The 55,631-nt window shown below is 74.0% G+C and carries 50 protein-coding genes and 1 tRNA gene (1 of these 51 running past the window's edge); 19 read left to right on the top strand and 32 right to left on the bottom strand.

Annotated features, from left to right (window positions below; all coding sequences use genetic code 11):
* On the top strand, positions 1-2,277 hold the 3' portion of the coding sequence (locus tag ACWD4U_RS25520) for a SpoIIE family protein phosphatase (protein WP_363460179.1). 216 nt of this gene lie to the left of the window's left edge; 2,277 of the gene's 2,493 nt are visible here — the last part of the coding sequence; its start codon lies beyond the left edge, outside the window; its stop codon occupies positions 2,275-2,277.
* 38 nt (positions 2,278-2,315) lie between these two features.
* On the opposite strand, the gene ACWD4U_RS25515 is transcribed toward ACWD4U_RS25520, so the two are convergent.
* Positions 2,316-3,548 (bottom strand): serine hydrolase domain-containing protein, encoded by a 1,233-nt coding sequence (locus tag ACWD4U_RS25515; RefSeq protein ID WP_363460181.1) that lies wholly within the window; start codon positions 3,546-3,548, stop codon positions 2,316-2,318.
* Positions 3,549-3,808: 260 nt separating this feature from the next.
* Here ACWD4U_RS25515 and ACWD4U_RS25510 point away from each other — a divergent pair, with 260 nt between their 5' ends.
* From ACWD4U_RS25510 to ACWD4U_RS25500, 3 genes are all read left to right on the top strand, one after another.
* A complete protein-coding gene (locus ACWD4U_RS25510; protein WP_363460183.1) occupies positions 3,809-5,392 on the top strand; it encodes a sensor histidine kinase in 1,584 nt (527 codons plus the stop codon).
* Positions 5,393-5,432: 40 nt separating this feature from the next.
* Complete coding sequence (locus ACWD4U_RS25505; protein WP_363460185.1) at positions 5,433-6,080, top strand: response regulator transcription factor; 648 nt, start codon at positions 5,433-5,435, stop codon at positions 6,078-6,080.
* Between the two features lie 313 nt (positions 6,081-6,393).
* Positions 6,394-9,102, top strand: coding sequence for a beta-L-arabinofuranosidase domain-containing protein (locus ACWD4U_RS25500; RefSeq protein WP_363460187.1), 2,709 nt, complete (start codon positions 6,394-6,396; stop codon positions 9,100-9,102).
* Positions 9,103-9,173: 71 nt separating this feature from the next.
* Here the strand turns inward: ACWD4U_RS25500 and ACWD4U_RS25495 are convergent, their stop codons facing one another.
* From ACWD4U_RS25495 to ACWD4U_RS25485, 3 genes are all read right to left on the bottom strand, one after another.
* Positions 9,174-9,518 (bottom strand): hypothetical protein, encoded by a 345-nt coding sequence (locus ACWD4U_RS25495; protein ID WP_363460189.1) that lies wholly within the window; start codon positions 9,516-9,518, stop codon positions 9,174-9,176.
* Between the two features lie 171 nt (positions 9,519-9,689).
* Entirely contained in the window at positions 9,690-10,508 is an 819-nt protein-coding gene (locus tag ACWD4U_RS25490; RefSeq protein WP_363460191.1) for a hypothetical protein, read from the bottom strand.
* 52 nt (positions 10,509-10,560) lie between these two features.
* Positions 10,561-11,313, bottom strand: coding sequence for an AAA family ATPase (locus tag ACWD4U_RS25485; protein WP_363460193.1), 753 nt, complete (start codon positions 11,311-11,313; stop codon positions 10,561-10,563).
* A gap of 209 nt (positions 11,314-11,522) precedes the next feature.
* Between ACWD4U_RS25485 and ACWD4U_RS25480 the strand changes: the two genes are divergently transcribed.
* From ACWD4U_RS25480 to ACWD4U_RS25470, 3 genes are all read left to right on the top strand, one after another.
* The gene (locus tag ACWD4U_RS25480) at positions 11,523-12,389 is read left to right on the top strand and encodes an ATP-grasp domain-containing protein (RefSeq protein WP_363460195.1); all 867 of its coding nucleotides are present in this window, start codon (positions 11,523-11,525) and stop codon (positions 12,387-12,389) included.
* Positions 12,386-13,156 (top strand): ATP-grasp domain-containing protein, encoded by a 771-nt coding sequence (locus ACWD4U_RS25475; protein WP_363460196.1) that lies wholly within the window; start codon positions 12,386-12,388, stop codon positions 13,154-13,156. Before ACWD4U_RS25480 ends, ACWD4U_RS25475 begins: the two co-directional genes overlap by 4 nt.
* 96 nt (positions 13,157-13,252) lie before the next feature.
* On the top strand, positions 13,253-14,980 hold the full coding sequence (locus ACWD4U_RS25470; RefSeq protein ID WP_363460198.1) for a GAF domain-containing sensor histidine kinase: 1,728 nt from the start codon (positions 13,253-13,255) through the stop codon (positions 14,978-14,980).
* A 99-nt stretch (positions 14,981-15,079) separates the two neighbouring features.
* On the opposite strand, the gene ACWD4U_RS25465 is transcribed toward ACWD4U_RS25470, so the two are convergent.
* Together ACWD4U_RS25465 and ACWD4U_RS25460 are read right to left on the bottom strand one after the other, a co-directional pair.
* Entirely contained in the window at positions 15,080-15,748 is a 669-nt protein-coding gene (locus tag ACWD4U_RS25465; protein WP_363460200.1) for a response regulator transcription factor, read from the bottom strand.
* 126 nt (positions 15,749-15,874) lie between these two features.
* A complete protein-coding gene (locus tag ACWD4U_RS25460; RefSeq protein ID WP_363460201.1) occupies positions 15,875-16,249 on the bottom strand; it encodes a hypothetical protein in 375 nt (124 codons plus the stop codon).
* A gap of 438 nt (positions 16,250-16,687) precedes the next feature.
* On the opposite strand from ACWD4U_RS25460, the gene ACWD4U_RS25455 reads away from it, so the two are divergent.
* Positions 16,688-18,571: an APC family permease gene (locus tag ACWD4U_RS25455; RefSeq protein WP_363460232.1), complete on the top strand. Its 1,884-nt coding sequence runs from the start codon at positions 16,688-16,690 to the stop codon at positions 18,569-18,571.
* A 30-nt stretch (positions 18,572-18,601) separates the two neighbouring features.
* On the opposite strand, the gene ACWD4U_RS25450 is transcribed toward ACWD4U_RS25455, so the two are convergent.
* Both ACWD4U_RS25450 and ACWD4U_RS25445 read right to left on the bottom strand, forming a co-directional pair.
* Positions 18,602-19,519, bottom strand: a complete 918-nt coding sequence (locus tag ACWD4U_RS25450; protein WP_363460203.1) for a DUF4232 domain-containing protein — start codon at positions 19,517-19,519, stop codon at positions 18,602-18,604.
* Positions 19,520-19,596: 77 nt separating this feature from the next.
* Complete coding sequence (locus ACWD4U_RS25445; RefSeq protein WP_363460205.1) at positions 19,597-20,175, bottom strand: TetR/AcrR family transcriptional regulator; 579 nt, start codon at positions 20,173-20,175, stop codon at positions 19,597-19,599.
* 264 nt (positions 20,176-20,439) lie between these two features.
* On the opposite strand from ACWD4U_RS25445, the gene ACWD4U_RS25440 reads away from it, so the two are divergent.
* Positions 20,440-21,873 (top strand): MFS transporter, encoded by a 1,434-nt coding sequence (locus ACWD4U_RS25440; RefSeq protein WP_363460207.1) that lies wholly within the window; start codon positions 20,440-20,442, stop codon positions 21,871-21,873.
* 27 nt (positions 21,874-21,900) lie between these two features.
* Here the strand turns inward: ACWD4U_RS25440 and ACWD4U_RS25435 are convergent, their stop codons facing one another.
* The 5 genes from ACWD4U_RS25435 to ACWD4U_RS25415 form a co-directional block, all read right to left on the bottom strand.
* The gene (locus tag ACWD4U_RS25435; protein ID WP_363460209.1) at positions 21,901-22,626 is read right to left on the bottom strand and encodes a DUF6348 family protein; all 726 of its coding nucleotides are present in this window, start codon (positions 22,624-22,626) and stop codon (positions 21,901-21,903) included.
* A 195-nt stretch (positions 22,627-22,821) separates the two neighbouring features.
* Positions 22,822-23,364 carry an NUDIX hydrolase gene (locus ACWD4U_RS25430; protein ID WP_363460210.1) on the bottom strand — a complete coding sequence of 181 codons (543 nt, stop codon included), beginning with the start codon at positions 23,362-23,364 and terminating at the stop codon, positions 22,822-22,824.
* Positions 23,365-23,488: 124 nt separating this feature from the next.
* Positions 23,489-25,027: a beta-N-acetylhexosaminidase gene (locus ACWD4U_RS25425; protein WP_363460212.1), complete on the bottom strand. Its 1,539-nt coding sequence runs from the start codon at positions 25,025-25,027 to the stop codon at positions 23,489-23,491.
* Positions 25,028-25,091: 64 nt separating this feature from the next.
* A complete protein-coding gene (locus ACWD4U_RS25420) occupies positions 25,092-26,360 on the bottom strand; it encodes a Tat pathway signal sequence domain protein (RefSeq protein WP_363460214.1) in 1,269 nt (422 codons plus the stop codon).
* A 57-nt stretch (positions 26,361-26,417) separates the two neighbouring features.
* Positions 26,418-27,317, bottom strand: a complete 900-nt coding sequence (locus ACWD4U_RS25415; RefSeq protein WP_363460216.1) for a MurR/RpiR family transcriptional regulator — start codon at positions 27,315-27,317, stop codon at positions 26,418-26,420.
* Between the two features lie 130 nt (positions 27,318-27,447).
* On the opposite strand from ACWD4U_RS25415, the gene ACWD4U_RS25410 reads away from it, so the two are divergent.
* The gene (locus tag ACWD4U_RS25410; RefSeq protein WP_363460218.1) at positions 27,448-28,491 is read left to right on the top strand and encodes an N-acetylglucosamine kinase; all 1,044 of its coding nucleotides are present in this window, start codon (positions 27,448-27,450) and stop codon (positions 28,489-28,491) included.
* Between the two features lie 217 nt (positions 28,492-28,708).
* Positions 28,709-29,407, top strand: a complete 699-nt coding sequence (locus ACWD4U_RS25405) for a DUF1062 domain-containing protein (RefSeq protein WP_363460220.1) — start codon at positions 28,709-28,711, stop codon at positions 29,405-29,407.
* Between the two features lie 60 nt (positions 29,408-29,467).
* Here the strand turns inward: ACWD4U_RS25405 and ACWD4U_RS25400 are convergent, their stop codons facing one another.
* The 10 genes from ACWD4U_RS25400 to ACWD4U_RS25355 form a co-directional block, all read right to left on the bottom strand.
* Complete coding sequence (locus ACWD4U_RS25400) at positions 29,468-29,992, bottom strand: GNAT family N-acetyltransferase (RefSeq protein ID WP_363460222.1); 525 nt, start codon at positions 29,990-29,992, stop codon at positions 29,468-29,470.
* 52 nt (positions 29,993-30,044) lie between these two features.
* On the bottom strand, positions 30,045-31,226 hold the full coding sequence (locus ACWD4U_RS25395; RefSeq protein ID WP_363460224.1) for a DUF5685 family protein: 1,182 nt from the start codon (positions 31,224-31,226) through the stop codon (positions 30,045-30,047).
* Between the two features lie 68 nt (positions 31,227-31,294).
* Positions 31,295-33,661 (bottom strand): protein kinase family protein, encoded by a 2,367-nt coding sequence (locus tag ACWD4U_RS25390; RefSeq protein ID WP_363460226.1) that lies wholly within the window; start codon positions 33,659-33,661, stop codon positions 31,295-31,297.
* Positions 33,597-34,694 carry a patatin-like phospholipase family protein gene (locus ACWD4U_RS25385; protein ID WP_449787309.1) on the bottom strand — a complete coding sequence of 366 codons (1,098 nt, stop codon included), beginning with the start codon at positions 34,692-34,694 and terminating at the stop codon, positions 33,597-33,599. Before ACWD4U_RS25385 ends, ACWD4U_RS25390 begins: the two co-directional genes overlap by 65 nt.
* 213 nt (positions 34,695-34,907) lie before the next feature.
* Complete coding sequence (locus tag ACWD4U_RS25380) at positions 34,908-35,306, bottom strand: DUF6188 family protein (RefSeq protein WP_363461697.1); 399 nt, start codon at positions 35,304-35,306, stop codon at positions 34,908-34,910.
* A gap of 89 nt (positions 35,307-35,395) precedes the next feature.
* Positions 35,396-36,484, bottom strand: a complete 1,089-nt coding sequence (locus tag ACWD4U_RS25375; protein ID WP_363461695.1) for an NUDIX hydrolase — start codon at positions 36,482-36,484, stop codon at positions 35,396-35,398.
* Between the two features lie 145 nt (positions 36,485-36,629).
* The gene (locus ACWD4U_RS25370) at positions 36,630-36,818 is read right to left on the bottom strand and encodes a YegP family protein (RefSeq protein WP_363461693.1); all 189 of its coding nucleotides are present in this window, start codon (positions 36,816-36,818) and stop codon (positions 36,630-36,632) included.
* Positions 36,819-37,016: 198 nt separating this feature from the next.
* Positions 37,017-37,101, bottom strand: a tRNA-Ser gene (locus tag ACWD4U_RS25365).
* 243 nt (positions 37,102-37,344) lie between these two features.
* Entirely contained in the window at positions 37,345-38,607 is a 1,263-nt protein-coding gene (locus tag ACWD4U_RS25360; protein WP_363461691.1) for a hypothetical protein, read from the bottom strand.
* Positions 38,600-40,141 (bottom strand): alkaline phosphatase D family protein, encoded by a 1,542-nt coding sequence (locus tag ACWD4U_RS25355; protein WP_363461689.1) that lies wholly within the window; start codon positions 40,139-40,141, stop codon positions 38,600-38,602. Before ACWD4U_RS25355 ends, ACWD4U_RS25360 begins: the two co-directional genes overlap by 8 nt.
* A 286-nt stretch (positions 40,142-40,427) precedes the next feature.
* Between ACWD4U_RS25355 and ACWD4U_RS25350 the strand changes: the two genes are divergently transcribed.
* The 7 genes from ACWD4U_RS25350 to ACWD4U_RS25320 all read left to right on the top strand — a co-directional run bounded on the left by ACWD4U_RS25350 (position 40,428) and on the right by ACWD4U_RS25320 (position 47,450).
* On the top strand, positions 40,428-41,240 hold the full coding sequence (locus ACWD4U_RS25350; protein WP_363461687.1) for a cupredoxin domain-containing protein: 813 nt from the start codon (positions 40,428-40,430) through the stop codon (positions 41,238-41,240).
* 335 nt (positions 41,241-41,575) lie between these two features.
* Complete coding sequence (locus ACWD4U_RS25345; protein WP_363461685.1) at positions 41,576-42,244, top strand: response regulator transcription factor; 669 nt, start codon at positions 41,576-41,578, stop codon at positions 42,242-42,244.
* A 158-nt stretch (positions 42,245-42,402) separates the two neighbouring features.
* Positions 42,403-43,674, top strand: coding sequence for a HAMP domain-containing sensor histidine kinase (locus tag ACWD4U_RS25340; protein WP_363461683.1), 1,272 nt, complete (start codon positions 42,403-42,405; stop codon positions 43,672-43,674).
* A gap of 168 nt (positions 43,675-43,842) precedes the next feature.
* Positions 43,843-45,093: a COG4705 family protein gene (locus ACWD4U_RS25335; protein ID WP_363461681.1), complete on the top strand. Its 1,251-nt coding sequence runs from the start codon at positions 43,843-43,845 to the stop codon at positions 45,091-45,093.
* A gap of 131 nt (positions 45,094-45,224) precedes the next feature.
* Positions 45,225-45,890, top strand: coding sequence for a hypothetical protein (locus ACWD4U_RS25330; RefSeq protein ID WP_363461679.1), 666 nt, complete (start codon positions 45,225-45,227; stop codon positions 45,888-45,890).
* Positions 45,891-46,066: 176 nt separating this feature from the next.
* On the top strand, positions 46,067-46,780 hold the full coding sequence (locus tag ACWD4U_RS25325; protein WP_363461677.1) for a YcnI family protein: 714 nt from the start codon (positions 46,067-46,069) through the stop codon (positions 46,778-46,780).
* 307 nt (positions 46,781-47,087) lie between these two features.
* A complete protein-coding gene (locus ACWD4U_RS25320; protein ID WP_363461675.1) occupies positions 47,088-47,450 on the top strand; it encodes a hypothetical protein in 363 nt (120 codons plus the stop codon).
* On the opposite strand, the gene ACWD4U_RS25315 is transcribed toward ACWD4U_RS25320, so the two are convergent.
* The 3 genes from ACWD4U_RS25315 to ACWD4U_RS25305 all read right to left on the bottom strand — a co-directional run bounded on the left by ACWD4U_RS25315 (position 47,437) and on the right by ACWD4U_RS25305 (position 49,836).
* On the bottom strand, positions 47,437-47,952 hold the full coding sequence (locus tag ACWD4U_RS25315; protein WP_363461673.1) for an anthrone oxygenase family protein: 516 nt from the start codon (positions 47,950-47,952) through the stop codon (positions 47,437-47,439). The two genes, ACWD4U_RS25320 and ACWD4U_RS25315, sit on opposite strands and share 14 nt — an antisense overlap.
* Positions 47,953-47,959: 7 nt before the next feature.
* Positions 47,960-48,802, bottom strand: a complete 843-nt coding sequence (locus ACWD4U_RS25310) for an NAD(P)H-binding protein (protein WP_363461671.1) — start codon at positions 48,800-48,802, stop codon at positions 47,960-47,962.
* A 119-nt stretch (positions 48,803-48,921) separates the two neighbouring features.
* Positions 48,922-49,836 carry an alpha/beta hydrolase gene (locus tag ACWD4U_RS25305; RefSeq protein ID WP_363461669.1) on the bottom strand — a complete coding sequence of 305 codons (915 nt, stop codon included), beginning with the start codon at positions 49,834-49,836 and terminating at the stop codon, positions 48,922-48,924.
* A 325-nt stretch (positions 49,837-50,161) separates the two neighbouring features.
* On the opposite strand from ACWD4U_RS25305, the gene ACWD4U_RS25300 reads away from it, so the two are divergent.
* Entirely contained in the window at positions 50,162-51,178 is a 1,017-nt protein-coding gene (locus tag ACWD4U_RS25300) for an Lrp/AsnC family transcriptional regulator (RefSeq protein ID WP_363461667.1), read from the top strand.
* A gap of 74 nt (positions 51,179-51,252) precedes the next feature.
* Here the strand turns inward: ACWD4U_RS25300 and ACWD4U_RS25295 are convergent, their stop codons facing one another.
* The 6 genes from ACWD4U_RS25295 to ACWD4U_RS25270 all read right to left on the bottom strand — a co-directional run bounded on the left by ACWD4U_RS25295 (position 51,253) and on the right by ACWD4U_RS25270 (position 55,454).
* Entirely contained in the window at positions 51,253-52,086 is an 834-nt protein-coding gene (locus tag ACWD4U_RS25295) for an alpha/beta fold hydrolase (protein WP_363461665.1), read from the bottom strand.
* Positions 52,087-52,230: 144 nt separating this feature from the next.
* The gene (locus ACWD4U_RS25290; RefSeq protein ID WP_363461663.1) at positions 52,231-52,572 is read right to left on the bottom strand and encodes a hypothetical protein; all 342 of its coding nucleotides are present in this window, start codon (positions 52,570-52,572) and stop codon (positions 52,231-52,233) included.
* Positions 52,573-52,690: 118 nt separating this feature from the next.
* On the bottom strand, positions 52,691-53,659 hold the full coding sequence (gene ligD, locus ACWD4U_RS25285) for a non-homologous end-joining DNA ligase (protein WP_363461661.1): 969 nt from the start codon (positions 53,657-53,659) through the stop codon (positions 52,691-52,693).
* Between the two features lie 136 nt (positions 53,660-53,795).
* Positions 53,796-54,077: a pyrimidine/purine nucleoside phosphorylase gene (gene ppnP, locus ACWD4U_RS25280; protein WP_363461659.1), complete on the bottom strand. Its 282-nt coding sequence runs from the start codon at positions 54,075-54,077 to the stop codon at positions 53,796-53,798.
* A 124-nt stretch (positions 54,078-54,201) separates the two neighbouring features.
* Positions 54,202-54,639, bottom strand: coding sequence for a nucleoside deaminase (locus ACWD4U_RS25275; RefSeq protein WP_363461657.1), 438 nt, complete (start codon positions 54,637-54,639; stop codon positions 54,202-54,204).
* A complete protein-coding gene (locus ACWD4U_RS25270) occupies positions 54,636-55,454 on the bottom strand; it encodes an LLM class flavin-dependent oxidoreductase (protein WP_363461655.1) in 819 nt (272 codons plus the stop codon). The genes ACWD4U_RS25275 and ACWD4U_RS25270 overlap by 4 nt, the downstream gene beginning before the upstream one ends.
* Positions 55,455-55,631 lie beyond the last annotated feature (177 nt).

Genomic DNA, 55,631 nt, shown 5'->3' with positions numbered 1-55,631 from the left:
GACCGCCGCTCGCTGGTGGTGGCCACCGTGGTCGGCATCCCGCTGCGGCTGCTGGAACCGTTCCACCGGATCGCGGTGGCCGCGCCGCTGCCGGTCGCCGACTCGTACCGCGGCGGGCGCACCATCGTCCTCGCCGACGCCGACGACACCATGCGCCGCTACCCGCGGCTCGCCGTCGGACTGCCCTACGCGCACGCCTCCGCGAGCACGCCCGTCACGGCCGGCGACCAGACCTTCGGCGTGATCACGGTGTTCTGGCCCGCCAACGGCACCCGCCCGCCCGCCGCCACCCGCCGCCAACTGCGCACCGCGGGCAACCGCCTCGCCACCGCGCTGCTCCCGTACGGCGAGGAGGTGCGCGCCGACGGCACTCCGGCGGTGGTGGCGCTGCCGGTGCCCGGCGGCGACGGCGTCCGGCTCGGCTTCCTCGACTGGGACCTCGCCACCAACCGGCTCTCCGTCGACGACGGACTGCGCGAGATCCTCGGACTCGACCGGTTCGACGGCCGCGACACCACCCTGCTGGAACGGATCGCCGCCGAGGACGTCGCCCCGCTGCGGCAGACCGCCCGGGAGGCCGCCCGGAGCGGCCGCCCGTTCACCCAGCGGGTGCGGCTGCGCGAAGCCGGGGGCGGCCACCGGCTGCTCGACCTGTACGGCCACCCCGTCGCCGCCCCGGCGACCCTGGTGGTCGCCGTGCTGGACGCCACCGCCGCCGTGGCCGCCACCGCCGCGGTGGAGCGGCTGCGCGACGGCGTCTTCGCGCTCGACCCCGACGGCCGGGTCGGCTACGTCAACCGCAGCGCCGAACTGCTGCTGCACGCCACCCGCGAGGAACTGCTCTCCCGCCACCCCTGGGAGGTGCTGTCCTGGCTCGCCGACCCCGCCTACGAGGACCGCTACCGCTCCGCGATGATCTCCCAGCAGCCCACCGCGTTCCTCGCCCGCCGCCCGCCCGACCACTGGCTGGCGTTCTCGCTGTACCCCGACGCGCACGGCCTGACCGGCCGGATCGTCCCCGCCGCGCCCAGCGCCGACGTCACCCTGCCCGAGGCGCCGCCGCCCACCCCGGCCTCCGTCGGCGCGGTCTACCACCTGCTGGCGCTCGCCAGCGCCCTCACCGAGGCGGTCACCGTCCAGGAGGTCTCCGACTGCGTGATCGACCAGATCCTGCCGGGCTTCGGCGGCCAGGAACTCGCGCTCTACCTGGCGCAGACCGGCCGCATGCACCTGGTGGCGGAGAGCGGCTACCCGCAGGGGTTCCTGGAGCCGTTCGAGGGCACCCCGATCCGGGCCCGGCTGCCCGGGGCGGAGGTCTTCACCAGCGGCGCGCCGATCTTCTTCGAGTCCGAGCGCGAACTCGCCGCCGCCTACCCCGGCCTCGCCCGCGACGAGATGCAGGCCTGGGCCTTCCTCCCGCTGATCGCCTCCGGACACCCCGTCGGCAGCCTGATCCTCGGCTTCGACCGGGCCCGCCGGTTCACCGCCGAGGACCGCTCCGTGCTCACCGGCCTCGGCGGCCTGATCGCCCAGGCCCTGGAGCGCGCCCGCCTCTACGACGCCGAGTCCGCCGTCGCCCGCGGCCTGCAGCAGGCCCTGCTCCCGCACCGGCTCCCCGCCGTCCCCGGCCTCGCCACCGCCGCCCGCTACCTGCCCGGCACCCGCGGCATGGAGATCGGCGGCGACTGGTACGACGTGATCCCCACCCCCGACGGCGTCTTCCTGGTGATCGGCGACGTCGAGGGCCACAGTGTGAAGGCCGCCGCCCTGATGGGCCAACTCCGCAGCGCGGTACGGGCGTTCGCCAGCGGTGACGAGCCCGTCGAAGCCGTCGCCGACCGCACCAACCACCTGCTGGTCGACCTCGACAGCGGGCTGCTCGCCTCGTGCTGCATCCTGCGCCTCGACCCCCGGCGGCACACCCTGCGCGCCGTCCGGGCCGGCCACCTGCCGCCGCTGCTGCGGGCCGCCGACGGCCGCACCACCGTCCTCGACCTGGAGGGCGGCCCGCTGCTCGGCATCGACCGCGGCGTCGACTACCCCGTCACCGAGACAGTCCTGCCGCCCGACGCCACCCTCCTGCTGTACACCGACGGCCTGGTCGAGCACGCCGGCACCCCCCTGGCCGAGGGCATCGACCGGCTCCGCGCCGCCTTCGCCCACGCCACCGCCCCCACCCTGGAATCCCTCGCCGACCTGCTCCTCGGCCACGCCCGCCACGCCGCCCACCGCGCGGACGACGTGGCGATCCTGCTCGCCCGGCTCGGCGGCCCCTGACCCGGCGTCAGGCGAGGATTCAGGCGGACGGGCGCGCGTCAGCCGAGCGCGGCCGCGGCCAGCTGCATGATCACCGGCATCTCGACGCCGTCCGTGCCGGTCGGGTTGAGCGAGTAGACGACGGTCCGGGACAGGTCCCGGGTGGCGAAGACGCCACTGGTCCAGCCCGGCCGGGAGCCGGTCTTGCCCCAGACCACGACGTCGCCCAGGGCGAAGCGCTCCAGGCCCATGCTCATGCAGGCGCGGCCCGCGTCCGGTCCGGTCGTGCACTTGCTGCTGTGGTAGGTGGGCACGTCCGGGACGGTGAACAGCGCCTGCTGCTGGGCGGGCGGCAGCAACTGGCCGCGGAACAGGGCGCCGATGAAGCGGTCCAGGTCGGGGGCGCTGGAGATCAGACCGCCCTCCGCCCACGGCCACGGGCTCTGCTCGGTCACGTCGACCTGCCGCGAGGTGCCGTCCGGGTTCGGCACCGTGAGCCGCGGCCGGGCGGTCGGGCGGGTCAGCGCCGGGTCGTCCGTCGCCGGGACGGAGGTGTCGTGCAGGCCGAGCGGGCGGATGATCCGCTCGCGGACCTCGCGGGCGTAGCTCCGGCCGGTGACCTTCTCGACCAGCAGGCCGGCCACGAAGGTGTTCATGCCGTTGTACTGCTGCGCGGTGCCGGGCGCGAAGACCATCGGCTCGCCGGCCATGGTGGCCACCACCTGCTCGGGGGTCCAGGCCTCGAAGCGGTGGTCGACGAACCAGGCCGCGGTGCCGTCGCCCCACGGCCCGGCGGCGCCGTTCGGCAGCCCGCTGGTGTGGTTGAGCAGGTCGCCCACCGGGATCGGCGGGTAGGACGCGTCCAGCAGCCCCGGCAGGTACTGCTGCACCGGCGCCGCCAGGTCGATCCGGTGCTCGGCGGCTAGCTGCAGCACCACGGTCGCGGTGAACACCTTGGAGATCGAGCCGACCCGGAACCGGCCGTCCGCGTCCGGCGCCCGCCCGGTGGCAGGGTCGCCGACCCCGCCCACCGCGGTCATCCGGCCCGCCCGCCCGGAGATGCGCACCAGCGCGCCGGACACGTCCGCGGTCGGCAGTTCCGCCAGCACCCGCTGCACGGCCGCCCGGTCCAGCGGCGGCACCGTCGCCGCCGTACGCTCCACGCCCACGGCCGCCGTCCCCGTGGCCGCCGACGCGGGCCCGGCGGCCGTCCCCACCACCAGCGCGGCCAGCGCCGCCCCCGCGGCGACGGCGGTCCAACGGCTACGACTACGGCGCACAACAGCGTTCACAACGGCTCCCCGTGACGGTCGGTCAGTTCCTCAGGGCGGCCACGTGCGGCCGCCTGAAGGAGCATCACCGAATCCGCCGCCCGCGCCATCCGGGCCGAGCCCCCATCCGGCCCCCATCCCGCCCGGCCCGGCAGCACCGAGACCCCTCCGGGACGACCCCGAGACGCCTGCCCGTCCACCGCGTGGTGCGCCGATCGTCGGAGCGGGGTCGCGACTTTCGGGGGCAGCCGTTCGGGTGGCGGGTTGGCTAGCCTCGGGGGGTGATCGGTGAGTGGGTGGCGAAGGTGTTTCCGGGGCCCTGGCGCCGGCGGCTGGTGGTCAAGGAGCTGCTCGGCGGGCTCGCGGTGTGCGGGGTGGCGGCGCTGCTGCAGCGGGCGGACGACGGGGGCTGGCCGCTGTTCGCGGTGCTCGGCGGCAGCGCGGTGCTGTTCGCGCTGCGGCGCGGCCTGCCGGGTCCGGTGCTGGTGCTGGCCGCGGCCGCGGCGGGCGGGCCCGGCGGGTTCGTCCCGGTGCTGGCGGCGGCCGGCTACTCGGCGGGCCGCCGGCTGAACCGGCCGTGGAGCGCGCCCGCGGCGTTCGGTGCGGGCTTCGTCGCGCTGACCGGCGTCGCCCTGCTGCAGAACGCCCACGACCGGCTGCCGGTGCCGCTGCTGCTCGGGCTGTGCGTCGCCGGGTTCCTGCTGATCGGCGTGCTGCCCGCGCTGTTCGGGCGGTACCGGGCGCAGCGGGTCGCGCTGCTGGACAGCCTGCGCGAGCGCAATGCGCAGCTGGTCAGGGAACGGGTGATGATCGCCCATCAGGCCCGGCTGCGGGAGCGGCACCGGATCGCCCAGGACATGCACGACAGCCTCGGCCACCAGCTGGCGCTGATCGCCGTGCACACCGGCGCGCTCGAGGTGGACCGCACGCTCGGCGAGCGGCAGCGCGAGGCGGTCGCGGTGCTGCGCCAGGCCGCCACCGGCGCGATGCGCGAACTGCGGGAAGTGGTCGGCCTGTTGCGGGACGACACGGTGCCGGAGGCGGGCGGCGTGGACGCGGTCGACCGGCTCGCCGAGGCGTCCCGGGCGGCCGGCGCCAAGGTCGACCTGCGGCACGAGGGCAGTGCGGTGCCGCTGGCGGCACCCACCGGCCACGCCGCGTACCGGATCGTCCAGGAGGGGCTGACCAACGCGCACAAGCACGCGCCGGGCGCGCCGATCGCCGTCACCCTCCGGTACGAGCCGGACACCCTGGTGGTGGAGGTGGTGAACGGCCGGCCGCAGGGCGAGGCGGTGGCGGCGGTCTCCGGCGGGCAGGGACTGACGGGGCTGCGCGAACGGGCCCGGCTGCTCGGCGGGATCGTGCACGCGGGGGCCACCCCGGACGGCGGCTACCGGATGGCCGGACTGCTGCCGTACACCGCGGACGGCGGCGCGCGGGAGGCCGAGCAGGACGAGGAACTCGCGGGCCTGGAAGAGCTGTTGGTGGGTCCGGAGCGCCGCCGCCGGAGCCCCGCGGTGGGCTGCGCGGTGGGTGCGCTGGCGGTGCTCGCCGGGGTCGCGGTGGTCGCGGTGATCGGCGTGGTCATGTTCGTGACCTCGATGCGGGACGCCACCGTGCCGGCGAAGCTGTACGACTCGATCCAGGTCGGCGACGCGGAGTCGCAGGTCGACGACCGGCTGCCCTCCGGGAGCGACTTCCTCACCGGCGACTTCCGCAAGATCGGCCCGCCGGTCCCGGAGGGTGCGCACTGCCGGTGGTTCGCCGGCGACCAGCAGACCGCCGACGGCGAGCAGGACGTGGTGCGGTTCTGCTTCCGGGACGGCGTGCTGGTGGAGAAGCAGCACTTCCATGGCAAGGTATGACCATCGCACCGACGACCGCCGTGCAAGGAGTGTCCGCCCCGTGATCCGCGTGCTGGTGGCCGACGACGAGCCGCTCATCCGGGCCGGCATCCGGATGATCCTCACCTCCGCCGAGGACATCGAGGTGGTCGGCGAGGCCGCGGACGGCGTGCAGGCCCTCGAACTGGCCCGGACGCCGGCCGCGGACGTGGTGCTGCTGGACATCCAGATGCCGGTGCTGGACGGCCTGAGCGCGCTCGCCGAACTGCCCCGGGTGGCGCCCGCCGCCCGGGCGCTGGTGCTCACCACCTTCGGCGAGCGGGAGAACGTGCTGCGGGCGATCACCTCCGGCGGCGCCGGGTTCCTGCTGAAGGACACCGCGCCCGGCGAGCTGATCCAGGCGGTGCGGGCCGCCGCCACCGGCCACGCCTTCCTCTCCCCGGCCGCCACCCGGCACATCGTGGACAGCCTGGCCGCCGGCCCCGCCGCCGCCCGCGGCGAGCAGGCCAGGCGACGCCTGGCCGTCCTCACCGCGCGCGAACGCGAGGTGGTCGAGCTACTCGGCGAGGGACTCTCCAACGCCGACACCGGCACCCGGCTGCGGATGAGCGAGGCCACCGTGAAGACCTACGTCAGCCGGATCCTGGCCAAGCTCGACTGCGACAACCGCGTCCAGGCCGCCCTGCTGGCCCGCGACGCCGCGCTCTGACCCGAGGCCAGTTGTTATCGCTCACATGGCGACTCCCCACTATTGCCATCCGCTGACACACCGTCAAGACGTCCGATGTGGACGACTCCACGGCTCTGTCGCGCCCCTGGACGGGATCGAGATGTCGGGGCTATAAACGTGACACCTGTCCAAATGGTTGGACCTCGCGCTCTCCGCACCTCGGCGACGCTTCGACGCCACCCCCTTTGCTCGCCACCCGCACTGCCGGCCGGACGCTGCTCGCAAGCAAAATTGTTAACGCTAACAGTCGGACGCCGGTTTCCTCCCCCACCCGGAAGGACCAGATCCCGCGATGTCGTCCCCCGCCCTGAACCGCCGCAGCCTGCTCAAGGCGACCGGCGTACTGGCCCTCGCACCCGCCGTCGGCCTCGGCCTCACCCCGGCGGCCGCCGAGGCCGCCGAAGCCGTCGGCAGCACGACGCAGCCGTTCGACCTCACCCAGGTCCGGCTCACCGCCGGCCGGTTGCGCGACAACCAGGACCGCACCCTGGCGTACCTGCGCTTCGTCGACGTCGACCGCCTGCTGTACAACTTCCGTGCCAACCACCGGATGTCCACCAACGCCGCCGCCTCGAACGGAGGGTGGGACGCCCCGTCGTTCCCGTTCCGCACCCACGTGCAGGGGCACTTCCTCAGCGCGTGGGCCCAGGCCTACGCGGGAACGGGCGACACCGTCTGCCGCGACAAGGCCGCCTACATGGTGGCCGAGCTGGCCAAGTGCCAGGCCAACAACGCCGCCGCGGGGTTCTCCGCCGGCTACCTCTCGGGCTTCCCCGAGAACGACTTCGCCCAGCTCGAGTCCGGCTCGCTCACGAACGGCAACGTCCCCTACTACTGCGTCCACAAGACCATGGCCGGCCTGCTCGACGTGTGGCGCCTGCTGGGCAGCACCCAGGCCCGGGACGTCCTGCTGGCCCTGGCCGGCTGGGTCGACCAGCGCACCGGCAGGCTCACCCGGAACCAGATGCAGGCGCTGATGGGCACCGAGTTCGGCGGCATGAACGAGGTGCTGGCCGACCTGAACCTGCAGACCGGGGACGCGCGCTGGCTGACGGTCGCCCAGCGCTTCGACCACGCGGCCGTGTTCGACCCGCTGGCCGCCGGCCAGGACCAGCTGAACGGCCTGCACGCCAACACCCAGGTGCCCAAGTGGATCGGCGCCGTCCGCGAGTACCGGGCCACCGGGACGACGCGCTACCACGACATCGCCTCCCAGGCCTGGAACTTCTGCACCACCGCGCACAGCTACGCCATCGGCGGCAACAGCCAGGCCGAGCACTTCCGCGCACCCAACGCGATCGCCTCCCAGCTGACCAACGACAACTGCGAGCTCTGCAACTCGTACAACATGCTCAAACTCACCCGTGAGCTCTGGCAGTTGGACCCCGGCCAGACGGCGTACTTCGACTTCTACGAGCGGGCCCTGCTCAACCACGTCGTCGGCGCGCAGAACCCGGCCGACCCGCACGGGCACGTCACCTACTTCACCCCGCTCAAGGCGGGCGCCCGCCGCGGCGTCGGCCCGGCCTGGGGCGGCGGTACCTGGAGCACCGACTACGACTCCTTCTGGTGCTGCCAGGGCACCGGAGTGGAGTCCAACACCAAGCTGGCGGACTCCGTCTACTTCCGCGACGGCACCACCCTGATCGTGAACCTCTTCGTGCCCACGGTCCTCACCTGGGCCGAGCGCGGCCTCACCATCACCCAGACCACCGCGTACCCCGCGGAGGAGACCACCACGCTCAAGGTCACCGGCAGCGCCGGCGACACCTGGTCGATGCGCATCCGCATTCCGGCCTGGACCTCCGGAGCCACCGTCAGCGTCAACGGCACGGTGCAGAACATCGCGACCACGCCGGGCAGTTACGCCACCCTGACGCGCTCCTGGACCTCCGGCGACACGGTGACCGTCACGCTGCCCATGCGGGTCGCGCTGCGGGCCGCCAACGACAACCCGGACGTCGCCGCGGTCACCTACGGCCCCGTCGTCCTGTGCGGCAACTACGGCAGCACCGCCCTCGCCGCGCTCCCGGTCCTCGACCCGGCGTCGATCACCCGGACCGGCGGCACCGGCCTCGCCTTCACCGCGAGCGCCAACGGATCGTCCGTCAACCTCGGCCCGTTCCACGACGCGCAGGGCTTCAACTACTCCGTCTACTGGAGCACCCGGAGCAGCACCGGATTCCGCCTGCTCAACGCGGGCAGCGGGCTGGTGCTCGGCGTGCAGAACATGTCCACCGCCGACGGCGGCGCCGCCCTCCAGTGGGGCGACAGCGGCACCGCCGACCACGACTGGGGCCTGGTCGTCGACGGCAGCGCGCTGCGCCTGCGCAACGCCAACAGCGGCAAGGTGCTGGGCGTGCAGAACATGTCCACCGCCGACAACGCCTCGGTGCTCCAGTGGTCGGACAACGGCACCGCCGACCACCGGTGGAGCGTGGTCGAGACGGCCGACGGCTCGCACGGCCTGCGGAACGCCAACAGCGCCAAGCTGCTCGGCATCGCCGGCGCCTCCACCGCGCAGGGCGCCTTCGCCGTGCAGGTCCCGGACACCAGTGCGGCCACCAGCCGGTGGTGGTTCGTCCCGACCGGCACCCGGCGCATCCAGAACGTGAACAGCGGGCTGCTGCTCGGCGTGCAGAGCGCGTCGACCGCCGACGGCGCCCTGGTGATCCAGTGGGGCGACAACGGCACCGCGGACCACCTGTGGACCGCGGTGGTCGACTCCGGCGGCTACCTGCGGCTCAGGAACTCCAACAGCGGCAAGGTCCTCGGTGTGGAGGGCGGCGGCACCGCCAACGGCTCGAGGGTCGTCCAGTGGGCCGACAACGGGACCGCCGACCACCGGTGGCGCCTGCGCCACGGCGGCGGCGACACCTTCCGGATCCAGTCCGCCGCCGGCCGTGTCCTCGGCGTCTCCGGGGCCTCCACCTCCCAGGGAGCCCAGATCGTCCTGTGGGACGACAACGGGACGTCCGACCACCTCTGGCGGTTCATCTGATCCGGACCGGCCGCCGGCCGCCGCCCGCGGGTCCGGGCCGCCGACCGCGAGGTCGGCGGCCCGGCGGGGCGTCAGCCCACCTCGTCCGGGCGGATGCCCAGCTTGTCGAGCTGGCTGCCGTACGCGGCCCGGATCGCCGCCAGCGCCGCCGGCCGGTACGGGTCGCCCGGGTCGATCGCCGCGGCCGCCGCCAACGCCTCCGCCAGCAACCGCAGTTGCAGGTCGCGGTCGAGCAGGACCGGGTAGTGGCCGGTGAGTTCGATCGCCGCCAGGGCGAGCCGGGGCAGGTGCGCGGCCGGGTTCACCCGGGCGAGCAACCGGTGTGCCAGGTAAGCCTGTTGGGCCGTGGGCGGTTCACTGCCCAGCAGCAGTACCCGGGCACGCAGGGCAAGGTCGGCATCGACGTGTTCGAACACACGACTCCATTCGTCGTCAGCTGGGGGAATGACGACGAGTCTGCGGTCCGGCGGCCCCGCCGGACAAGGGAATCGAGTTGTGCGCTCGGTCCTACCGAAGACGCGCGTGAACAGGCAGAATGGGGGTCGACACGCTGCCGGTGGTCGGTCCGGACCAGGGTGGCGGCTCCGTCAACTCCGCTGAGCCACCGCGGATCCGTCCGCCGCACGCGCCAACTGGCGCTCCGCCTCGTCGAGTTCGGCGGAGAGCTGGGCCCGCAGGACCGGCAGCAGGGTGAGCGCGGCGCGGGCGGCGTCCGGGTCGGCGCCGGTGTCCTCGCGCGCGGCGGTGACCGCGGTGCGGACCGGCAGGACGGCCAGCGCGGTCTCCCAGGCCGTGCGGTGGACGCCGGTCGCGTAACGGGAGGTCAGGTACTCCAGCGGGCTGAGCGCCAGCCCGTCGCGGTCGGCGGGGCCGGCCAGGCCGTCGCCGGGCAGCAGCCAGGCCACGCCGTCGCGGGCGACCAGCGCGAAGGCGCGCGCCTCGTCGGGCGCGCTGACGCCCCGTCCGGTGGCGGCGGTGGCGGCCGCCAGCAGCCGCTCCAGCATCGCCGCCTCGCGCGGGCCGGACGGGCGGTCGGGGTGCTCCTGGTCGCCCAGCAGCTGCTCCAGGTGGTAGCGCTGGCCCCAACTGCCCTCGAAGCGGTGCATCGCCCCGGCCCGGGTCTCCCGGATCGCCGCCAGCACCAGCGCCCGGGTGGTGAAGTCCCGCCGCACCGCGAACCGTTCGCCGTCCGGCTGCTGCCGCTCCAGCGCGGTGCGCACCGCCGCGACCGTCGGGCCGTCGTACCAGCGCAGCGTCCACCGGCGGCTGCCCTGGTCGTACTGCGGCTCGATCGGGACGCGGAACTGCGCGGTGAGCCGGTCGGCCAGCCGCCGGGCCTGCGGGCCGCGCTGCGGCTGCGGCGAGTGCTGCGGCCGCGGGCCGCGCTGGGGTTCAGGGGTGCCCATGGCGGGAGACTAGCCACCGTCCGGCGACACGCCCGGCGACGCGCGGGACGGCTCAGCCGTTCGCCGCAGTCAGCACACCCGCGGAGCCCGCGGCGGCGACGGTGTCCGAGGCGGCGGTGGTGTCCGCGTCCGCGGGGGTACGCGGCGTCGGGCGTTCCGACAGCGGCGCGTGCGACCACCTGCCCGTCCGTGCCCGACGGTCCGTCGACGGCGCGGCAACGGCCGTGGCGGAGAACTCGATCGCGGCCAGCCGCGGTGCGTCCTCGCGCGGCAGGAGCACCGCGGACGCGACGCCCGGGGGGAGGCCGTCCGCCAGGACCGCGCGCAGGGCACGGGTGGCCCGCAGGTGCCGCAGGAAGGCGTACCGGGAGACCCGGCGGCCGCGACTGCGCTGGCCGTCGGCGGCCTGCGCGGGGCTGCTGTCCAGCAGCAGCAGGTGCAGGGCGCGGCCCTGCCGGGCGGCGGTGCGGGCCAGCCAGCGGCGCACCCACGGCAGCGTCCCGCAGTCGTGCACCACCAGGGGTCCGCCCGCCAACACCGCGGCCCGCAGCAGCCGGTAGTGGGCGAGCCGGACCAGCGGCCGGTACAGCGCGTACGGGACGCGGGGCAGCCGGCGCTCGAACCGGAGCCGGGTGTGCTGGGAGTCGACCAGCGGGGCGCCGGCGCAGCGCCGCATCAGGGTGCTCTTGCCCGCGCCGGGCAGGCCGGAGACCACCAGCAGGTCGCCGGCGGGGTAACGCAGGACCGCCGGGACCGGACGTCTGGTCAGGTCGTGCAGGTCGTTCGGGCGTATCACGTGGTGCACACGGTCCTCCTCAAAGAGCTCACCAAGGGCACGTCATGAGAACGTCATCCCCCGACCAAGCGGTTCCAGACCGCGACGACGGCGGCTGTGACGCGGCTGTGGCAGTTCTTGCACGCCCCCGGCGAAATCCGCGGCGGGAAACGTGGCAGGGTGGACGGATGCGATTGGCCCGGGACGACGGACGGGCAGAGGGGATGGGTGGGGGCGACATGAGGTTCTGCTTCCTGGTCGAGGAGCACTACCGCAACGACGGCATGCCGCTGGCGGTGGTCGACCGGCTGCGCGCCACCGGCCATCGGGTGGACGTGCTACGGCCCGGCGCCGACCTGCTCGACCTCTCCACCCTGGTGCGCTCCGGCCGGCACGACGCGTGGGTGCTGAAGACCGTCTCCGGCGGCCCCGGCCTCGGCCTGCTGGAGTCGGCCGCCGCGGCCGGACTCACCACCGTCAACGACGCGCGGGCGATCCGCCCGGTCCGCGACAAGGCGCAGACCGCCGTGGTCGCGGCGCTGCACGGCCTGGCGATGCCGCGCACCTGGGCGGCCACCGACCCCGCCGGGTTCGCCGCGATACCCGGCCGGCACTTCCCGCTGGTGGTCAAGCCGGCTGACGGATCGTCGGGCCGCGCCGTCCACCTGGTCGAACGACCCGAGGAGCTCGGCCGGTTGACCGCGCCCGCGGACGGCGGCGTGCTGATCGCCCAGCCGTACGTGGCCAACGGCGGACTCGACCTGAAGGTGTACTGCGTCGGCGGCGAGGTCTTCGCCACCGAGCGCACCTCCCCGCTCCACCCCCACCACCCGTTCCGGGAACGGCCGGTGACGCTCGGTCGGGAGGTGGCCGCGCTCGCCGCACAGGTCGGCGAGGTGTTCGGCCTCGACCTGTACGGCCTCGACGTGCTGCTCGGCCCCGACGGCCCGGTGGTCGTCGACGTCAACGACTTCCCGTCGTTCCGTCAGGTGCCCGCCGCGGTCGAGCGGGTCGCCGACGCGGTGGTCCGGCTCGCCCGCACCGGCTCCTCCTGGCCCACCCCGGCCGCCGGTTCGCTGCTCGCCCCCGTGCGGGCCGCCCGATGAGGCGCCTGCGGATCGTCGTGCTGGCCCGCGACACCGAACACCCGCTGCTGACCGAGACCCTCGACCTGCTGGCGGCAGACGGACACGTCCGGGTCGACGCGGGGGAGCCCGCCGACCTGGTGCTGCTGAAGGCCCGGACCGCCGACGCGCTCGAAGTCGCCGCGGAGTACGAGGAGATGGGCGTCCCGGTGCTCAACTCGGTGGCGGCGACGGCGTTCTGCCAGGACCGGGTGGCGATGGAGCAGCGCGCCCGGGCCCACCGGTTGCCGTTCGCGCCGACCCTGGCGGCCGGCGCGATCGAGGAACTGCCGTGGCACGAGCCGGTGGTGGTGAAGAGCCGGCGCAGCCGCCGGGGCGACCTGGTGGCTCGGGTCGACTCCGCGGACGCCTGGCAGGCGCTGGCCCGCGAGCGGGCCGGCGAGCAGGTGATCACCCAGCGGGTGGTGCCCGGCGACGGCTGGGACCGCAAGGTGTGGGTGGTCGGCGGCCGGATCTTCGGCGAGCAGCGCCGCTCCGAGCTGGCGGCGACGGCGGGCGGTGAAGCGGTGCGCCGGGACTGGACCCCGGGCGCGGAGGAGACCGAACTCGCCTTCATGGCGGGCTGGGCCTTCGGTCTGGACGTCTTCGGCGTCGACCTGCTCCCCACCCCCGACGGGCCGGTCATCATCGACGTCAACGCCTTCCCCGGCGTCCGCCACCAGCCCGGCGCCCCCCGGGCCCTCGCCGACCTCGCGCTGCGCACCACCGTGCTGCTGGTCGGGGCGTGACCCCGGGAGCGGTACCGGTACCGGTCTTTCGTCCTCCTGTCCCCTTTGCCCCGTCAGTTCGCCAGCGTCTGCGACAATCGGGCGGCGGGTGAACGGATGAGGAGGAGCGGGGTGCGCGAGGAGGAACCGCGGTCGCGGATTCCGCAGCTGCGGCTGGACGAGCTGCTGGCGGAGCTGCAGGCCCGGATCGACGCGGCACGGGGCACCCGGGACCGGGTGCACAACCTGCTGGAGGCCGTCCTCTCGGTGGGCCGGGAGCTGGAACTCACCCAGGTGCTGCGGCGGATCGTGGAGGCGGCGGCCGTCCTCGCGGACGCCAAGTACGCGGCGCTGGGCGTGATCAGCGCCGACGGCGACACGCTGTCGCAGTTCCTCACCGTCGGCCTCGCCGAGCAGGACATCGCCCGGATCGGCCCGTACCCGACCGGCAAGGGGCTGCTCGGCGAGCTGATCAGCCGTCCGCAGCCGCTGCGGCTGCAGGACCTGAAGGACCATCCGGCGTCGATCGGCTGCCCGATGCACCACCCGGTGATGCGGACCTTCCTGGGCCTGCCGGTGCGGGTGCGCGGCGAGGTGTTCGGCAACATCTACCTCACCGACAAGCGCGGTGGCGGCGGGTTCGACGACGACGACGAGTCGGTGATCGCCACCCTCGCGGTGGCCGCCGGCGTCGCCATCGACAACGCCCGCCTGTACGAGGAGGCGCAGCGCAGGCAGCGCTGGCTGACCGCCACCGCGGAGATCAACCGCAGTCTGCTGTCCGGGAGTTCGCGGACCCAGGTGGTGGAGCTGATCGCCCAGCGGGCGTGCGACATCAGCGGCGCCGAGCAGGCCGAGGTGCTCACCCCGCTGCCGGACGGCGCGGGCCTGCGGGTGGAGCTGGCGCTCGGCGGCAACAGCGCCCGGCGGGTCGGGCTGGACGTGCCGCTGGCGGGCACCCTCTCCGGCGCGGCCTGCGCGGGCGGCTCGCCGATGACCTCGCCGGACCTGGCGGAGGACCACCGCTACCGGGCGTGCGTGGCGCGGTTCGAGGAGCTCGGCCCGGCGGTGGCGGTGCCGCTCGGCCGGGCGGAGGGGCACGCCGAGGGGGTGCTGCTGCTGGTGCGCGGCAGTGGGCAGACGGAGTTCACCGAGCGGGAGATCGACCCACTGCTGGGCTTCGCCGACCAGGCCGCGCTCGCCCTGGAGCTGGCCGAACGGCGGCGGGACGCCGAGCAGTTGGCGGTGCTGGAGGACCGCGACCGGATCGCCCGCGATCTGCACGACCTGGCGATCCAGCGGCTGTTCGCGACCGGGATGACGCTGCAGAGCGCGTCCCGGTTCATCGAGCACCCGGGGGCCTCCGACCGGGTGCTGCGGGCGGTCGGCGACCTGGACGAGACCATCAAGATCATCCGCTCGACCATCTTCGGCCTGCGGGTGCGCGAGGCCGGGGCGGGTCAGGGCCTGCGGGCCCGCGCCGTGCACGTGGTGGAGGAGGCGCAGGCCGCCCTCGGCTTCGCGCCGCGGCTCAGCATGGAGGGCCTGCTGGACACGGACGTCCCGCCCGGGGTCGCCGACCACCTGGTCGCCGTCCTCGGCGAGGCGCTCAGCAACGTGGCCCGGCACGCCCGGGCCGGCCGGGTGGAGGTGCACCTGCAGACCTCCGCGGGCCAGGTGGTGCTGACCGTGCAGGACGACGGCGTCGGCATCCCCGCCCAGGGCCGCCGCGGAGGCCTGCGCAACCTCGCCGAACGCGCCCGCACGCTCGGCGGGGCACTCACCCTGAGCGCCCCGCCGGCCGGCGGTACCCAGCTCAACTGGGCGGCTCCGCTGGGGCACTGAGCGGGCCGGTGTCGGCGCGGTCGCGGCGGGTGCGCGCTCGGGCGCGGTGCGGTCCTGCGCTGTGCGCGCTCAGGCGGCGCGGTCGCAGCGGATGTGCGGTCAGGCGGTGCGGTCCTGTGCGGCCAGGGTCTGGGTGGCGATCACCGCGGCCTGCACCCGGCGCTCCACGCCGAGCTTGGCGAGCAGCCGGGAGATGTGGTTCTTGACGGTCTTCTCGGCGAGGAAGACCCGCTCGCCGATCTGACGGTTCGTCAACCCCTGGCCGATCAGCGCCAGGATCTCCCGTTCGCGGTCGGTGAGGTTCGGGAACTCGGGGGCCGGGGCCGGGGACTCGCCGCGCAGCCGGGCCATCAGGCGGGTGGTGGCGCCCGGGTCGAGCATCGACTGGCCGGCGGCGACCGTGCGGATCGCGGTGACCAGGTCCGTGCCGCTGATCTGCTTGAGCACGTAGCCGGCCGCGCCCGCCATGATCGAGTCCAGCAGCGCCTCCTCGTCGTCGAAGGAGGTGAGCATCAGGCAGGCCAGCCCCGGCATCCGCGAGCGCAGCTCCCGGCAGACGGTCACGCCGTCGCCGTCGGGCAGCCGCATGTCCAGCACCGCGACGTCCGGGCGCAGCGCGGGCACCCGGGCCAGGGCCTGTTCGACCGTGGCGGCCTCGCCGACCACCTGCAGGTCCGGCTCCGAGTCCAGCAGGTCGTGCACCCCACGACGGACCACTTCGTGGTCGTCCAGCAGGAACACCCTGATCGGCGCCGCACCTTCGGACATGGCAGTGACTCCTCCTCGCAGACCGCTCTCCCCTGGCAGTCTGCCGTACTGCGCGCGGAGCCGGACAGGGTCCACCCCGCCCGCGCACAGTACTGTCCGGCCCTTGACAACTTACCGATAAGTCGATCAATCGTCGGAAAGGTCCCGCCAGGGCAGCGCCCGCCCCGACCAGAGCGGCTCCACCCGCCGCCAGGACCGCTCCCAGGAGTCGGCCGCCCGCCGCTCCAGCGCGCGCAGCCGCAGCCGCAGGCCGAGTGCCGTGCCCAGCGCCGCGAGGACCCAGCCGCCGAGCGCGCCGGCCAGCCGGTACGGGAGGTCCCAAGGAAGCGGCAGTGCCACGCAGAGCAGCGCGGGCAGTGCCGCGGCCGGCAGCGCCACGGCCACGAGCAGGGTCCGCCGGCGGGCCCGGTCGACCCCGCGGCGCAGCGGGTTGGCCGGGTGGGCGGGAGAAGCGCCCTGACGGCGGGTGAGCCGGCCCAACTGGCCGCGCGGGTGGGGCACGCGCGGGCTCCTCTCTTCTCTTCGACAGCGCGGCCGTGTCCGGTGGGCGGCACGCCTGCTGGCCGCCCAGCGTGTCGCCCCCGCCCACCCGTTCCAAGGGCCGACCGTCCCGGGGCGCCGGGGCCGATGGTCCCGATCCGGGCATCGCGGCTCGTCGCGGATCGGGTCATCGGCACGTCAACCGGAACCCAAGGGATCGTCAAGCACCCCCGGCCGGTGGCGAGCTGAGCCGACCGGGGACGTTACGCTCCTGCCTGCCCTGGCCTGCGGCGACCGTGACCTACGCTGACGTGGGAGTCCGCCCGGCGGGCCGGACCTCCGGCCGCCCGGGGCACCCGACCCTGCGACAGGAGCCAAAGAGTGGTCACTTCCGCCCCCCTGGACGGAGGCTCGGCGCGGCAACGGCTGCGCGCCTGGCTGCTGGAGGGCCTGTCGGACATGGCCAAGCAGCATCCCGGCCCGCACGCCCAGGTCGCCGAGGAGCACAAGGGCCAGCGCTGGTGGAAGGTCATGTGCCTGACCGGCCTCGACTACTTCTCCACCCTCGGCTACCAGCCCGGCATCGCCGCGCTCGCCGCCGGACTGCTCTCGCCGATCGCCACCATCGTGCTGGTCCTGGTCACCCTGTTCGGCGCGCTGCCGGTCTACCGCCGGGTCGCCAAGGAGAGCCCGCACGGCGAAGGTTCGATCGCGATGCTGGAACGGCTGCTGTCGTTCTGGAAGGGCAAGCTCTTCGTCCTCGCGCTGCTCGGCTTCGCCGCCACCGACTTCCTGATCACCATCACCCTCTCGGCCGCCGACGCGACCGCCCACCTGGTGGAGAACCCGCACCTGACCAGTTCGCTCAGCGGCCACCAGGTGCTGATCACCCTGCTGCTGATCGCGCTGCTCGGCGGCGTCTTCCTGAAGGGCTTCAGCGAGGCGATCAGCGTGGCCGTCGTCCTGGTCGCGGTCTACCTGGCGCTGAACGTGGTGGTGGTCGCCGTCGGCCTGTGGCACGTCGTCACCGCCCCCGCGCTGATCACCGACTGGACGCACGCGCTCACCGTGGAACACGGCAACCCGATCGCGATGATCGGCGTCGCGCTGGTCGTCTTCCCCAAGCTCGCGCTCGGCCTGTCCGGCTTCGAGACCGGCGTCGCCGTGATGCCGCACATCGAGGGCGACCCCGGTGACACCGAGGAGACGCCCACCGGTCGGATCCGCGGCGCCCGCAAGCTGCTCACCACCGCCGCGGTGATCATGAGCTGCTTCCTGATCACCACCAGCTTCATCACCACCCTGCTGATCCCCGCCGACGACTTCAAGGCCGGCGGCCCCGCCAACGGCCGCGCCCTCGCCTACCTCGCCCACCAGTACCTGGGCGGCGCGTTCGGCTCGGTCTACGACCTCTCCACCATCGCCATCCTGTGGTTCGCCGGCGCCTCCGCGATGGCCGGACTGCTCAACCTGATGCCGCGTTACCTCCCCCGCTACGGCATGGCCCCGCACTGGGCCCGCGCGGTGCGCCCGATGGTGCTGGTGCTCACCGGCATCGCCTTCCTGGTCACCTGGATCTTCGACGCGAACGTCGACGCCCAGGGCGGCGCTTACGCCACCGGCGTCCTGGTGCTGATCACCTCCGCGGCGATCGCCGTCACCATCGCGGCGCACGCCGCCGGCCAGCGCAACTGGACCATCGGCTTCGCGGTCATCGCCGGCGTCTTCGTCTACACCACCGCGATCAACATCGCCGAACGGCCCGACGGCGTGAAGATCGGCGCCTGCTTCATCGCCGCGATCATCCTGGTCTCGCTCGCCTCCCGCCTCGCCCGCGCCTTCGAACTGCGCGTCACCTCCGTCGAGTTCGACGACGTGGCGGAGCGGTTCATCCGGGACACCGCGCACCGCACGATCCGCCTCATCGCCAACGAGCCGGCCGGCCGCGACCTGGCCGAGTACCGCGACAAGGTGCACCAGATCCGCGCCGACAACGACATCCCGGCCGAGGACGACCTGGTCTTCGTCGAGGTCACCGTGCTCGACGCCTCCGACTTCGAGGCCGAGCTCAAGGTCCGCGGCGAGGTCCTGCACGACCGCTACCGGGTCCTGTCCCTCGAACACTCCAGCGTGCCCAACGCGCTGGCCGCGCTGCTCCTCCAGGTCCGCGACGCCACCGGCCAGCAGCCGCACATCTACTTCGAGTGGACCGAGGGCAACCCCTTCGCCCAGTTCCTGCGCTTCTTCCTCTTCGGCCAGGGCGAGGTCGCCCCCGTCACCCGCGAAGTCCTCCGCGAAGCCGAACCCGACCGCACCCGCCGCCCCCGCGTCCACGTCGGCTGACCCGCTGACGGACCGTCGGCCGCTCCGGTGCTAGCGGGCCGGTTCCGGGATCCAGGCGCCTACGCCGAGGCGGGCGGTGGTGCCGAGGTCGAGTTCGGGGGTGACCATGACGGGGGCGGCGTCGGGGGTGGGGCGGACGCGGAGGTAGGGGGCGGTGACGGGGGTGCCGGTGGTGGTGGTGTTGCGCCAGGCGAGGGTGGCGCGGGCGCCGTCGCCGGGGTGGAGGGTGAACGGACGCGGGGGGTCGTCGGCGCCGGTGCCGGAGGCGATGGCCGCGCCGCCGGAGAGCAGCTCGACGCCGTCGACGGGGCGGTGGTCCAGGTCGAGGAGCTGGAGGCGGGGGTAGCCGTCGAGCGCCACCGGCGCGGCGCCGCAGTTGCGCAGGTGGAGGCCGACCACCCGCAGGCCCATCGCCGCGTCGCCCTCGTCCGCGTAGACCCGCAGGCCCGACGCCGGGCACGCACCGTCGGGCTTCGGGGCCTCCGCGCTGGGGACGCTGCGGACCTTGGCGATCGCCAGTGCCGGGCCGACGGCGGGCTCGGCGGGGCCGTGCGACGGCAGGGTCAGCCGACCCTTCACGGTGGCGCCCGGAGCGACGGCCTCGACGGTCTGCGTGAGGTGACCCGGGACGCCGCCGGCCCGATCGAGCGGGCTGAACAGGATGGTGAAGTCGGAGGTCTCGGCGGCCCCGTTGGTCACCTCGAAGTCCGCGCACGCGCCGTTGGCCGCGGTGATCCGCACCCCGTCCCGGGCGAGCGCGCCCGGCGCGGACGACGCCGGGGCGGGCGTGAGCAGCGCCCCGCAGGGCCCCGCGCTCCCGTGCGCCGACGAACCGTCAGCAGCCCCGACCGCGCGGGAGCCGCAGCCCGCCAGCAGCGCGGCGGCGGTGAGCACGGCGGCCGCCGCGACGGCCGGGTGACGGGGTGTCGGGGGGAGGGGAGGGCGCATCGGACGAGTCGACCACGAACCGGGCGGCGCGGCTGTGACGCCGGTCACCGCCCGCGCAACAGCCGTGCAACGGGTCGTCAGGAGCGGGTCCGGACGCCGTCCAGGGCGATGCCGAGGACCCGGTCGCGCTGGCCCTGGTCCGGGAAGGCGACCGAGGTGATGCCGGAGACCAGCCGCAGCAGGTCGTCGATGCTCATGTCGGTGCGCACCTCGCCGGCCGCCTGGGCGCGCAGCAGCAGCGGGGTGCCTGCGTCGTACATCGACTGGCGGCAGGCGAGGAAGACGTCCGACTCCTCGCCCTCCATGGCCTCGCGGATCGCCCGCTTGGTCATCGCGTAGTCGACGAACCGGCGCAGCCACGCGGCCAGCGCCTCCCAGGGCGGCTCGCCGGAGACCTCGGCGGCGACCCGGCCGAGGTCGTCGACCTCGTTGGCGTAGACCGCCTCGAAGAGGTGCCGGCGGGTGGGGAAGTTGCGGTACAGGGTGCCGATGCCGACGCCGGCCCGGCGGGCGATGTCCTCCAGGGACGCGTCGGCGCCGTGCTCGGCGAAGGCCTCCCGCGCGGCGGCGAGCAGCGCGTCGAAGTTCCGCGCGGCGTCGGTGCGGCGCGGGCGGCGGGCGGCCAGGAACTCGCTGACCACGATCTGTTCCGGCACGGAGACCTCGTTTCGACTCTTCCGGCGTTCGGATTGAACCGGAGGACCACCTCCGCTAATCTGGAGGCATGCCTCGACTTTACCACCGGGGCCTCCGCTTCGGCCTGCCGTGAACGCGCCGGCCGTCCCTTCGATCGCACCGATCGCCCCATCCTGCCCGCACGCGCCGCGCCGTCGTCACGCGCCCCGCGTCCGGCGCTCCCGACGCCGTGTGCCGACGTCCCGAACGCGCCGGGTCCGAATGCCGAGTCCCGAGAGGGTTCGATGAACCGTCAGTCCCACCGCCTCACCTTCGGCGTGCTCGCCACCGGCGCCGGCGTGTACGCGCTGCTGCAGTCGCTGATCACGCCCGCCCTGCCGATCGTCCAGCAGGCGATGCACACCTCGCAGTCCACGGTCACCTGGGTGATGACCGCCTACCTGCTCTCCGCCTCCGTCTTCACCCCGATCCTCGGCCGGGTCGGCGACCTGGTCGGCAAGAAGCGCACCCTGGTCGCCGCGCTGGTCGCCCTGCTGGTCGGCTGCCTGGTGGCCGCCGTCGCCCCGAACATCACCGTGCTGATCATCGCCCGGGTGATCCAGGGCATCGCCGGGGCGCTGTTCCCGCTCTCCTTCGGCATCATCCGCGACGAGTTCCCCGCCGGCCGGGTGCCGACCGGCATCAGCAACCTGTCCGCGGTGATCGCGGTCGGCAGCGGCCTCGGCATGGTGCTGGCCGGACCGATCGTCGGCGCCCTGGACTACCGCTGGCTGTTCTGGTTCCCCGTCATCATCGTCGCGGCCACCGCACTGATCGCCCACCGGTACATCCCGGAGTCGCCGCACCGCACCGAAGGCAGCGTCAACTGGCTGTCCTCCGTGCTGCTCTCGGGCTGGCTGGTGGCGCTGCTGCTGCCGATCAGCCAGGCCGCGAAGTGGGGCTGGGGCTCGGTCGGCGTGATCGGCCTGCTGGCCGTCGCCGTGGTGCTGTTCGCGCTCTGGGCGTTCACCGAGGCCCGCTCGCGCTTCCCGCTGATCGACCTCAAGGTGATGCGGCTGCCCGCCGTGTGGACCACCAACACCGCCGCCCTGCTGTTCGGCGCCGGGATGTACGCAGTCTGGGCCTTCCTTCCAGGCTTCGTGCAGACGCCGTCCGCCGCGGGCTACGGCTTCGGCTCCAGCGTCACCGGCGCGGGCACGCTGATGCTGCCGATGCTGGTCGCGATGTTCGTCTCCGGCCTGCTCAGCGGACGCCTGGCCGGCCGCTTCCCCGCCAAGGCCCAGCTGGTCACCGGCGCGCTGCTCGGCGCGGCCGCCTGCGCGCTGCTCGCCGCCCGGCACCAGGCGCCCTCCGACGTCGCCCTCGCGGCCGGCGTGTTCGGGCTCGGCATCGGCCTGGCCTTCGCCTCGATGAGCAACCTCATCGTGCAGAGCGTCCCCGCCGCGCAGACCGGCGCCGCCACCGGCATGAACGCCAACATCCGCACCATCGGCGGCTCCCTGGGCGCCGCCCTGATGACCGTCCTGGTCACCGGCCACCTGCAGCCCTCCGGCCGCCCCTACGAAGCCGGGTACACCCACGGCTTCGCCCTGCTCGCCGCGTTCTGCCTGGCCGCCGCGCTCGCCGCGCTGCTCGTCCCGGCCCGCCGCGCCACCCCCGCGCAGGCACCGGCGACCGCCGCCGTGCCTGCCGGGGAGCGCGAGCCGGTCGCGGGGTGACGGACCGTCGGGAGCGGGCGGTGCCCGTCAGCTCCCGGAGTCGGGCGGCAGTACCAGGGCGAAGGACCGGACGACGGTGAAGGCCGTCGGGTCGGGCAGGCCGAGCGCGGCCAGTGCGGCGGAGGCGGCCTGGTGCCGCTCGCCGTTCACCCGGACCTCCGCCGTCATGGTGCCCGGCTTGCCGCCGTAGAAGACCCGGACGCTGTTGAACCAGGGTGATTCGAGGTCGGCGGTGAACGTCTCGGCGATCGCGGGGAGCACGTTCGCCTCCAGCAGGGCCTTCTGCAGGCGGGCGACCTCCGGCTCGGAGAGGCCGTAGCCCACTGCCCCCGAGGCGATGGACCGCCACCCGGGGACGCCGCGCCGGTGCTCGGGACCCCAGCGGTCGGCGAACCGCTCCCGCCCGTCGAGCAGTTCGAGCAGGCAGGCACCGGCGGACTGCGCCCACAGGCCGACGGCGTCGCGCGGGGAGGCCACCACGCTGACGCAGTCCACGAAGCACGGTACGTCGGGCTGGATGCTCACGTCCGGGAACGCGATCAGGTCGTAGTGCCGCTCGTCCCCGTGCCCCATCGGCCCGACACCGACGGCCCAACCCTGCGCACTCAGCAGCGAGTTCCCCTTGAGTTCGGCACCCGCCGTGCAGCCGGGCGCCACCTGCTCGAGGGCGTCGCGGACCAGGGCGAGGAACTCGAGATCGGGCAGTCGGCCCTCGGCGGGCGGGGTGGCGCGCGAGCGGCGTATCCAGGACATGCGGGTGATCATACGGAGCCGCTCCCACCGGGCCACCCGCATTTCCGTGCCGGGAGCCCCGGGGTAGGACGGGTCTTTCGGATCACACCGGGCGATCGCCGCCGGGGCGCGCACCTCACCGGCGTCTCGTCGGCCGCCTACGGCTCCCATGGGGCCGGGGGAGACGCTCGCTGATCCGAAGGACCCGCGCTACGACTACGACCGGGTGAGGCGGTAGGGGCCCAGGTAGTAGGAGAGGGCGGTGAGGGAGGGGCCGTCGGAGATCTGACCGGAGGTCAGGAGTTCGACGACCTGGGTCTCCGGGAGCCACTCGACGCGGGTCGCCTCGGAGACGTCCTCGGGGTCGCCGATCCGGGTGCAGTCGGTGACGTGGTAGCTGCGGAAGTGGGCGTCCGAGATACCGGCCATCGCGTCGTACTCGGTCATCAGCTCGACGGTGCCGGGCCGCCAGCCGGTCTCCTCCTCGACCTCGCGGGCGATCGCCGCCGCGGGGTCCTCGTCGGGCTCGGCCCACCCGGCGGGGACCTCCCAGCCCCAGCGGCCGGTGATGAAGCGGTGCCGGTGGATCAGCAGGAACTCACCCGCGTCGTTGGTGACGACGGACGTCGTCGACGCCCGGGGGTAGCGGACCACGTGGTGCTCGATCCGGCCCTGGCCCGGCACCTCCACGTCGTCGAGCCACACCTCGACCCACGGGCTGTCGTAGACCTGCCGACGCCCGAACGTCTGCCACTTCATACCCGTCCTCCCGTCGCACCTGCCCGCTCCGCCCAGACTCTCGCACACGGTCGAGCGGCCGGGCCGCGCCACGCGGCCGGCCGGTCCGCAACCCGTCGGGCGGACCGGCAGCCGTGACGGTCCGTCAGGCGGTGAGCTCCTCGGGGCGGCGGTAGCGCAGGCCGAGGGCGTCCAGGCGGCGCAGGTGCTCGGGGAGGCGGGCGAGGAAGGCGGGGTAGTCGGCGGGGGAGCCCCAGGCGCGTTCCGCGAAGGCGCAGACCCGGGGGAAGGCCATGTACTCCAGGTGCTCGGGGGTGGGGACGTACTCGGTCCACAGCTGGCACTGCGCGCCGAGCAGGCGGTGCCGCAGGTCCTTGGCGAACCGGCCCTCCAGTGGGGTGAAGGCGTAGGCGTCGGCGAGGGTGAGCACGCCCTTCTGGCCGCGCGGCTCGCCCTCGGCGGCCTGGTGCAGGTCGAAGTAGGTGTGCTGCCACGGGGTGAGGACCACGTCGAAGCCGCGGTCGGCGGCCTGTTCGGCGGCCTTCTCGCCGTGCCAGCACATCACCACGGTCTCCGCCGGGACGGGTCCCTCGGCGATCTCCTCCCAGCCCGCCGGGCGCCGTCCGAGGCCGGCCACCCGCTCGGCGAGCCGGGCCAGCAGCCAGCCGTGCACCTGCTCCGGGCCGGCCAGGCCGAGCGCGGCGACCCGCTCCAGCGCGGCCGGGGAGGTGCGCCACTCCTCGGCGGAGCACTCGTCGCCGCCGAGGTGCACGACCCGGCTCGGGAACAGCTCGGCGGTGTACTCCAGCACCCCGGCGAAGAACTCCACGGTGGCCTGCTCGGCGTTGAGGGTACGGGAGTTGATGCCCCAGCGCGGCCACACCGGCAGCCGCTCGGCGGGCCGGTTGCCGAGCTCCGGGTAGGCGGCCAGCGCCGCCTGGACGTGCCCGGGCACGTCGATCTCGGGCACCACCGTGATGCCCCGGCGGGCCGCGAACGCGACGATCTGCCGGATGTCCCGCGCCGTGTACCAGCCCTGGTGCGCCGGGCCGGTGCCCCGGTCGTCCGGGTCGTCCGGGTCGAACGGCACCGCGGGACGCCGCCCGCCGACCTGGGTCAGCCGCGGCCGGTCCGGCACCTCCAGCCGCCAGCCCTGATCGTCCGTCAGGTGCAGCTGCAGCACGTTCAGGCGGTGCAGCGCCATCGCGTCCAGCACCCTCAGCACGGTGGAGACCGGCATGAAGTGCCGTGCCACGTCCAGCAGCAGGCCCCGCCAGCGCAAGGCGGGCGCGTCCTCGACCCGGGTGTGCGGGAGCGGCCACACCGAGCGGGTGCGGAACGCCTCCGGGCCGAGCGCCTCCGGCGGCAGCAGCTGGCGCAGTGCCTGCACCGCGCACAGCAGCCCCGCCGGAGTACGCCCCACCAGGTCGATCCCGGTGTCGCTGACGGTCAGCCGGTACGCCTCCGGGTTGCCCGGGGCGTGCTCGACCCCGTTGACGTACAGCCGGATGCTCCCGCCCCCCGCGCCGATCTCCGGGACCGTGCCGAGCGCTGTCGCCAGGTGGTCGGCGAGCAGCTCGGCCGCCGGGACGGCCGCGCCCTCGGCGTGGATCACCGCGGTGCGCGGGGAGAGCTCGAACCGTCCGGGCCGGGCCTCGAAGACGTCCGGCTGGGGGACCATCATGGGAATGAACCGCCGTTTCTCACTGGCTGGTCGGAGTACGTCTCTGACGAGTCGTCAGTGTCTTTCAGTGGTGCAGGTACCGGGTCTCGTCGGGTTCGAGGACGAAGGGGTTCGCCTGTTCCCCGGCGAGGATGTACCAGGCGGTGGCGCCGGTGTGCAGGGAGGCGTAGTAGGTGTCGCCGTAGCCGGTGTCGAGGCCGTCGCCGGAGGCGGCGACCAGGCCGTTGCCGTCGGCGTGGGGCGCGGTGGCCTGCGCGGACTGCAGGCTGGTGAGCAGGGCGGAGGCCTTGGCGGCGTCTCCGCTGCCGCCGCGGGCGTAGTAGGCGGCGGCGAGGTGGGCGGTGCCCTCGAACCAGACCTTGGCGGTGGAGGCGTTGGAGAAGCTGACGCCGGTGAAGCCGCCGTCGCTCGCGGCGAGGCTGGTGGCGGCCCAGTCGACGGCGGTGGAGTACTGGGTGCTGCCGGTGGCGAGGTAGGCCCAGGTCTGGACGTCCTCGGGGACGGGGTAGTAGTTGGTGCTGACGCCGTCGGGGTTGGTGCCGGTCCAGAGCTTGCCGGTGGCGGCGTCGCGCATCGAGGCGACGAAGCCGAGCGCGGTCTGCGAGCGGGCGGTCCAGGTGGCGTCGCCGGAGAGGGTGCCGAGCATCGCGAAGAACGCGGCGACGTCGATGTTGTGCTCGGTGGCCTTGTAGGTCATCGGGTTGTCGTTCGCGTCGCGGCCGCCGGTGTAGCCGGCCGGGCCGCGGGTGTCGTAGGTGTGGGTCTGGATCCAGTCGGCGAGGGTGAGCGCGCCGTTCAGGTACTTCACGTCGCCGGTGTCGGCGTAGAGGTGGCCGAAGGCGAGGCCGGCCCAGGCCATGTTGCCGGTGTAGGTGGCGGGGGAGCCGATGTAGGGCGTGCCGTCGGCGGTGACGAACGGGTTCGGCTGGTACGAGGCGCGCAGCCGGCCGTCGCCGAGCGGGTCGTGGGCCTGGGCGTAGAGCAGGGTGTCGCCGAGGGTGCGGGCCCGGGCGATGTCCGGGTCGGTGCCGCGCTCCAGGTACGCCATGACGACCAGCGCGTCGTCGTAGGAGAACGAGGAGACGAAGTTCAGCGAGCCCAGGTAGCCGCCGGTGAAGCTCTGCGGGAGCCGCAGCGTGCTCCCGCTCCCGTACACGTCCATCCGCTGGTCCAGGAAGGTGTACGCCTTGTCCAGCGACACCTGGGTGGCGGGGGAGATCGCCGAGCCGTAGGGCCCGGTCGCCTGCGCCGGGTTGACGGCGGTGAGGGCGAGGGCGGCGCTCGCGGCCACGACGACCGCGGCGCGCAGGGATCCGGGCAGGGAAGTGCGCATGGTGGAGCCTCTCAGGGGTGGAGTGGGGGGGAAGAGAGGTGGCGAGGGGACGGGGCGTCAGAACGCCTCGGGGGAACGGGGCCTGGCCGCGCCGCCGAGCCGCTGGACGTCCAGCGCCGCTGCGGTGACCTGCAGCGCGGCCAGGGTGCGCTCCCGGGTGAGCTGCGCGGTGTGTGCGTACACCACGTCCAGCAGCAGGAGTCGGGAGTGCCGGGCGGCCAGCGCGTCGCTCTGGAACGAGGTCGCCGGGGCGGCCGTGGTCAGTACCACCGCGGCCTGCCGGGCCAGCGGGGAGGCGGCGTCCGAGGTGAGCGCCGCGGTGAGCGCGCCGTGCCGCTTGGCCGCCGTCAGGAACTCGACGCCGTCGCGGACCGCGCCGGAGTGCGAGATCGCCACCGCCACGTCCCGGCCGTCCAGCAGCGCCGCCGCGGTCAGGCCGTTGTGCAGGTCGGTCCAGGCCCAGCACGGCACCCCGATCCGCTGCAGGTGCAGCCGGAACTCCTCCGCGGTGGCGCCGCTGGTGCCCACCCCGAAGAAGTGCACCTGCCGCGCGCCGACCAGGGCCCGCACCAGGGCGTCCACCGCCGCCAGGTCCAGCTGCTCGGCGGTCTCCTGCAGTGCCCGGCTGCTGGCGGACAGCAGCACCTGCACGACGTGGTCCAGGCCGTCCTCGGCCCGGATCTCGCTGCCGATGTCGTTGTTCCAGCGGCGCTGCGCGGCCCGGCCGCCCTCTTCCGCCAGCGCCACCTTCAGCTCCTGGTAGCCGGCGAAGCCCGCCGCCCGGCAGAACCTGGTGATGGTGCCCGGCGAGGTGCCGACCCGCTCGGCGAGCTCGGTGATGGTGGCCCGGGAGGCCGCCGCCGGATCGCTCAGCACGTAGGACGCCACCTGCTCCAGCGCGCCGCTGAGGGCGGGGCGCAGCGCCTGGAGCCGGGAGAGGGTGTCTGGCGAGTTCATGTGAAAATAATTATCGCCGAACGAGGGTCTCGTCCAGAGCTGGTGAGAAAAATTATTTCCAGCTACGGTTCCGGCTGCGGTGCGCCCCCGCTCCCGGGCAGGACCCGCGCCACCCCGCCCAGGAGGCTCCATGACACCCGCGCTGGTCCTCGGCGTGGACGCGGGCGGCACCCGCACCCGCGTCGCCGTCGCCGACACCGCCGGACACCTGCTCGCCCGCGCCGAAGGACCCGCCGGCAACCCCGTCGCCCACGGCGTCCCCGCCGCGCTCGACGCGCTGCGCATCACGCTGGCCCGCGCCCTCGCCGGCCTCGACCCCGCCGCGGTCCGCTCCGCCGTGCTCGCGCTGGCCGGCGACCACCTGCTCGCGGACGGCGAAGGCGCCGCCGCGCTCACCGCCACGCTGCGCGGGCTCGGACTGCACGGCCTGTCCGGCCCGCACCGGCTGATCGGCGACGCGGTCGCCGCGTTCGCCGCCGCCACCCCGGAACCGCACGGCGCCCTGCTCATCGCCGGCACCGGTGCGGTCGCCGTCCGCCTGCACGAGCGCGCCATCGCCGACACCGCAGGCGGCTACGGCTGGCTGCTCGGCGACGAGGGCTCCGGCTTCTGGCTCGGCCGCGAAGCCGTCCGCACCGCCGCCGACACCCTCCGCGGCCGGGCCGACGCCCACCCGCTGACCCGCCTCGTCCTCGCCCGGCTGCTCCCGCCGACGGACCGTCAGGACGCTTCCAGCGAAGCGTCGGACGCGCCCGTGCCCCGGGTGCCCGTCGCACCCGACCGGGTCCTCGCCGAGCGGCTGCTCTCCGCCGCCTACACCCTCCCGCCGGTCGAACTCTCCACCCTGGCCCCGCTGGTGACCAGGGCCGCCGGGCTCGGCGACGGCGCCGCGGACGCGATCCTGGACCGGGCCGCCGCCCACCTCGACGCCCTGCTCGCCCAGGTCCGCCCCCACCCCACCGCCGCCCCCGTGGTGCTCGCCGGCACCTGCCTGGCCCCGCACATCCTCGGCGCCCGCACCGCCCGTCTGCTGGCCGGTCGCGGCCCGGCCACCCTCCACCACGCCCCTGACGGCACCCTCGGCGCGACCTGGCTCGCCGCCCTCCCCGTCCTCACCCCCGCCGACCCCACACCGGCCGCCCTGCACGCTGCCCTGACGGCAGAAGGAGCCTGACGGAGCGGCAGCAGTACCTGACGGAGCGGCAGAAAACCGGTTGCCCGCGGGCGGCGGTCTCCACCACGATCGCCCGCATGGACCTGTAACGGCTGCCACGTAGCACCAGTGAACCCGTCGCGCGATCGACCACGAAGCCTGACATCCCGGCCCCGTGGCGATGACTCGCGCCCTCGTGTGCATCCGTCAGATCCCAGTGCTGAAAGCAACCACCACCATGAATACCGACCGCAAGGCCCAGTGGGCCGTGCGCCAGTCCGCGCTGCCCACCGTCGTCCGCGCCTGCCCGGACTGCTCCGGCAGTCGCCACCGTCCCTCGGGGAAGATCCGGGTCAACGCGAGCGGCAAGCTCCTCGACGTCTGGCTCCTGCTGAGCTGCGTCGGGTGCGACCGCACCTCCAAGGTGCCCGTCCACGAGCGGGCCCACGTCTCCTCGCTGGAGCCCGCCCGGCTGGTGGCGTACGAGAACAACGACCCCGCCGTGGTGCGGGAGTTGACGACCAGTGCGTCGCTCGCCGCCCGGAACGGCTACCGCCTCGACTGGACCGGCACGTGGGAGCTGGAGGCCCGCATGCCGCTCTACGCGCTCGACGACCCGACGCCGCTCAGGGTGCGGGTCGGCTTCGAACTGCCCGTGCCGGTCCGCGTCGAGCGACTGCTCATGCGCGGGCTCGGCCTCAGCCGCTCCGCGGTGCGCCGCCTGGTCGCGGACGGACGCATCCGCCTGCCGCTGGCCCTGGACGCCAAGGCGCAACGGGACTTCGAGCTGACCATCCACGGACCGGGCGCCGTCGACGCGGCGAAGCTCCTCGGCAACCCGGCCACCCCGCAAGGCGACGTGCACGCCGAGCCCCGCCATCAGGGGTCGGACGCCGAGCCCCGGCGCCTGCCGCGGACGGCGGCGGCGGGTCGGTAGCGGGACGGGCGGGGCCTCCCGGCAGCACGCCAGGCTGCCGGGAGGCCCCACCCGCCGTGGTCACATCGGCAGCGAGTGCAGGCGCACCGGGCCGCCCGGCCAGGACCCGCCCGGCGTCACGGCGGTCCACATCGCGTGGATCGGCATCACGGTGGGCCCGGCGGGCTGCTCGACCGTCACCGGTTCGGTGATCGGCGTCCAGCCGAGCCGGCGGTAGAGCGACGCCCGGTCGGGGAGGCAGAACAGCAGCGCCAGGTCGAGGCCGGCCGCGCGGGCGCCGGCCAGGGCCGCGTCGACGGCGGTGCGGGCCAGGCCCTGGCCGCGGACGTCCGGGGAGACGATCACCCCGCCGATGCCCGCCACGTCGAAGCGCACGCCGCCGACCTCCACCGGTACCACGACGTACCCGGCGTGCGCCACCACCCGGTCACCGGAACGCACGCCGTAGTGCTGCTCCTTGGGCCGCCAGACGAGGTTGGTCGTCCCGGTCTCGAACGGGTCGGCCACACCGCCGCCCAGGGCGTGGACCTGCTCCCAGCCCCACCCGGCGAGCTCGACGGCCGGTGAGAACTCCTGCTCGGTCAACGTCTCTCTCCCTGCTCCCTGATCCATCGTCAGCCCGCCGCCGGCGCGGCGGTCACGAACAGTCGCACCCGCACCCGTCGCAGCCGCAGCAACTGTCCCCGCAACAGCCGTCCCCGCCGCAGCAGTCACAGCTGCAGCAGTCGCCGTCGCACTGGACGCAGGCGTCCGAGCAGTCGCAGTGGCGCCGGCAGAACCCCTTCCGCTCCTCCCGCGACCACGGGTCCTCGTGCTTGCAGCAGAGCAACTGGCAGGTGCAGGCCATCGCCAGCCACACCGCGCAGCCCGGCAGCAGCGTGCGCGGCTTCTTCGGCGTCTGCGGGCGCTGCTGCGGCGGGACCAGGTTCGGGTCCGGCGGCGCGGCGTTCGCGCAGGTGGCGTGGTGGCCGCCGCCGAAGACCCGGTCCACGGCCTCCCCGGTCTCGTGCGCCAGCAGCCGGTGGACCAGCGCCCGGTCGGTGAACTCCACCTCCGCCAGCGCCAATCGGATGCCGTGCACCGCGTCCCGGCACAGGCGCTCCGCCTCCGCCTGCGAGGTGCCGGTGACCGACAGCGGGTTCCACAGGCCCTGCGCCTCGTCCTGCGCGCGGTCCTCGGCGGCGTCCAGCAGGTGCGCGAGGCGGCCGAACAGCCGGCCCGCCTCCGCCAGCGCCGCCGCGTTGCCCGGCCGGCCGGCGAGCACCGCGGTGTGCGCGAAGGCCGCGGCCGTCGCGGACTCGGTCGGCTCGGTCGCCAGCAGCAGCGCACCGCCCGCCGACACCGCGCGCTCGGCCTCCTCCTGCCGCGCCGCGGCGGCCAGCAGCACGCCGGTGTCGAACCCGACCGCCGCCGCGCCGCCCGCCGACTGCCGCTCCCACCGCCGGGTCACCGCCCGCGCGCCCGCCGCCACCGGACGGCGCCCGAACACCCCGTCCCCGTCCAGCACGTGGTCGCGGACCTTCACCGACGCCAGCGCCAGCGAGACCGCGGCCGCCAGCCGCGCCCCCTCGCCGCGCGCCACCGGCGCCGTCCGCATCCCGCGCAGCGGGCACGGCCCCGCCGTCCGCCGCTGCGCCTCCCGTGGCGTCTGCGCCTCGACCAGCACGGATATCACCAGGCCGTCGTAGTTGGTCGCGGTCCGCGCCAACTGCCCGTGGTCGTCCCGCAGTGCCAGGCACAACCCGCACAGGTGCGCCAACCACGAGGCGTGCAGCCGCTCCGACAAGCGGTGCCGACACGGTCTGATGATCCCGAACATCCCTGGCTCCCCCTCCACCCGCGCTGACCAGCCGTCATCCTAGCCACGCGGGTTTGCGGGCCGGGGGGTCACCGGACGTTGAGCCGGCCGACCCGTTCGGCGGTCAGGCAGGCGCGGACGATCGCCACCCGCACCAGCGGGCCGCCGAGGCCGCACTTGATGACGTAGAAGAGGATGAGGTTGGTCGAGGTGACCGCCAGGGCGTACACGTAGACGTCGTGCAGGAGCCCCAGGTACAGCAGGGTGCCGATGGTGAGGACCGCGACGGCGTAGAACATCGAGGTGGGCGCCCACTGGGTGAAGGCCGCCAGGCCGGTGATCTTGCTGTCGTCCTCGGGGACCGTGGTCAGCCCGATCCGCCGGGAGCGGGCGACGACGGCGCGGACGTACGCCAGGGTGAGGACGTTGGCGAGCCAGGTGAGGATCTGCCCGATGGCCGAGTTGACGGGCCACCAGCGCGGTTCGACCAAGGTGATGGCCAGCACCAGGCCGCACGGGACCACCGCCATGATCCGCATGATCGTCTCGGTCGCCAGGGCGAGCCGGCTGAGCGAACCGGCCCGGCGGCCGATGGCCAGCGGGGTGAGGCCGGAGAACAGCATCTGGTAGTACTTCGGGGCGGCGATGGCGTAGGACAGGCCGACCATCCGGGCCGGCAGGTTCGCCCGCCAGTCCGGTACGGCGTAGTCGGCGTGCCGCCACGAGTCGACGATCGGCAGGCCGTCGCGGTCACCGCCCAGGTGCTGGGCCACCTCGATCAGCCGGTTGTCCCAGGAGAGGTTCAGGTCCCGGAACAGCCAGGTCAGCACGGCGAAGTTGGTGAGCGCCCAGACCAGCGCCGACAGCAGCGACCAACTGAGCAGCCAGGTCGCCAGCGGCTGACGGCTGCCGGTCGCCGCCAGGGTGCCGCTCCGCCGACGGCTGCGCCACAGCCGCCACTCCCGGCCGGGGTCACCCGCCAAAGGCCGCGCCAGTTCACGCAGCGCCCGCCAGCCCGGCTCGACCCGCAGCTCACCGCTGTCGCGCTCGGCGGCCCGGACGAGTTCGAGCTCGGCGAGGAACCGGTCCTTCAGGCGGGCGTAGGAGAAGTCCCGCTGCGCCGGGTCGGAGAAGATCAGCAACCGCCGCTCGGGGACGGCGTCGACGAGGTCCTCCAGGAACCGCGCCAACTGCGGAGCGCGCATGTAGAAGATGTCCGGCACCACGCGCTCGGTGCTCTCCGTCCCGGTGCCGAAGAGCATCAGCAGCCGGCCGAGCGAGTAGAGGTCGGCCCGCCGGATGTCGCCGTCGCCGGCCCTGACCTCGGGCGCGATGTAGGAGGAGGCCACCCCGGTGGTCCCGGTGATGGTGTGCGTGTACAGGTAGTTGCGGCCGAGGTCGACCAGCCGGAAGGCCCCGTCGGCGGTCGAGACGATGATGTTGGACGGCGAGAGGTCCGCGTGGACGCCTCCCGACGCTCCGCGCAACGGGTGGTCCGCGGCGGTCAGTTGAAGTTCCTCCAGCGCCTCGAACAGCTTCAGCCCCTGCTCGCGCAGCCGGTCCAGACTCAGCCGCAGCTCGCCCTCCGGGCGGCCCGCGGCCTCGGCCCGGACCGCCTCGGCCAGGGTGACGCCCTCGATGAACTCCATCATGATCCACTTTTCGCAGCTGGCCCACACCCGCACCAGGTGCCGCAGACCCTGGGCGGCGGACCCGTAGACCCGCGCGTACTCCCGGGTCGCCCGGGCCAGCGTCTCGATCCGGGTGAACGGGTAGAGGATCAGCTTCAGCGCGAAGTCCGGCCGGGCCCCGTGCACCGCGCCGGTGGTGCTCCCGCGCAGGATCACGGAGGTGCTGCCGTGCCGGTGGAAGCGCAGGTTCGGCGCCATCGCCCGCCACTCCTGGACCGCCTGTGCGGTGTCCGGGTCGGCGCGGTGCCCGGTGGCGGGCTCGGGGCTGTAGACGGTCGATATCGTCAGGCCGACCGCCTCGTCCGCGGCGAGCACACCGCAGACGGCGGGGCAGTCGTGGGTGAGGGCGCCGCCACCGTCGTCCGCACCGCCCGCGTTCGCGATCCGGGAGCGCTGCGCCTCGGACTCGGCCAGGCCTATCAGCGTCAGCAGGAAGAGCCCGGTGAACCCGAAGACGTCGGCGGAGGCCTGCCGGAGCGAGTCGCCCTGCGCCCGGTAGCCGGCGCACCAGGCCGTCAGGCCCTCGATCGTGGAGGTCCGCGCACCGAGCCCGAACCGCGTCTCGAACGACCGCTCGTCCACCGGTATGTCCTGCAGGACCCGGTGCCAGGCGGTGAGCCGGGCCGCCCGCCGCCGGGCGCTCTCCGGCCCGGACGGCGGAAGGTTCAACGCCGACCGGAGGGCGGCGGTGGCGTCCTGGCTATAGCCCGTCAGGTTCCGCAGCGCCGCGAGCACCGGATCGAGCGTTGCTCCTTGGGGCGCCATTCGCGGTCTCCACCACCGTCAGCCGGGGTATTGCATGGATGCGGCCCTGGGCGATCAGCGAGGCGGGCCGGTCCTCCAGGGCGCAGAACGCGGTCTCGTAGGCCGTGCGGGCGTGTTCGAGCAGCAGGTGCCGGTCCATCTCGTGCCGCTTCAGCTCCGGCATCCACGGCAGCGGGGCGAGGTCCAGCACGTGCGGTCCGACCCTGCCGGGCGACCGCCGCTGACTGCGCAGCCACTCCTGGTCGCGGTACTTCTGCCGGGTCGCCGCCAGGTAGCCGCGCCCCAGGCCGGTGCGCAGCCGCTCCAGGTACAGGTACGTGTAACGGTGCATCAGCGACAGGCTCCCCGGCCCGTTCTCGCGCATCGGCCGGGTGCTGAGCGAGAGCACGTGCGTGCAGCCGTCGTCGAGTGCGAGCCGGAACGGCAGAGCGGTGAGCACACCGCCGTCGACGGCCCGCCGCCCGTCCGGCGTGCGCGCCGTGCCCGGGACCGCGACCGGCAGCCAGGCGGAGGCGCGGAGCGCCGTCTTGAGTTCGTCCCGGGACGAGAAATCGCGCAGCACGACAGTTCGTAGCGCATCGACATCGGTGACCGGAACGGCGAGCGGCACCGGCGAGTTGATCACCGCTTCGTAGTCGAGCGGCTTGACCCGTTCCATGACGTGGTCGAAGGAGTAGTCCAGGTTCAGAATGGGCTTGCGCCGGAGCGCCCGGGAGAAGTCGACGAACTGAGGTGTCGTCAGGTCGTCGTAGTAGATCGCCAGCGGGTACCAGGTGTCACCCGCGAGGAAGTAGGCGCCGTTGATCCCGCCCGCCGAGCAGCCGTACACCACGTCGAAGGCGTTCTTGAAGCCGTAGTCCTCCAACTGGCACAGCATGGCGGCCGACACCACCCCGCGCATGCCGCCGCCCTCGACGGCGAGCGCGACCCGCGCGCCGTCGGTGCGGCTGCCCGGCATGCTGCCGGAATCGCGCCTGGCGCGCAGGATCTCCAGGACGGGATGCGAGGGGTCCCAGTACCCCTGTGTGGTCATGAACCTGTCGCTCACATTCACGTACTGTGCCACAGGGGAAGGCGCTCTGACGGTGTTTTTCCTCGCGCGACAAGGCGAATATGCGGAGCGTCGGCGACCGCTTCGCAAAGCGAACGGCGGGAATTCCGTTTGTGGGGGAGGGGGCATGCGGAAACCCCGGCACACGGCTTTCCGCCGCACGCACGGACGGGCCGCCGAGGCGGTCGCGGTCGGTCAGGGGAAGGCCGGGTCGCTGCCAGGGTCGCCGCCTGGGCCGCCGGTGAAGAGCGGGCCGTCGGGGGAGGCGAGCTGCCAGGGATGGACGGGGTGGGTGCCGGGGGCCGGGTCGGGGGCGACGGTGAGGGTGTGGCCGGAGTCGAAGGCGAGCTGGAGACCGCCGGCGGGGGTGATCCGGGCGGTGGTGACGAGGGCGGCGGTCAGGCGGGCGAGGGCGCCCGCGGGGGAGAGGCCGAGGGCGGGGTAGAAGTGCTCGACCTCGCCGTCGTGACCCAGCCGGAAATCGTTCTCCACCGTCAACTCCAGCCCGCCGTCCAGGCGCACCAGCAGGCGGTCGCCGCCCGCCAACGACGCCACCCGGCGACCGGACAACACCGCCGCGATCGACTCCTCCACGCTGGACCTCCCTCGCCCGCAACCCGAGCTTCGCCCGCTGCCTGACCTTCGCTACCCGAGCTTCGCTACCCGTCCCGACCTGCGGATTCCTACCCGTTCGGGTGGGCGGCCGAACCGTCGGGGCCGACCGGCCGCCCGTTCAGCAGCTCCGCCGGACCGGCCCCGGCCTCCCCGTCGCGTGCCGCCAGACACGCCGTCAGCCGCGCCGCCGCGGACGGCGACAGCACCTCCGCCGCCTCCTTCGGCGTGAACAGCCGCCACTCGGCGATCTCCTCCTCCTGCACCCGGACGGTCGCCGCTTCCCCCGGCACCAGCACCCCGCCGTCGTAGACGTACACCAGGCGCGGGAGGTCGTCCGAGCGGCCGGGCATCCAATCCAGCGCGAGCAGCCGGCCGGGCTCGCGGTGCAGGCCCAGCTCCTCCAGGATCTCCCGGCGCGCGGCCTCGCGGGGCAGCTCCCGGTCCGCCTCGATCGACCCGCCCGGCAGCACCCACGGCGACTCGTCCCCCCACGGGGTGAGCCGCACCAGCAGCACCCGCCCGTCCGGGTCGGAGATCAGCATCCGGGCCTTGGCGCGGATCCGCGGCCGCGTCGCCAGGTACGTCTCCCGGTCCATCGGCGGCGGCGGCGCCACCCGGTCCCCGCCCGTCAACGGCAGCCCCGCCGCGCCCGTGTACGGCGCGACGGGCGGCGGCCCGGGAAGGTGCAGCGCCGCGTGGCCCAACGGCACGCCGTCCGCGAGCTCCAGCGGCGCGGCCGCCCGCGGGGCGCGCAGACAGGCGCCGACCCGCAGCGAGAGCAGCGGCGGCAGCCCGGACAGCGCCTGATCCGGCGTCAGGTAGGCGTACCCGCCCAGCTCCTCCGGCTCCAGCCGGATCGCCGCCCGCTGCTCCGCGGTCAGCGGCTCCGCCCAGTACAGGTACGCAGCGATCGGCGGGCGGTGGACGTCCCGCGACCAGTCCAGGCAGGCGAGTTCGCGCAGCACCGGGGTGATGCCGAGCTCCTCCTCGATCTCCCGCACCGCGGTGTCCCGCGGCGAGGCGTCGGTCTCCTCCCAGCCCCCGCCCGGCACCTCGATCGGGTGCTTCGCCTGGTACGAGACCCGCACCAGCATGATCCGCCCGTCCCCGTCCGGGAACAGCACCCCCGCCGCCGCCAACAACTCCCGTCCCGCCACCGCGTTCCCCCTCCGCTCGAACGATCAGCCACCACCAGCATGCCCGACGGGCCCTGCGTCACCCGCGCGTCGCCGCGGACGGCCGGGCAGCGCCGAGCCCGTGACGGCCGCTCAGGGCTGTCACGGGCTCGGGTTCAGCGAACCGTCAGGCGTTCGCCGCGGTCTCCTGGAGCTGCGCGTACGGCGCGAGCTTCCGGATCGACTCGATGGACTTCAGGCACTGCTCGCGGCTCTCCTCGGGGTCGCCGGTCACCACGACGGCCCCGTTGCTCGCCTTCAGGCGGAAGCGGTGGTTGCCCGACTCGTCCACGTACAGCTCGAACTTTCCGGCCATGGAAATGCGCACCTCTCGCTCGGGTAGCCCCCTCGAAGGCAACGTAGAGTCAACTTCCGTGCGGTGCCTCCCGGGCGTGCCATTCGAGTAGCCGGCCCTGGTCGGCCGCCGTGGACCGCCCCTGACACATCCTCGGACGATCACGTGCTGGTGGGCGAGGCCGGATTCGAACCGGCACAGCGATGCGGGCGCTTGTTGCGGAGAGTGCGCGGATCGAACGCGCGCGGGCTTTCACCCGACTACGGCTTAGCAAGCCGCTGCCTTACCACTCGGCCAACTCTCCAGGTGCTGCGCTGCACTGCGGGAGGGCGGCAAGAGAAAGGCCGCCCACGGGGGACTCCCCCGTGGGCGGCCGGGCGCTGTCGGACCCGTCTACCGCGAGGAGGGGAGTCCCTGGCTCTGCAGGGAACTCGAGGAACTACTCATGTCTCGTTCCTCTCCACTGGGGGTGTCGGGTTGCTGCCCCTACTCTGCGGCAGTGGCGCGGTCATGGGCAACGGGTTTTCCACCACGGAGGGAACGGACGTCACCAGTCCGAGTCGGTCGCGCCCAGACTCATCAGGACCTGGTCGAATCCGTTGCCGTCGTTGTCGTCGGTGTACGACATCGCGAGGGTGCCGAACGGGGAGGCAGCCACGGCGAGTTGCTCCTGCCGGCCGGTCGTGGTCTGGCTGACGGACTGGGCGGGCAGGCGGCCGGTGAAGGTGCCGTCGGGGTTGAGGCCCCGGGCCCAGACCGCTGGGTCGGTGCCGGCGATGCTCCAGCCGACCACGGCGTTGCGCTGGTCGTCGATGCCGACGGTGGGGTTGCCGGCGCCGGTTCCGCTGGAGATCTCGACCTCGGCGGAGCCGGGGGTGCCGGTCGCAGTGAACGATCGGGCCCAGACGCCGCGGGTGCCGGTGTGGTCGGACTCCCAGGCCACGGCGAAGTCGCCGTTGAAGTCGGCCGCCACGGACGGGCGTTGCTGCTGCCCGCCGCCGAAGCTGTTGGCGCTGCGGCGGGTGAGGGTGACGGCGCCGTTGGCCTTGGCCAGCTTCACCAGGCCGATCTGGTAGTAGCCGTTGCCGTCGGTGTCCTCGTCCCAGACGACGACGGCGTCGCCCGAGGCGGAGGTCGCCACGTCGGGGTTGTGGTGCGCGCCGCCGGGTGCGTTGACCGTCACCTCGTAGGCCTTGGTCGTGGTCCCGGTGTACCCGGCCGCCTTCACCGTCGCCGCCGCGGTGCCCTGGATGTCCTCCCACACCACGGAGAACGCGACCGCGGTGGTGCTGCCCGGCGCGCCGTCCGGGTCGACCGCGACGCGCGGGTGGATCTGCTGGCCGTCGGCGGTCGCGTTGACCCGGCCGGAGCCGAGGACCGCACCGGCGGGAGAGAGCACCCGGTAGACGATGTTGTAGAGCCCGTTGCCGTCCGGGTCCTCCGCCCAGACGACGACGGCGTCGCCCCGGTCGTCGAGTCCCACGTCGGGCTGGAGGTGCCGCCAGGCCGTGCCCGACGTCCCACCGGACGAGAGCTTCGTCTCGTAGGCCGAGACGCCGTTGCGGTACATCCGCACCCACACGTCGCTGTGCGCGTTGTCGGCCGGGTTGGCGGTGTCGCGGTCGTCCTCCCAGACCACCGCGACGTCGCCGAGGCGGTCGGTCGCGATCGAGGAGGAGTCCTGGTCGCCGGTGGCGTCGCTGTTCGCGGTGGTCCAGGACGTGGGCCCCGCCGCGGAGGCCGGGGCGACCAGGGCGAGGACGGCGGCGAGGGCGGCGGCTGTCGCGCCGAGTACGGAGAGCTTACGCATCGGCCAACCCCGGCTGTCCGTCGTGGATGACGAAGGTGCGGGCGGTGGTCGCCGCCGCGCCGTGTTCGGTCACCGTCGCCACCGACCGGAAGTCGGCGGTGAGTTGCGACGGCGTGATGAGCGTGCGGACGTAGCCGCGCCGGTCGGAGTAGAAGCGCAGGTGCGGGTTGAGCGATCCGTTGGGGATCGCGGTGGTGGCGCTTCCGTTGCCGCCGCTGGTGATCGAGGTGCAGACGAGTTCGGAGCCGATCGTCGCCGAGGACGGGTTCGCGTAGTCCGCCTTGAGGTCGTTGCCCCAGGAGGCGTGCACGTCGCCGGTGAGGACGACCGGGTTGCGGACGGCCCGGTCGATGATGCCCTGTTGGATCCGTGCCCGGCTGGCCCGGTAGCCGTCCCAGGCGTCCATGTTCATCGCGCCGGCCGCGTTCACGTTGCGGGCGAAGAAGACCTGCTGGCCGATCAGGTCCCAGGTGCTCAGTCGCTGGCCGAGTCCGTCGAGCAGCCAGGCCTCCTGGGCCGCGCCGGTGATCGAACGGCTCGTCAGGTCGGCGTCGGCGCAGACCTTCGTCCCGTCGCCGCAGGCCTGGTCGTCGCGGAACTGGCGGGTGTCGAGCATGTGGAACGTGGCGAGGGTGCCCCAGCGGACCCGGCGGTAGAGCTGGATGCTGTTGCCGGAGGGCGTCGCGGCGGCCCGCAGCGGCATGTTCTCGAAGTACGCCTGGTACGCGGCGGTGCGTCGTGCGGTCCACTGGGCCGTCGTCAGCACCGGGCTGTTGTCGGCGCGGACCATGCCCGCGTAGTTGTTCTCCACCTCGTGGTCGTCCGGGACCACCAGCCACGGCGCGATCGCGTGCGCGGCCTGCAGGTCCGGGTCGGTGCGGTAGAGGGCGTAGCGGCGGCGGTAGTCGGCCAGCGACACGATCTCGCTGCCGAGGTGCTGGCGCACGCCGCTGGTGGTGGCGCCGCCCTCGTAGATGTAGTCGCCCAGGTGCAGGATCAGGTCGGGGCGGTCGTCGGCCATCCGGCGGTAGGCGGTGTAGTAGCCGCTCTCGTAGTGGGCGCAGGAGGCGAAGGCCATCGTGAAGTCGCGCCCGACCGTGGTCGGCGACGGCGCGGTGCGGGTCCGGCCGACCGGGGAGATGAACCCCTGGGCCCGGAACCGGTAGTAGTACTCCGCGTCCGGGGCGAGTCCGCCGGCCAGCACGTGCACCGCGTGGGCCTGGGCATAGCGGGCGGTGACCGTACCGGAGCCGACGAGGGTGGTGAAGTTCTGACTGGTCGACACCTGCCAGTCGACGGTGACGTCGGCGTTGGGCATGCCGCCCTGGCCGTCCGCGTTGGTCGGGGTGGGCGCCAGGCGCGTCCACAGCACCACGCTGCTGTCGTCCGGTTCCCCGGAGGCGACGCCGAGCGTGAAGGGGAAGGGAGTGGCGGCGGCGGCCGACGGCTGGGCCGTCGCCCCGAGTTGGAGCGCGGCGGCGCCCGCGGTGGTGAGCCCGCCAAGGATGAAGATGCGGCGACTGAGGTTGCTCATGGCCGCCCATGCTCGCGGACGCCGGTGAACTCCCGCCCCTGCGCCGGAGGCGGTCAAGTGACGTGGCAGCGGCGCGAGTTGGTGAGCGACCGGACGGCGGCCGCCCGTCCCGGGCAGCTGCTCGGCGGTGCACTCGGGATGGGCAGATGCATGGCAGACCTAACGCTCGGTAACTTGTTAGGTAAGGCTTAACTACTCTAGAGTCCGGCGCGGTGCTCACCGTCACGGGCCGTCAGCCGGTGGCCCGTCCCCGAGACCCTCACCCGTCGCCACCTGGAGAAACCCCGTGCGCTCCCCCCGTGCCCTGCCCGTCCTCGCGGCCGCGCTGCTCGCCCTCCCGCTCGTCGCCGCCTGCGGCGGCAACGGCAAGACCGCGTCCTCCTCCGCGGATGCCGGCAAGGTCGCGATCAACGCGACCGACACCGCCTGCGAGATAGCCGGGACCGACTTCCAGGCCGGCGACGTCACCTTCGCCATCCACAACAAGGGCGGCCGCGCCACCGAGGTCTACGTCTACGGCGAGCAGAAGGACACCTTCACCAAGGTGGTGACCGAGGTGGAGAACATCGGCCCCGGCACCTCCCGCGACATGCCGGTCAAGCTGGCGCCCGGTACGTACGAGATCGCCTGCAAGCCCGGCCAGACCGGCGACGGCATCCGCAAGCGGATCACCGTGCAGGGCGACGCGGCCGGCCCGAGCGCGGCCACCGGATCTCCCGCCGCCTCTCCCACCGGTTCTCCGACCGCCTCCGCGGCGGCGAGCGCCACCGCGCAGCCGAGTCCCTCGGTGAGCGCCGCCCCCGACCGCGAGGTGGAGGTCGAGGCCAAGGAGTACGAGCTCGAGTTCGACGGCATGGACAAGCTCGCCGCCAAGGTCGGCGAGCGGATCGCGTTCACGCTGGAGAACAAGGGCTCGGTCGAGCACGAGCTGGAGGTCTTCGGCCCGGACGGCAAGGAGATCGGCGAGGTCGCACCGGTCGGGCGCGGCCAGAAGGGCGAGGCCGTCGTCACCCTCACCGTGCCCGGCACCTACACCCTCAAGTGCGGCCTCGGCACCCACGCGGACAAGGGCATGACCGCCACCTTCACCGTCAACTGACCTGCGCACCGACCCGGGCGGGGGCCGGCCACCGACTGGCCATCGCTTCCCGGGGCCGGTGGGCTCCAGCGCCTGTGACGGCGGTCGTTCCCGTTCACCGATGCGGGGCAGCCCCGGAGGCGGCCGTGGCCGGCACGTCCGACCGTCGGCAGTCCCGTGGGTAGAACGGGTGGCGGTCCAGGCAGTTGTGGTCGCTGCGGTCCGGCGTCGAGGACGGCACCATCGTGCAGAGCGGCGGCGCCGAAACAACCCCGTCGGCAGACCGTCCGGCTCCGAACCTGAAGGTGAGCTGAGCATGCGCCGGGGGCGGGTCGCGCCGTGGTGATACTGGATCGGTGACTGCACATCGGATCCTGGTCGTCGAGGACGACGCCGGCCTGCGGGGCATCCTCGCGCGGGGCCTGCGGGAGGAGAGCTTCGACGTCATGACCGCGGTGGACGGGGCCGGTGCGCTGCGCCTGGTCGGCGCGGACGTGGACGCCGTCGTGCTCGACATCGGGCTGCCGGACTCCGACGGGCGGGACGTGTGCCAGGCGATGCGTGCGCGGGGGGTGCGGGTTCCGGTGGTGTTCCTGACCGCCTACGACGGGCTCGTGAACCGGCTCTCCGGGTTCGCCGCCGGCGCCGACGACTACCTGCCGAAACCGTTCCACATCGCCGAACTCGCCGCCCGGCTGCGGGCGGTGCTGCGCCGGGCGGGCGTGGACGCGGCGCTGGAGACCGGCGGGCTGCGCCTGGACCCGGTCCGGCACGTCATCGAGGGCCCGGCCGGCGCGGTGCCGCTGACGCCCACCGAGTTCCGGCTGCTGGGCTGCCTGCTGGCCGGTGCCCCCGGCGCGGTGACCCGGCGTCAGGCGCTGGCACGCGCGGGCTGGCCGGAGGGCGCGATCGTCAGCGACAACACGCTCGACCAGTACCTGGCCCGGCTGCGCCGCAAGCTGCACCGTGCGGGGGCGAGCACGGGCATCTCCACCGTGCGCGGCGTCGGCTACCGGCTCGCGTGAAGCGCGTGTCCGGCCCGGCGGCGCTGCGCGGTGTGTTCGGCCCGCGAGCGTTGCGCGGCAGGTTCGGCCCGGCGACGCAGCGCGGTGTGTCGGGCCCGCCGACGTTGCGCGGCCGCCTGGCCCGGGCGGCGACGGCCGCCAGCGTGGTGTGGATCGCCGTGGCTACCGTCGCGTTCAACGCCCTGCTCGGCTCGCAGCTGCACGCCCAGGCCGACGACGTCCTGCGGACCAGGGCCGAGGCGGTCCTCGCGACCGTCGAGGTACGGCCCGAGGGGCTGCAGGTCCGCGACCCGGCCGACGACACCGCCCTCGACGCCGGGGTGTGGATCTTCGACGGGGACCGGCCGGTCGAACAGCCCGGCGCCGGGGCCGAACTCGACGCCGACGCGCGGGCGTTGGCCGGGCAGGCGACGGCGCCCCGGCTGGCGGACCGCGGTGCGCACCGGCTCTACGCGGTGCCGGTCGTCGACGGCGGCCGGCGCGCGGGAACGGTGGTGACCGCGCTCTCCACCAGCCCCTACCGGGCGATCGCCGACACCGCACTCGCCGGATCGGTCGTGCTCGGGCTGCTGCTGCTCGTCGGCATCCACGTCCTGGCCCGGCGCATGGTCCGCCGGGCGCTGCGCCCGGTGACCGCGATGAGCGAGCAGGCGGCGGCCTGGAGCGGCAGCGACCTCGCCCGGCGCTTCGGCAGCTCGCCTCGTCCTCCCGAACTGGCCGCCCTGGCAGGGCACTTGGACGCACTCCTGGACCGCATCGCGGTGCAGGTACGGCACGAGCAGCAGCTCTCGAACGAGCTCTCGCACGAGCTGCGCACCCCGCTGGCCCGGATCGCCGCCGAGACGGAGTGGCTCCTTCGCCGTCCGCGCGACGCCGCCGACCTCGCCCGCACCCATCGGGCCATCGCCCGCGACGCGACCGTCATGCAGGAGATCTGCCACACCCTGCTCAGCACCGCACGCCCGGGCGCCGCCGTCGTCCCGGCGGCCACCGCGGTGGTGCCCGTCCTGGAGCGGCTGGCGAGCGGGGCGGGACGTGGTGGGGCCGGCCCGTCGGTCGCCGTCCTCCGCGCGGAGTCCGCGGCCGGGCGGACGGCGGCCGTACCCGCGGCGTTGATCGAGCGGATCCTCGCGCCGTTGGTGGAGAACGCCCTGCGCCATGCCCGCGGCGAGGTCACGCTGGTGGTCGCGGCCGAGGGCCCGGGAGTGCGGATCAGCGTGCTCGACGACGGTCCCGGACTCCCGGCGCAGGTGGACGACATCGAGCAAGCGGTGTTCGAACCGGGGTTTCGCGCCGATCCCGGTGACGGGCACGGCGGCGCGGGACTGGGCCTCGCGCTGGCCCGGCGACTGGCCCGGCAGGCGGGCGGCGACGTGGTGGGCGTGGCGGGAGGGGGCGGCGGCCGGTTCGACGTCAGCCTGCCGGGCTGACGGGTGATCGGCGACCGCTCGTACGCGGGGCCGGTCCCGGGCGGCGATTCGGTCGGCGTCCGAGAGACGGGCGAGGCGGAGGCCGGACGTGACGGTGGCGTCGTGATGGCGCAGGCGGCACCGCGGCAGTCAGGCTACGTACAGGTCGCGCGTGTCAGCGTGTGGGGCATGTCATCCACCATGGAGCGATCCGAGGCCGCGTCGCTCGGGCGCCAGATGCTCAACAAGGTTCCCGAGGTCACGATCTGGTTCTGGGTCATCAAGATCCTCTGCACCACGGTCGGCGAGAGCTTCGCCGACTGGATCAACACGACCCTCGGTGTCGGCCTGATCAACACGTCACTCATCTTCACCGCCGTGCTCGCCGGCGCCCTGGGCTGGCAGCTCAGCACCAAGCGCTACGTCCCGGTCGTGTACTGGCTCACCGTCGTGGTCCTGAGCGTGACCGGCACCCTCTACACGGACATCCTCACCGACAGCCAGGGCGTCCCCCTCGCGGTGAGCAGCGGCGTGTTCGCCGGTGTGCTCGCCGTGGTCTTCGGGGTCTGGTTCGCGCGCGAGCGGACGCTGTCGATCCACAGCATCGTCACCCGCTCCCGCGAGCTGTTCTACTGGCTCGCGGTCCTGGTGACCTTCGCCCTGGGCACCGCGGTCGGCGACTGGACCCTGGAGCTGACCGGCTGGACCCCCGGCGTCTCGGTGCTGCTCCCGCTCGGGCTGATCGCCTCGATCGTCCTCGCGTGGCGCCTGGGCGCCGGCGTGGTGCTCTCGTTCTGGCTGGCGTACGTCCTCACCCGGCCGCTGGGCGCCAACCTCGGCGACTGGCTCGCCTCGCCGGACACGGACGGCGGCCTGGGCCTGGGCACGGCGGTCACCAGTGTGGTCTTCCTGGTCGCGATCCTCGCCACGGTCTTCCACCTCACGCGCAGCCACAGCGACGTCATCGCGGCGGACGGCCAGGCCCCCGCCCGGACGGCCGACCCGGCGCGGGAGCGGATCATGCTCGGCTACTTCGCGCTCGTGGCGGCGGCGACCGCCGGGCTGCTCGTGTGGGCGCACCAGCAGCCGCACGACGCGCCCGCCGCCGAGGCCGAGGGACCCGCGCCCGCGGCGGCCTCGCTCGCGCCCGGCCAGGCACCGGCGGCGTTCCCGCCGGCCGAGATCGCGAAGTTCCGCACCATCGCGGCCGACACGCTGGCGAAGGTCGACTCGGGTGCCCAGGCCGCCGCGACCCGCCGGGTGAAGGACCTCGAGACCGCCTGGGACGACGACCAGGACACCCTCCAGCCCATGAACAAGCAGGCGTGGAACGTCCTCGACGGCCAGATCGACCAGGTCCTCCAAGCGCTGCGCGCCTCGCACCCGGACAAGGCCACCGAGGACCGGGCGCTCAACACCCTCCTCACCACCCTGGGCTGACGGTCCGTCGGCCGATGCGGACCGGGACGGAGGACCCGGCGGTCTCGGGGTGCGGCGGTCGGTCCGGCGATGGCATCGGTGCGCACGAGCGGGGGTCCGGCGGGTCGGGGTGGTGTCAGAATGGGCCCGCCATGCTGACGACTCCTCGCCCCGACGAACCGCGCACGGCCGCGTCCGGTGTGCGGTTGGTGCGTGCCGCGGCGTTCGCGGGGACGAGTGCGACGCTGGGCTCGGTCGGGCATGTCGCCGCCTGCGGTGGGGTCGGGTGGGCGGCGATCGGGGCGGGGTGGCTGTTCCTGTTCTCCGGTGCCGCGCTCGCGGCCGGCCGTCGTCGCGGTCCGGTCGTGATCCTCGGGGCGACGGTCGTCGGGCAGCTGGTGTTCCACCTGCTGTTCCAGCTCGCCGCGACGCCGCCGGCTCCGCAGGTCGGGTCCGGCCCGGCCTCGGTGGTGACGGGCCGTCACCTCGGTCACGTGGCAGGTGGGGCGGGCCTGTCGGCCGGCATGCTGCCGGCGCACCTGGCCGCGGCGGTCGCCGTCGGCGCCGTGCTGCACCGGGTCGAGGTGGCGCTGTGGCGGCTGCTCGGATCGGCCCGGCGGGTGCGGACGCACGCGCGTCGGTGGGTCCGGCGGTTCGCCGCCCTGCTGGCGGCGCTCGTCGAGCACCCCGTCCGGTGGCCGGTGGCGGCGGCTCCCCTCGTGCGCCGGGACGGTTGCGCGCTCGGGGCCCTGGCGATCTGGGACACGGTGGTCCGGCGCGGTCCGCCGTTCGCGGGAGCGGAGTTCGTGCAGCCGTAGCGCCGGGCCGTTCGCGTCCGGGACCGGCTGCCGCCCGCTGCGTGCCGCCCGCCGTCGACGCCGGTCCGTTCCGGGCCGGTCGACCGTGGGCCGTCCAGTCTGCCCGCGCCCCCCTGCCCCGCCGTACCGGCCGGGCCACGGGTGCCGTTCCCGCTTCCCCAGGAGGGGATTCCCGCATGCGCACTTCCACTGTCCGCCGGCTCTCCGTCGCGGCCGCGCTGGCCGCGTCCGCCGTGCTCGCCGCCGCCGTTCCGGCCTTCGCCCACGTCACCGTCCAGCCCGGCACCGCCACGCAGGGCGGCTACACCGCCGTGGCGTTCCGGGTGCCGGACGAGAGCGACAGCGCCTCCACCACCAAGCTGGAGGTCGACCTGCCCGCCGACCACCCGGTCGCGTCGGTGTCGGTGCAGCCCGTCCCGGGCTGGACCGCCGTCGCCGAGAAGACCAAGCTGGCGACCCCGCTCAAGACCGACGACGGTGACGAGATCACCGAGTCCGTGTCGAAGATCACCTGGACCGCGGACGCCACGGCGAAGATCGTGCCCGGCCAGTTCCAGGAGTTCAAGGTCTCGCTCGGCCCGCTGCCGACCGACACCGACAAGCTGGTCTTCAAGGCCCTGCAGACCTACGACGACGGCAACGTCGTGCGTTGGATCGAGGAGGCCAAGGACGGCCAGCCCGAACCCCAGCACCCCGCCCCGGTGCTGACCCTCACCAAGGCCGCCACCAGCTCCGACTCCCACGGCATGGGCGCCGCACCGGTGGCCGCCACCCCCGCCACGTCCACCTCCGACTCCTCGGCCCGCACCCTGGGCGTGGTCGGCATCGTGGTCGGCTTGGTCGGCACCGCCCTCGGCCTGCTCGGGCTGCGCCGCCGCCCCTCGGCCTGACACCCCATCAGCCGGGCCGGAGGCACCACACCCCCGGCCCGGCCGGCGGGCCGACGGCGGGCGGCCGCCCGATCGAGCCACGGCACGACCGGCAACAGCAGGACGGCCAAGGGAAATCGGCAACCGATGGCGGCGCACTGAGCGGTCGCGGTCGGCACCGAATCGTTCATCTGACGGGTGTTCCGGCCGGGGAGGGCGCGGGCGGAACTCCCGGCCGGCCCAGTGGCCTCGCCCGAACAGGTCACATCCGCCGATCGTTCGTGTGCGTCGGCATGGATCGCCGACCCGGCGGGCCTATACCTGGTCCATGGCACACACCAAAGAGTTGTACCTGCACGAACTCGACGTCGCCTGGATCATCGCGCTGTGGAAGGCGATCCACGGCGGGGACCCCGCTCCGGACGTGGAGGGGACCACGGTGCTGGCCGCAGCCGCACTCGCGAGCCAGCTCGCGGCCACCCACCGGACCAGCTCCCTGACCTTCGATCAGCTCCAACAGCGGCTCGGCGAGGTCGGCATCGAGGTAAGTCGAGGTGACGCGCCCAAGGTTGAGGCGCGGCACACCGAGGAGCCGCAGTCGCTGCCGGCGACACGCCAGTACTGCTTCCGCTACAACGGCGAAAGGTACTGCGTCGACGTGCCACGGCCCAAGACCTTCATCGAGAGGTAGCCGTCAGGAGTCGATCGGGGCGGCCGCCATGGGGCGTGCTCATCGTGGCGGCGCCGAGGAGTCCGAACGCGATCACGGCAGCGGCGGTGCGGGCGGCGTGGGCGAGTTGCCAGTGGTCGCGTACGGCGGTCCAGTTCGTGGGCGGGGTCGGTACGGTCCAGTGCAGTTGGTCGGCGTTGACGGGGAGGTTGAAGAGGACGGTGATGACGACGACGCTCAGCAGCAGGGCGCCCGCCGTCGCGGTGAGCCGGAAGGTGCGGTCCCGTGTCCTGAGGGTCGTGAGGGTGAGGAGCGCGGTGCTCGCCAGGGCCGGCAGGAGGGTGGCGGTGGCGAGGTCGTCCAGGTGCAGCAGTTCGATCTGGCGCACCTGGGTGTAGACCGGTCCGTCGAAGTGCCGCAGTGAGAGTTCGAGGACGAGCACCGTGACCAGGAACCCGGCGAACACGCCGGTGAGGACGAGGCTGACGAAGCGTAGGGCGACGGCGGCGCGGTCGGTTCGCATGAAGGCCTCAGTTCCGGAAGGCGGCCGCGTGGTCGGCGGCCCAGGTGGCGAAGGTCAGGGCGGGGCGGCCCAGGAGGTGTGCGACGGTGTCGGTCGTCGGTCCCGGTTCGTCCAGGCAGGCGGCCGCGTAGCCGATCAGGCGGTCGGGGACGTCCGGTGGCAGGTGCTGGGCGAGCAGGGCTCGGCGCAGGTCTTCGGGGGAGACCTCTTCGAAGGACACCTCGCTGCCGATGGCCGAGCCGATGAGGCGGGCCTTGTCGTGCTGGGTGAGCGACTCCGGCCCGGTGAGGGCGTAGGACCGGCCCGCGTGGGACGGGTCCAGCAGCGCCCGGACGGCGACCTCGGCGACGTCCCGCTGGTGGATGGGGGAGGTGGCCGCCGCGCCGTACACGCCCCGGGCGGACCCGGTCGCGCGGATCCGGGGTGCCCAGACCAGGGTGTTGGCGGCGAAGTCGGCGCAGCGCAGGATCGTCCACGACAGGCCCGAGGCCCTGGCCGCGGCCTCGACCTGGGCGAACTCCTCGGCGAAGCGCCGGTATCCGCCGCCGTACTCGACGGTGACCGCCGACAGCACCACCACATGCCGCACACCGTGGTCGGCGGCCAGCGCCAGCAGTTCGGCGGCCGCGCCGTCGACCGCGCGGGGGCTGAGCAGGAGGGCCTGCACACCGTCGAGCGCGGGCGCCAGCGACCGCGGATCGGAGGGATCACCGACGACCGGCCGGACGCGGTCGGGGAACGTTCCGACGGACGGCTGACGGCTGACCGCGGCGACTTCGACGTCCTCGGCCGCCAGTAGCCTCACCACCTCGCGGCCGACGGTTCCGGTCGCGCCGGTAATCATGATCATTGTGCACTCCTGTGCTGCTGGATGCGGTGGAGCCCCGCGGCATCTGACGGGCCGAGGTGGCGCAACCTGAGAGCGCAGCAGGTCCCGGAGTGTGACATCCGGCCCGCGACCGAGCCGACTCAGCCCGCGGCGCCCCGGACGGCATGCCTGGTCAGGAACGAGAGCTGCGCCTCGACGGCCTGTTCGTGCGACTCGAGGAACGGCGCGTAGTGGCGGCCGGGCAGCCGGACGAGCTCGGAGTGCGGTGCGTTGCGGGCCGCGCGGACGGCGGGGCCGGGGAGTGCGCTCCGGTCCTGGTCGCAGACGACCACCAGGAGCGGACACCGGATCCGCGAGGCGTGGCGGCCGGGCCGGTATCCGCCGATCTGCAGGGCGATGCGGGCGGCGACCGTCCGCTCCCAGCCGGTGTGGCGGCGATCGGGATCGAGGGCCAGGTCGCCGTCCATGGCGTCGGCGGTGGTGAGCGAGGCGACGGCACCGCGCGGGCCGGCGGTCGGGACCAGCAGCGGCTGACGTCCCATCAGGCCGCCGAGCGCGTCCGCGACGCCCCGGCCGAGGAGTCGCACCATCGCGAGGGGCGTCATCGAGCGCATCGCGTGGGGAGCCACCGCGCGGGCGTCGGCCAGCGGGGTCTGGGCGATCGCGCAGGCCAGCTGCGGGTGGTCGGCCGCGACGCGGAAGGCGTGCCCGCCCGCGAGGGAGAATCCCCAGACGGCGATCCGCTCCGGGTCGACGCCGGGCAGGGTGGCGGCGAACCCGATGGCGGCGTGCCAGTCGGCCACCTGCTCGTCGAAGCGGACGATCTGGCGCGGGGCGCCGCCGCTCCCGCCGAACCGCCGGTGGTCGAAGGCGAGGACACCGAACCCCGCGTCGTGGAACCGGGCGGCGAACTGGTCCGTCGCCGGTTCCTTCGTCACGGACGTCCCGCCGGCCATGATCACGCAGCCGCCGTTGGTCCCCGGGTAGTGCCAGGCGGCGCAGGTGGTGTCGCCGCTGGCGAAGCGGACCGCTTGCCGTTGATCGGTGGTGGGCACATGAACCTCCGCGGTGAGTGCCGGTCTCGGGTGGTGTGGGGTGTGTGACGGGCGAGGGTCTGCGACGCCGCCGCTCCGCAGGCCGTCGCCAGGGGCGGCCGCTGCGGCGCCGCAGGTGCTGCGAGGTCGGGCCGGAGGTGCTGCGAGGTCAGCCGGTCAGGCCGGGGAACCAGATGCGGGGGTCGAGGATCATCGGATGCTCCTTTCGTGGCTCGGGTCCGTTGACGCGACGTCAGGAACGGAGGTGGACCGGACGACTCCATCCTTGGCGAGCCGTTCGCGGAACGGGCTGCGCGGGGCGGGGGAATGGGCGAAACTTGCCGTCATGGCGCGTGAATCGGCGAATTCCGTACTGAGCCTGACGGATCAGCGGCTGGTGGCCGCGTTGCAGTGCGACGGTCGGCTCACGGCGGAGCGGGCGGCCCAGGCGCTGGGGCTCAGCCCCGCCACCGTGCGGCGCCGGCTCCAGGCGCTCGGGGCCGACGGCACCGTACGCGTGGTGATCTCACCCGTCGCCCGGCCGCGCAACGGAGGCTCGGCCGGGGCGCTGTTCCTGCGGATCCGGGTCCTGCGCGGGAAGCTCGACCCGATCGTGGCGGCGCTCGCGGCCCGCGAGGACATCCCGTTCGTCGACGTCACCACGTCGGGTGACGAGATCTTCGCGGTGGCCCGCACCGAACCGGGCTCACGCGATCCGCTGGTGTTCCGTCAACTGCCCTCCACCCAGGCGGTGACGTCGGTGGAGAGCGCCACGATCCTGCACGTCTTCCGGCTCACCTCCGAGTGGCACCACCACGTGCTGACCGGGCCCGAACGTGCGGCGCTCAGCCCGGACGCGCCGGTGCACGGCGCGAGCGAGACCGGGTCACAGGGACCGTACGGCGTCGTCACCGACGCCCTGGAGCAGTCCCTCGTCGACGCTCTCACGCCCGATGCGCGGCTGAGTGCGACCGCTCTGGCCGCGCACACCGGTCACCCGGAGAGCACGGTGCGCCGGCGCCTCGCGCAGATGGCCGCGCAAGGCCGGCTGGTCACCCAGGTGCTGGTCGACCCCCGCCGCCTCGGGCTGCCCATCGAGGCCAAGCTCCTGCTCCAGGTGGCTCCCGACCATCTCGCCGCCACCGGGCAGGCGCTGGCCGACCACCCGGCGGTGCACGGCGCGTTCGCGACCTCGGGCCCCTCGAACCTCCACGCGGCCGCGTACTTCCCGGACCTGGCGGCGCTGTACGGCTTCCTCTCGCGCGACCTGACCGGCCTCGGCATCACCCACGTCGAGACCGCGATCGTCAGCCGCGCAGCCAAACGCACACCCGCACCGGTCGAACCGATGTTGTCCAGGTGAGGGTGCCGACATCCTCGCTGACCCGCGGGATCCGCACGCGCAGCGCCTGATCGCCTCGGTCGGCGACGGTGGCCTCAGCGCGGTGCCGGTGCCGGTGCCGGTGCCGGTCCCGGTCCCGGTCCCGCGACTGCCAGGGCGGCCAGGACGATGTCGGCGATGCGTCGGGGCTCCTCGTTGGGGAGGAAGTAGCTGGTGCCGGGGATGGTGACCACGGTGGCGTGCGGGCAGCGCCCCAGCGTGCGTCGTTCGGCGGCGGTGAGTCCGCCGTCGCCCCTCTGCGCGTGCACGAGCCAGGTCGGCACGTCGGCTGCACACAGGCGTGCGGCCGGGTGCTCGTGCGCGTGGAGGTGGTCCAGGTAGCCGCGGAGAATCCCGCGGACCGTGCGCGGATCGTTCTTCCGCAGGTCGCCGAGCAGTTCGGCCCGGCGCTCGCGGGGCACGCGCATGCCTTTCGAGGCCGGGCCCATGAGCTTCAGCAGGGCTGCGGCGGGAAGCGGGCCGAGGACGTCGCCCAGACGGCAGACGGCCCGGAAGAACGCGGGCTCGTCGGCGGGCGACAGGCTGATGCCCAGCAACACGATCGGGCCGGTGAACGCGCCGGTCGCGGCCATGTCGAGGGCGACCGTGGCGCCCAGGCTGAATCCCACCACCACGTCGGCGGACCGCTCGACGGCGAGCCGGGCGGTGTGCCGGGCCAGGGTGCCGACCGTGAAGTCCTCCGGTGGCGCCGTCCCGCAGTGTCCCGGCAGGGTCGCGGCGACCAGCCGGACCCGGGACAGCGCGGGCTCGGCCATCAGCTCGGCGTACGACCGGGCGGAGTTCAGCCCGCCGGGGAGCAGCAGCACGGTCTGCCGGGCGTCGGCCGGCCCCGACACGACCAGGTCCCACGCGACGGGCGTCGGGTCCATCGGGTCTCCTCTCCGCGCACGGCCCGCAGGCAGGTGGCCGCGTCCCCCCTTCAGCGTGACGTCAGCCGGCACACCGGGCTACCCGGTCAGGCCTGTGCCCGGGCCCGGTCAGGCCTGCGCCCGGGCCGGGTCACCACCGGCAGCTCAGCTCAGCCAGAAGGCGAGCACCACGGCGCCCATCACCAGCGCGGTCAGCACCGGCGCCCCCAGCCGGGCCCTCGGCCCGGACGTCACGGCGACGATCGACACGACCGGCAGCGCGAAGGTCAGGCCCACCGCCAGTACGGCCACCGTGCCGGTCGACGCCCCGGCCACCATCGCTCCCCACACCACCGTGAACATCAGGACCAGCCACGCCGAAGCGGTCACCATCAGCCAGGCCGCCCGCGCGGTCCACCGGGCCGCCTGGCCATCGGCGTAGAAGTCGGCGCGGGTCGTCGTCCAGAACCGCAGCAGAGGCCGGTCGGGCCGGGCAGAGATCGACATGGCGTCAGTCTGCCGTGGCCCGCGCCGTCGCGGCACCCCCCGACCGCCGGGAATCACGGCTCCCGGTTCCGGTGCAGGTGCAGGTGCCGTCAAGGTCGCGCCGCGGGCACTCCGCTCCTCAGCGCCCTGACGACTTGTCAGCTGACGGTTCGTCGGGGGAGGGCCCGGCCTGCTCACGGACGACCTCGGTGGCCGGGCGGTCGGTGCGCAGGCCCTGGTAGCGGGGTGCGCGCAGTCGGCCCTCGCGGGTCCACTCGGTGAAGGCGACCTGGACCACCAGGACCGGACGGGTCCAGTGCGGGGTGGCCAGCGGGACGGGTTCGTCGAACGGGCTGGCGGGGACGGCGAGTCGGCGCAGTGCGTCGTGCAGGGCGTGTAGCGTGCGGGTGTCGAAGCCGGTGCCGACCTTGCCCGCGTAGCGGAGCCGGCCGCGCTCGTGGTAACCGAGCAGCAGCGCGCCGAAGCCGACCCGGCTGCCCGCCGGGTCGGTGTAGCCGCCGACCACGAACTCCTGGCCGGCTTCGCACTTGAGCTTCAGCCAGTCGCCGGAGCGCTGCGGCAGGTAGCGGCTGTCGGCGCGCTTGGCGATCAGGCCCTCCCAGCCCCGCGCGCACGCCTCGGCGAGCGGGACGGGCTGCCCGGGCTCGGCGGGCCGGTGCTCCGTCAGGCGCAGCGGGCCGCCGAACTCCACCGCCTCGGCGAGGAGTTGCTTGCGGTCGAGGAGCGGCAGGCCGGTGGTGTCGTGGCCCTGCAGGGCGAGCAGGTCGAACAGGAAGTACGTCACCGCGACGCCGGTGGCCAGCGCCCGGACCGGGTCGTGCAGGCCCATCCGCTGCTGCAGCCGAGCGAAGCTGGTGCGGCCGTCCTCCAGGGCGACGATCTCGCCGTCCACTGCGAAGCGCGGCACCGGCTGGGCGGCGAGCGCCGCCACCAGCTCCGGGTGGCCGCTCTCCAGCCGCTGACCTGTCCGCGACCGCAGCTCCACCCGGTCGCCGTCCCGGACGGCCAGGGCCCGGATGCCGTCGAGTTTCCGCTCCAGCACCCACCCGGCGTCGAACACCCGCCGGGTGCTGGAGGTCGCCAACATCGGGCCGCTGATCCGCACCCGCGCACCGTTCCCCCGCCCGGCGCCGACGAACCCGCAGGTCACCCGCCCGGCGGCGGGGGCGTCCCGGGTGCGGGGCAGGTCAGCGGTACTCGCGGGGGTACGCGGTGCCGACGGGTCAGCGGTACTCGCAGAGGTACGCGGTGTCGACGGCGACCTGGAGCTGGAACCGGCTGTCGCCGGGCACCTCGAAGTGCGAGCCGGCGGCGAAGGTCTCCCAGTCGTCGGCGCCCGGCAGCTTCACGGTGAGGGCGCCGCTGACCACGTGCATGGTCTCCGGGGCGGCGGTGCCGAACTCGTACGAGCCGGGGGCCATCACACCGATGGTCGCCGGGCCGGCCTCCTGGGTGAAGGCGATCGACTTCACCGTGCCGTCGAAGTACTCGTTGACCTTGAACATGGATTCCTCCTGGTAGCAGCGGTATGGGCACGCGGTCGCCGGATTGTACGAGCTCGTGGATCACCGCTGCGCAGGCGTCTCACCGCCGGATCGGGCGGCCGCCCCGACCCTGCCTGACGGTCCGTCAGCTCGACCGGTAGTAGGCCTCGATCGGCACCCGCGCCTCCTCGAACAGGGCCGGGCCGTCCTGCGCCACCGCGGGCCAGGCGCCCGACGCCGGGTTGAGCGCGACCAGCTGCTCGGTGGCGAGCGCGTGGACGACCCGGCCGAGACCGGAGCGGACGATGGCGCCCGCGCACATCCCGCACGGCTGGCAGCTGGTGTACATGGTGGTGCGGGCCGCCGTCTCCGGGTCGAGCTCGCGGGCCGCCCAGCGGGCGAGCTTCAGCTCCGGGTGGGCGGTGATGTCGTCGTCGCGGCGCACCGTGTTGTGCGCCTCGGCGAGGACCTCGCCGTCCGGGCCGGCCAGCAGCGAACCGTACGGCGCGTCGCCCAGCTCGACCGCGCGGGCCGCGAGGGCGACGGCGCGCCGCAGCAGGGTCTCGTCGGCGGTGGTGATCACGGGGTGCTCCTCAGGTGGGTGGCGACGGCGGCGAGGTCCTGCCAGGACGGCTGCGGACGGCGGGTCTGCTGCGGATCGCCGTGGTAGGGGTCGAGGACGACGGCTTCGGCGCCGAGCCGTCGCAGCTGGTCGAGGTCGTCGAGGACCTGTTCGAGACTGCCGACCCCGGCGGGCCGGGCGGGGTCGTCCACCGGGGCGGCGGTGATCCGCAGCGCGACGCGGGGCGCGAACCCGGGCAGCGCGTGGCGCTCCAGCACCTCGCGCATCGTCGGCAGGGGGAGCCGCAGCGGGTGCCAGGCGTCGCCGAACCTGACGGCCCGTCGGATCGCCGCCGCGCTGTGGCCGCCGATCCAGACCGGGATCGGGGTGCCGCCGTCCGCGCCCTCCGCCCGCCACGCCTCGCGCAGCACCGTCAGGTACTCGTCGGTCAACCGTCCACGGGCCGCGAACGGCACGCCGAGCGCGTCGAACTCCTGCCGCGCCCAGCCGACGCCCACCCCGAGAACCAGTCGCCCGCCGCTGAGCGCCTGCAGGTTGCGGGCCATCCGGGCCACCAGCAGGGGGTGCCGGTAGGGCAGCACCAGCACGGTCGTGCCGAGCCGCACCCGGCTGGTGACGCCGGCCAGCCAGGACAGCGCGGTGAACGGCTCGTAGAACGGCTCGGGGTACCGCTCGGCCACGTCGGGGGTGACGGCCACGTGGTCCGACACCATGAGCAGGTCGAAGCCCAGCCCCTCGACCGTCCGCGCCCACTCGCGCAGCACGCCGGGATCGGTCCCCGGCCCGAAGTTCGGTACGTTGACGCCTAGTTCCATGCATCGAGGCTATCCCGGCGATCACCGCGCGGTTAACCGGAACTTCCCGGTGATGGCGCCCTTTCGCCGTGGATCTGCCGGTAGGAATCTCAATGATCGTGTCAAGCCGTCTGCGTGACCGACGGGGCGGAGGTGAACAGCCTCTTGTCACGCAGCATCGCCCACAGCACATCGACA

It is taken from the genome of Kitasatospora sp. NPDC002522 (assembly GCF_053595195.1).
This window is presented reverse-complemented; position numbering and strand designations above follow the sequence as displayed.

What these genes read in the sequence shown, in the direction of transcription:
- ACWD4U_RS25500 (WP_363460187.1), top strand. Translation starts at nt 6,394, where the DNA reads ATGTCGTCCCCCGCCCTGAACCGCCGCAGCCTGCTCAAGGCGACCGGC.
- ACWD4U_RS25490 (WP_363460191.1), bottom strand. Translation starts at nt 10,508, where the DNA reads ATGGGCACCCCTGAACCCCAGCGCGGCCCGCGGCCGCAGCACTCGCCG.
- ACWD4U_RS25480 (WP_363460195.1), top strand. Translation starts at nt 11,523, where the DNA reads ATGAGGTTCTGCTTCCTGGTCGAGGAGCACTACCGCAACGACGGCATG.
- ACWD4U_RS25475 (WP_363460196.1), top strand. Translation starts at nt 12,386, where the DNA reads ATGAGGCGCCTGCGGATCGTCGTGCTGGCCCGCGACACCGAACACCCG.
- ACWD4U_RS25470 (WP_363460198.1), top strand. Translation starts at nt 13,253, where the DNA reads ATGAGGAGGAGCGGGGTGCGCGAGGAGGAACCGCGGTCGCGGATTCCG.
- ACWD4U_RS25465 (WP_363460200.1), bottom strand. Translation starts at nt 15,748, where the DNA reads ATGTCCGAAGGTGCGGCGCCGATCAGGGTGTTCCTGCTGGACGACCAC.
- ACWD4U_RS25455 (WP_363460232.1), top strand. Translation starts at nt 16,688, where the DNA reads ATGGCCAAGCAGCATCCCGGCCCGCACGCCCAGGTCGCCGAGGAGCAC.
- ACWD4U_RS25450 (WP_363460203.1), bottom strand. Translation starts at nt 19,519, where the DNA reads ATGCGCCCTCCCCTCCCCCCGACACCCCGTCACCCGGCCGTCGCGGCG.
- ACWD4U_RS25440 (WP_363460207.1), top strand. Translation starts at nt 20,440, where the DNA reads ATGAACCGTCAGTCCCACCGCCTCACCTTCGGCGTGCTCGCCACCGGC.
- ACWD4U_RS25435 (WP_363460209.1), bottom strand. Translation starts at nt 22,626, where the DNA reads ATGTCCTGGATACGCCGCTCGCGCGCCACCCCGCCCGCCGAGGGCCGA.
- ACWD4U_RS25430 (WP_363460210.1), bottom strand. Translation starts at nt 23,364, where the DNA reads ATGAAGTGGCAGACGTTCGGGCGTCGGCAGGTCTACGACAGCCCGTGG.
- ACWD4U_RS25425 (WP_363460212.1), bottom strand. Translation starts at nt 25,027, where the DNA reads ATGATGGTCCCCCAGCCGGACGTCTTCGAGGCCCGGCCCGGACGGTTC.
- ACWD4U_RS25420 (WP_363460214.1), bottom strand. Translation starts at nt 26,360, where the DNA reads ATGCGCACTTCCCTGCCCGGATCCCTGCGCGCCGCGGTCGTCGTGGCC.
- ACWD4U_RS25415 (WP_363460216.1), bottom strand. Translation starts at nt 27,317, where the DNA reads ATGAACTCGCCAGACACCCTCTCCCGGCTCCAGGCGCTGCGCCCCGCC.
- ACWD4U_RS25410 (WP_363460218.1), top strand. Translation starts at nt 27,448, where the DNA reads ATGACACCCGCGCTGGTCCTCGGCGTGGACGCGGGCGGCACCCGCACC.
- ACWD4U_RS25405 (WP_363460220.1), top strand. Translation starts at nt 28,709, where the DNA reads ATGAATACCGACCGCAAGGCCCAGTGGGCCGTGCGCCAGTCCGCGCTG.
- ACWD4U_RS25395 (WP_363460224.1), bottom strand. Translation starts at nt 31,226, where the DNA reads ATGTTCGGGATCATCAGACCGTGTCGGCACCGCTTGTCGGAGCGGCTG.
- ACWD4U_RS25390 (WP_363460226.1), bottom strand. Translation starts at nt 33,661, where the DNA reads ATGGCGCCCCAAGGAGCAACGCTCGATCCGGTGCTCGCGGCGCTGCGG.
- ACWD4U_RS25385 (WP_449787309.1), bottom strand. Translation starts at nt 34,694, where the DNA reads ATGACCACACAGGGGTACTGGGACCCCTCGCATCCCGTCCTGGAGATC.
- ACWD4U_RS25370 (WP_363461693.1), bottom strand. Translation starts at nt 36,818, where the DNA reads ATGGCCGGAAAGTTCGAGCTGTACGTGGACGAGTCGGGCAACCACCGC.
- ACWD4U_RS25360 (WP_363461691.1), bottom strand. Translation starts at nt 38,607, where the DNA reads ATGCGTAAGCTCTCCGTACTCGGCGCGACAGCCGCCGCCCTCGCCGCC.
- ACWD4U_RS25355 (WP_363461689.1), bottom strand. Translation starts at nt 40,141, where the DNA reads ATGAGCAACCTCAGTCGCCGCATCTTCATCCTTGGCGGGCTCACCACC.
- ACWD4U_RS25335 (WP_363461681.1), top strand. Translation starts at nt 43,843, where the DNA reads ATGTCATCCACCATGGAGCGATCCGAGGCCGCGTCGCTCGGGCGCCAG.
- ACWD4U_RS25330 (WP_363461679.1), top strand. Translation starts at nt 45,225, where the DNA reads ATGCTGACGACTCCTCGCCCCGACGAACCGCGCACGGCCGCGTCCGGT.
- ACWD4U_RS25325 (WP_363461677.1), top strand. Translation starts at nt 46,067, where the DNA reads ATGCGCACTTCCACTGTCCGCCGGCTCTCCGTCGCGGCCGCGCTGGCC.
- ACWD4U_RS25320 (WP_363461675.1), top strand. Translation starts at nt 47,088, where the DNA reads ATGGCACACACCAAAGAGTTGTACCTGCACGAACTCGACGTCGCCTGG.
- ACWD4U_RS25315 (WP_363461673.1), bottom strand. Translation starts at nt 47,952, where the DNA reads ATGCGAACCGACCGCGCCGCCGTCGCCCTACGCTTCGTCAGCCTCGTC.
- ACWD4U_RS25310 (WP_363461671.1), bottom strand. Translation starts at nt 48,802, where the DNA reads ATGATCATGATTACCGGCGCGACCGGAACCGTCGGCCGCGAGGTGGTG.
- ACWD4U_RS25300 (WP_363461667.1), top strand. Translation starts at nt 50,162, where the DNA reads ATGGCGCGTGAATCGGCGAATTCCGTACTGAGCCTGACGGATCAGCGG.
- ACWD4U_RS25295 (WP_363461665.1), bottom strand. Translation starts at nt 52,086, where the DNA reads ATGGACCCGACGCCCGTCGCGTGGGACCTGGTCGTGTCGGGGCCGGCC.
- ACWD4U_RS25290 (WP_363461663.1), bottom strand. Translation starts at nt 52,572, where the DNA reads ATGTCGATCTCTGCCCGGCCCGACCGGCCTCTGCTGCGGTTCTGGACG.
- ligD (WP_363461661.1), bottom strand. Translation starts at nt 53,659, where the DNA reads ATGTTGGCGACCTCCAGCACCCGGCGGGTGTTCGACGCCGGGTGGGTG.
- ppnP (WP_363461659.1), bottom strand. Translation starts at nt 54,077, where the DNA reads ATGTTCAAGGTCAACGAGTACTTCGACGGCACGGTGAAGTCGATCGCC.
- ACWD4U_RS25270 (WP_363461655.1), bottom strand. Translation starts at nt 55,454, where the DNA reads ATGGAACTAGGCGTCAACGTACCGAACTTCGGGCCGGGGACCGATCCC.